Source organism: Pseudomonas sp. Ma2-10, from assembly GCF_054330215.1.
The window spans coordinates 57,371-113,806 of sequence record NZ_JBTEYL010000014.1 but is presented as its reverse complement, the minus strand read 5'-3'; the positions used below and the strand labels follow the sequence as shown (position 1 = coordinate 113,806).

53 protein-coding genes, 5 pseudogenes and 1 riboswitch (1 of these 59 running past the window's edge) are annotated in these 56,436 nt (G+C 57.9%); of the genes and pseudogenes, 24 read left to right on the top strand and 34 right to left on the bottom strand.

All coding sequences use genetic code 11. The features are described 5' to 3' along the window. The 3 genes from ACXPVS_RS17765 to ltaE all read right to left on the bottom strand — a co-directional run. Window positions 1-610: the start of an aspartate kinase gene (locus ACXPVS_RS17765; RefSeq protein ID WP_458511093.1), read on the bottom strand. 632 nt of this gene lie to the left of the window's left edge; the window shows 610 of its 1,242 coding nt (coding positions 1-610); it begins with the start codon at window positions 608-610; the stop codon falls past the left edge of the window. Between the two features lie 91 nt (window positions 611-701). Next, window positions 702-3,320, bottom strand: coding sequence for an alanine--tRNA ligase (gene alaS / locus ACXPVS_RS17760; protein ID WP_458511092.1), 2,619 nt, complete (start codon window positions 3,318-3,320; stop codon window positions 702-704). Window positions 3,321-3,466: 146 nt separating this feature from the next. Beyond that, window positions 3,467-4,471 (bottom strand): low-specificity L-threonine aldolase, encoded by a 1,005-nt coding sequence (gene ltaE / locus ACXPVS_RS17755; RefSeq protein WP_458511091.1) that lies wholly within the window; start codon window positions 4,469-4,471, stop codon window positions 3,467-3,469. Between the two features lie 195 nt (window positions 4,472-4,666). Then, window positions 4,667-4,837: riboswitch (FMN riboswitch) on the top strand. Window positions 4,838-4,939: 102 nt separating this feature from the next. On the opposite strand from ltaE, the gene ACXPVS_RS17750 reads away from it, so the two are divergent. Further along, window positions 4,940-5,449, top strand: coding sequence for a 6,7-dimethyl-8-ribityllumazine synthase (locus ACXPVS_RS17750; protein WP_458511090.1), 510 nt, complete (start codon window positions 4,940-4,942; stop codon window positions 5,447-5,449). A 50-nt stretch (window positions 5,450-5,499) separates the two neighbouring features. Here ACXPVS_RS17750 and astE read toward each other — a convergent pair whose 3' ends face one another. The 7 genes from astE to ACXPVS_RS17715 all read right to left on the bottom strand — a co-directional run bounded on the left by astE (window position 5,500) and on the right by ACXPVS_RS17715 (window position 13,191). Next, a complete protein-coding gene (gene astE / locus ACXPVS_RS17745) occupies window positions 5,500-6,510 on the bottom strand; it encodes a succinylglutamate desuccinylase (RefSeq protein ID WP_458511089.1) in 1,011 nt (336 codons plus the stop codon). Between the two features lie 12 nt (window positions 6,511-6,522). Continuing rightward, a complete protein-coding gene (locus ACXPVS_RS17740) occupies window positions 6,523-6,810 on the bottom strand; it encodes a hypothetical protein (RefSeq protein WP_033056735.1) in 288 nt (95 codons plus the stop codon). Window positions 6,811-6,829: 19 nt separating this feature from the next. Then, entirely contained in the window at window positions 6,830-8,176 is a 1,347-nt protein-coding gene (gene astB / locus ACXPVS_RS17735; protein WP_458511088.1) for an N-succinylarginine dihydrolase, read from the bottom strand. Window positions 8,177-8,230: 54 nt separating this feature from the next. After that, the gene (astD, locus tag ACXPVS_RS17730; protein WP_458511104.1) at window positions 8,231-9,700 is read right to left on the bottom strand and encodes a succinylglutamate-semialdehyde dehydrogenase; all 1,470 of its coding nucleotides are present in this window, start codon (window positions 9,698-9,700) and stop codon (window positions 8,231-8,233) included. After that, entirely contained in the window at window positions 9,697-10,722 is a 1,026-nt protein-coding gene (astA, locus tag ACXPVS_RS17725; RefSeq protein WP_458511087.1) for an arginine N-succinyltransferase, read from the bottom strand. The genes astD and astA overlap by 4 nt, the downstream gene beginning before the upstream one ends. Window positions 10,723-10,817: 95 nt before the next feature. Beyond that, a complete protein-coding gene (gene aruF / locus ACXPVS_RS17720) occupies window positions 10,818-11,837 on the bottom strand; it encodes an arginine/ornithine succinyltransferase subunit alpha (protein ID WP_458511086.1) in 1,020 nt (339 codons plus the stop codon). Between the two features lie 133 nt (window positions 11,838-11,970). Then, complete coding sequence (locus ACXPVS_RS17715) at window positions 11,971-13,191, bottom strand: aspartate aminotransferase family protein (protein WP_458511085.1); 1,221 nt, start codon at window positions 13,189-13,191, stop codon at window positions 11,971-11,973. 289 nt (window positions 13,192-13,480) lie between these two features. On the opposite strand from ACXPVS_RS17715, the pseudogene ACXPVS_RS17710 reads away from it, so the two are divergent. Next, a pseudogene (locus tag ACXPVS_RS17710) lies at window positions 13,481-18,344 on the top strand (dermonecrotic toxin domain-containing protein). 33 nt (window positions 18,345-18,377) lie between these two features. Here the strand turns inward: ACXPVS_RS17710 and argR are convergent. The 7 genes from argR to acs form a co-directional block, all read right to left on the bottom strand. Further along, window positions 18,378-19,358, bottom strand: a complete 981-nt coding sequence (gene argR, locus ACXPVS_RS17705; RefSeq protein ID WP_458511084.1) for a transcriptional regulator ArgR — start codon at window positions 19,356-19,358, stop codon at window positions 18,378-18,380. Between the two features lie 113 nt (window positions 19,359-19,471). Beyond that, complete coding sequence (locus ACXPVS_RS17700) at window positions 19,472-20,236, bottom strand: ABC transporter ATP-binding protein (RefSeq protein WP_458511083.1); 765 nt, start codon at window positions 20,234-20,236, stop codon at window positions 19,472-19,474. Window positions 20,237-20,263: 27 nt separating this feature from the next. Further along, window positions 20,264-21,376: a M14 family metallopeptidase gene (locus ACXPVS_RS17695; protein WP_458511082.1), complete on the bottom strand. Its 1,113-nt coding sequence runs from the start codon at window positions 21,374-21,376 to the stop codon at window positions 20,264-20,266. Between the two features lies 1 nt (window position 21,377). Continuing rightward, entirely contained in the window at window positions 21,378-22,076 is a 699-nt protein-coding gene (locus ACXPVS_RS17690; protein ID WP_458511081.1) for an ABC transporter permease, read from the bottom strand. Then, window positions 22,073-22,762 (bottom strand): ABC transporter permease, encoded by a 690-nt coding sequence (locus ACXPVS_RS17685; protein WP_458511080.1) that lies wholly within the window; start codon window positions 22,760-22,762, stop codon window positions 22,073-22,075. The genes ACXPVS_RS17690 and ACXPVS_RS17685 overlap by 4 nt, the downstream gene beginning before the upstream one ends. A gap of 91 nt (window positions 22,763-22,853) precedes the next feature. Beyond that, window positions 22,854-23,627 (bottom strand): ABC transporter substrate-binding protein, encoded by a 774-nt coding sequence (locus ACXPVS_RS17680; RefSeq protein ID WP_458511079.1) that lies wholly within the window; start codon window positions 23,625-23,627, stop codon window positions 22,854-22,856. A gap of 556 nt (window positions 23,628-24,183) precedes the next feature. Beyond that, window positions 24,184-26,139 carry an acetate--CoA ligase gene (gene acs, locus ACXPVS_RS17675; RefSeq protein ID WP_458511078.1) on the bottom strand — a complete coding sequence of 652 codons (1,956 nt, stop codon included), beginning with the start codon at window positions 26,137-26,139 and terminating at the stop codon, window positions 24,184-24,186. A gap of 414 nt (window positions 26,140-26,553) precedes the next feature. On the opposite strand from acs, the gene ACXPVS_RS17670 reads away from it, so the two are divergent. The 11 genes and pseudogenes from ACXPVS_RS17670 (at window position 26,554) to ACXPVS_RS17620 (ending at window position 34,627) form a co-directional block, all read left to right on the top strand. Beyond that, the gene (locus ACXPVS_RS17670) at window positions 26,554-26,817 is read left to right on the top strand and encodes a DUF2790 domain-containing protein (protein WP_458511077.1); all 264 of its coding nucleotides are present in this window, start codon (window positions 26,554-26,556) and stop codon (window positions 26,815-26,817) included. 189 nt (window positions 26,818-27,006) lie between these two features. After that, window positions 27,007-27,201: pseudogene (locus tag ACXPVS_RS17665) on the top strand (hypothetical protein); the annotation flags it as partial. 529 nt (window positions 27,202-27,730) lie between these two features. Next, a complete protein-coding gene (locus ACXPVS_RS17660) occupies window positions 27,731-28,981 on the top strand; it encodes a ribonucleotide-diphosphate reductase subunit beta (RefSeq protein WP_458511076.1) in 1,251 nt (416 codons plus the stop codon). A 321-nt stretch (window positions 28,982-29,302) separates the two neighbouring features. Continuing rightward, the gene (locus ACXPVS_RS17655) at window positions 29,303-30,016 is read left to right on the top strand and encodes an HNH endonuclease (RefSeq protein WP_458511075.1); all 714 of its coding nucleotides are present in this window, start codon (window positions 29,303-29,305) and stop codon (window positions 30,014-30,016) included. Window positions 30,017-30,208: 192 nt separating this feature from the next. Then, entirely contained in the window at window positions 30,209-31,426 is a 1,218-nt protein-coding gene (locus tag ACXPVS_RS17650; protein WP_458511074.1) for an S-type pyocin domain-containing protein, read from the top strand. 7 nt (window positions 31,427-31,433) lie between these two features. Beyond that, window positions 31,434-31,697, top strand: coding sequence for a colicin E3-like toxin immunity protein (locus ACXPVS_RS17645; RefSeq protein WP_458511073.1), 264 nt, complete (start codon window positions 31,434-31,436; stop codon window positions 31,695-31,697). 65 nt (window positions 31,698-31,762) lie between these two features. Continuing rightward, window positions 31,763-32,014 (top strand): pyocin S6 family toxin immunity protein, encoded by a 252-nt coding sequence (locus tag ACXPVS_RS17640; protein WP_458511072.1) that lies wholly within the window; start codon window positions 31,763-31,765, stop codon window positions 32,012-32,014. 5 nt (window positions 32,015-32,019) lie between these two features. After that, window positions 32,020-32,799 (top strand): annotated as a pseudogene (locus tag ACXPVS_RS17635) (colicin E3/pyocin S6 family cytotoxin); the annotation flags it as partial. Beyond that, the gene (locus ACXPVS_RS17630) at window positions 32,796-33,026 is read left to right on the top strand and encodes a DUF7683 domain-containing protein (RefSeq protein WP_458511071.1); all 231 of its coding nucleotides are present in this window, start codon (window positions 32,796-32,798) and stop codon (window positions 33,024-33,026) included. The pseudogene ACXPVS_RS17635 and the gene ACXPVS_RS17630, both read left to right, overlap by 4 nt. A 69-nt stretch (window positions 33,027-33,095) precedes the next feature. Then, the gene (locus ACXPVS_RS17625; RefSeq protein WP_458511070.1) at window positions 33,096-33,359 is read left to right on the top strand and encodes a colicin E3-like toxin immunity protein; all 264 of its coding nucleotides are present in this window, start codon (window positions 33,096-33,098) and stop codon (window positions 33,357-33,359) included. A 278-nt stretch (window positions 33,360-33,637) separates the two neighbouring features. Next, window positions 33,638-34,627 (top strand): hypothetical protein, encoded by a 990-nt coding sequence (locus ACXPVS_RS17620; RefSeq protein ID WP_458511069.1) that lies wholly within the window; start codon window positions 33,638-33,640, stop codon window positions 34,625-34,627. 6 nt (window positions 34,628-34,633) lie between these two features. Here the strand turns inward: ACXPVS_RS17620 and ACXPVS_RS17615 are convergent, their stop codons facing one another. Beyond that, window positions 34,634-35,449: a sulfite exporter TauE/SafE family protein gene (locus tag ACXPVS_RS17615; protein ID WP_458511068.1), complete on the bottom strand. Its 816-nt coding sequence runs from the start codon at window positions 35,447-35,449 to the stop codon at window positions 34,634-34,636. Between the two features lie 110 nt (window positions 35,450-35,559). On the opposite strand from ACXPVS_RS17615, the gene ACXPVS_RS17610 reads away from it, so the two are divergent. Together ACXPVS_RS17610 and ACXPVS_RS17605 are read left to right on the top strand one after the other, a co-directional pair. After that, complete coding sequence (locus ACXPVS_RS17610) at window positions 35,560-36,327, top strand: AraC family transcriptional regulator (protein ID WP_458511067.1); 768 nt, start codon at window positions 35,560-35,562, stop codon at window positions 36,325-36,327. Between the two features lie 93 nt (window positions 36,328-36,420). Further along, window positions 36,421-36,738 carry an XRE family transcriptional regulator gene (locus tag ACXPVS_RS17605; protein ID WP_458511066.1) on the top strand — a complete coding sequence of 106 codons (318 nt, stop codon included), beginning with the start codon at window positions 36,421-36,423 and terminating at the stop codon, window positions 36,736-36,738. A gap of 49 nt (window positions 36,739-36,787) precedes the next feature. On the opposite strand, the gene ACXPVS_RS17600 is transcribed toward ACXPVS_RS17605, so the two are convergent. Then, a complete protein-coding gene (locus tag ACXPVS_RS17600) occupies window positions 36,788-37,846 on the bottom strand; it encodes an MBL fold metallo-hydrolase (RefSeq protein WP_458511065.1) in 1,059 nt (352 codons plus the stop codon). 214 nt (window positions 37,847-38,060) lie between these two features. Between ACXPVS_RS17600 and ACXPVS_RS17595 the strand changes: the two genes are divergently transcribed. Both ACXPVS_RS17595 and ACXPVS_RS17590 read left to right on the top strand, forming a co-directional pair. Next, window positions 38,061-38,669 carry a TetR/AcrR family transcriptional regulator gene (locus ACXPVS_RS17595; protein ID WP_150657191.1) on the top strand — a complete coding sequence of 203 codons (609 nt, stop codon included), beginning with the start codon at window positions 38,061-38,063 and terminating at the stop codon, window positions 38,667-38,669. Between the two features lie 139 nt (window positions 38,670-38,808). Beyond that, the gene (locus ACXPVS_RS17590; protein WP_458511064.1) at window positions 38,809-39,348 is read left to right on the top strand and encodes a DUF1003 domain-containing protein; all 540 of its coding nucleotides are present in this window, start codon (window positions 38,809-38,811) and stop codon (window positions 39,346-39,348) included. A 41-nt stretch (window positions 39,349-39,389) separates the two neighbouring features. On the opposite strand, the pseudogene ACXPVS_RS17585 reads toward ACXPVS_RS17590, so the two are convergent. Continuing rightward, window positions 39,390-39,728: pseudogene (locus ACXPVS_RS17585) on the bottom strand (LysR family transcriptional regulator); the annotation flags it as partial. A gap of 15 nt (window positions 39,729-39,743) precedes the next feature. On the opposite strand from ACXPVS_RS17585, the gene ACXPVS_RS17580 reads away from it, so the two are divergent. Then, window positions 39,744-40,451 (top strand): CTP synthase C-terminal region-related (seleno)protein, encoded by a 708-nt coding sequence (locus tag ACXPVS_RS17580; RefSeq protein WP_458511063.1) that lies wholly within the window; start codon window positions 39,744-39,746, stop codon window positions 40,449-40,451. Between the two features lie 180 nt (window positions 40,452-40,631). On the opposite strand, the gene ACXPVS_RS17575 is transcribed toward ACXPVS_RS17580, so the two are convergent. Then, complete coding sequence (locus tag ACXPVS_RS17575; protein WP_458511062.1) at window positions 40,632-40,988, bottom strand: DUF2025 family protein; 357 nt, start codon at window positions 40,986-40,988, stop codon at window positions 40,632-40,634. A gap of 233 nt (window positions 40,989-41,221) precedes the next feature. Here ACXPVS_RS17575 and ACXPVS_RS17570 point away from each other — a divergent pair, with 233 nt between their 5' ends. Continuing rightward, window positions 41,222-42,349 (top strand): glycerophosphodiester phosphodiesterase, encoded by a 1,128-nt coding sequence (locus ACXPVS_RS17570; protein WP_458511061.1) that lies wholly within the window; start codon window positions 41,222-41,224, stop codon window positions 42,347-42,349. A 109-nt stretch (window positions 42,350-42,458) separates the two neighbouring features. Beyond that, a complete protein-coding gene (locus tag ACXPVS_RS17565; protein WP_458511060.1) occupies window positions 42,459-42,764 on the top strand; it encodes a PepSY domain-containing protein in 306 nt (101 codons plus the stop codon). A 298-nt stretch (window positions 42,765-43,062) separates the two neighbouring features. Here the strand turns inward: ACXPVS_RS17565 and ACXPVS_RS17560 are convergent, their stop codons facing one another. The 3 genes and pseudogenes from ACXPVS_RS17560 to ACXPVS_RS17550 form a co-directional block, all read right to left on the bottom strand. Then, window positions 43,063-43,767, bottom strand: a complete 705-nt coding sequence (locus ACXPVS_RS17560) for a methyl-accepting chemotaxis protein (RefSeq protein WP_458511103.1) — start codon at window positions 43,765-43,767, stop codon at window positions 43,063-43,065. Window positions 43,768-43,995: 228 nt separating this feature from the next. Continuing rightward, window positions 43,996-44,106 (bottom strand): annotated as a pseudogene (locus ACXPVS_RS17555) (hypothetical protein); the annotation flags it as partial. Window positions 44,107-45,032: 926 nt separating this feature from the next. Further along, complete coding sequence (locus ACXPVS_RS17550; RefSeq protein WP_458511059.1) at window positions 45,033-45,467, bottom strand: multidrug/biocide efflux PACE transporter; 435 nt, start codon at window positions 45,465-45,467, stop codon at window positions 45,033-45,035. Window positions 45,468-45,557: 90 nt separating this feature from the next. Here ACXPVS_RS17550 and ACXPVS_RS17545 point away from each other — a divergent pair, with 90 nt between their 5' ends. Continuing rightward, window positions 45,558-46,412, top strand: coding sequence for a LysR family transcriptional regulator (locus tag ACXPVS_RS17545; protein WP_458511058.1), 855 nt, complete (start codon window positions 45,558-45,560; stop codon window positions 46,410-46,412). A 22-nt stretch (window positions 46,413-46,434) separates the two neighbouring features. On the opposite strand, the gene ACXPVS_RS17540 is transcribed toward ACXPVS_RS17545, so the two are convergent. From ACXPVS_RS17540 to ACXPVS_RS17530, 3 genes are all read right to left on the bottom strand, one after another. After that, window positions 46,435-47,670, bottom strand: coding sequence for an RNA polymerase sigma factor (locus ACXPVS_RS17540; protein WP_458511057.1), 1,236 nt, complete (start codon window positions 47,668-47,670; stop codon window positions 46,435-46,437). Beyond that, on the bottom strand, window positions 47,670-48,020 hold the full coding sequence (locus tag ACXPVS_RS17535; protein ID WP_458511056.1) for a YciI family protein: 351 nt from the start codon (window positions 48,018-48,020) through the stop codon (window positions 47,670-47,672). The genes ACXPVS_RS17540 and ACXPVS_RS17535 overlap by 1 nt, the downstream gene beginning before the upstream one ends. 80 nt (window positions 48,021-48,100) lie before the next feature. After that, on the bottom strand, window positions 48,101-48,526 hold the full coding sequence (locus ACXPVS_RS17530) for a YybH family protein (protein WP_458511055.1): 426 nt from the start codon (window positions 48,524-48,526) through the stop codon (window positions 48,101-48,103). A gap of 140 nt (window positions 48,527-48,666) precedes the next feature. Between ACXPVS_RS17530 and ACXPVS_RS17525 the strand changes: the two genes are divergently transcribed. Beyond that, the gene (locus ACXPVS_RS17525) at window positions 48,667-49,152 is read left to right on the top strand and encodes a GNAT family N-acetyltransferase (RefSeq protein WP_458511054.1); all 486 of its coding nucleotides are present in this window, start codon (window positions 48,667-48,669) and stop codon (window positions 49,150-49,152) included. 127 nt (window positions 49,153-49,279) lie between these two features. Here the strand turns inward: ACXPVS_RS17525 and ACXPVS_RS17520 are convergent, their stop codons facing one another. The 5 genes from ACXPVS_RS17520 to ACXPVS_RS17500 all read right to left on the bottom strand — a co-directional run bounded on the left by ACXPVS_RS17520 (window position 49,280) and on the right by ACXPVS_RS17500 (window position 51,781). Continuing rightward, window positions 49,280-49,621 (bottom strand): hypothetical protein, encoded by a 342-nt coding sequence (locus ACXPVS_RS17520; RefSeq protein WP_458511053.1) that lies wholly within the window; start codon window positions 49,619-49,621, stop codon window positions 49,280-49,282. Continuing rightward, window positions 49,614-49,880 carry a type II toxin-antitoxin system Phd/YefM family antitoxin gene (locus tag ACXPVS_RS17515; protein WP_458511102.1) on the bottom strand — a complete coding sequence of 89 codons (267 nt, stop codon included), beginning with the start codon at window positions 49,878-49,880 and terminating at the stop codon, window positions 49,614-49,616. Before ACXPVS_RS17515 ends, ACXPVS_RS17520 begins: the two co-directional genes overlap by 8 nt. Window positions 49,881-49,958: 78 nt before the next feature. Further along, window positions 49,959-50,468, bottom strand: a complete 510-nt coding sequence (locus tag ACXPVS_RS17510) for a GNAT family N-acetyltransferase (RefSeq protein WP_458511052.1) — start codon at window positions 50,466-50,468, stop codon at window positions 49,959-49,961. Between the two features lie 97 nt (window positions 50,469-50,565). Then, window positions 50,566-51,051, bottom strand: a complete 486-nt coding sequence (locus ACXPVS_RS17505) for a GyrI-like domain-containing protein (protein WP_458511051.1) — start codon at window positions 51,049-51,051, stop codon at window positions 50,566-50,568. 67 nt (window positions 51,052-51,118) lie between these two features. After that, window positions 51,119-51,781, bottom strand: coding sequence for a LysE family translocator (locus ACXPVS_RS17500; protein ID WP_458511050.1), 663 nt, complete (start codon window positions 51,779-51,781; stop codon window positions 51,119-51,121). 139 nt (window positions 51,782-51,920) lie between these two features. On the opposite strand from ACXPVS_RS17500, the gene alaC reads away from it, so the two are divergent. After that, entirely contained in the window at window positions 51,921-53,132 is a 1,212-nt protein-coding gene (gene alaC / locus ACXPVS_RS17495; protein WP_458511049.1) for an alanine transaminase, read from the top strand. A gap of 58 nt (window positions 53,133-53,190) precedes the next feature. Here the strand turns inward: alaC and ACXPVS_RS17490 are convergent, their stop codons facing one another. Next, the gene (locus ACXPVS_RS17490) at window positions 53,191-54,543 is read right to left on the bottom strand and encodes a GntP family permease (protein ID WP_458511048.1); all 1,353 of its coding nucleotides are present in this window, start codon (window positions 54,541-54,543) and stop codon (window positions 53,191-53,193) included. 82 nt (window positions 54,544-54,625) lie between these two features. Further along, window positions 54,626-55,159 (bottom strand): gluconokinase, encoded by a 534-nt coding sequence (locus ACXPVS_RS17485; protein ID WP_458511047.1) that lies wholly within the window; start codon window positions 55,157-55,159, stop codon window positions 54,626-54,628. Window positions 55,160-55,374: 215 nt separating this feature from the next. On the opposite strand from ACXPVS_RS17485, the gene gntR reads away from it, so the two are divergent. Further along, window positions 55,375-56,406, top strand: a complete 1,032-nt coding sequence (gene gntR, locus ACXPVS_RS17480) for an HTH-type transcriptional regulator GntR (protein ID WP_458511046.1) — start codon at window positions 55,375-55,377, stop codon at window positions 56,404-56,406. The last annotated feature ends 30 nt before the right edge of the window (window positions 56,407-56,436 follow it).

The window sequence follows — 56,436 nt, the reverse complement described above, 5'->3', positions numbered from 1 at the left end:
CCAGCATCTCTTCAAAGGTAATCTTGTCCAGGCGCTGAGCCACGGACACCACACGCGGATCGGTGGTGTAGACACCGTCGACATCGGTGTAGATCTGGCATTCGTCAGCCTTCAAGGCTGCCGCCAGCGCCACGCCAGTGGTGTCGGAACCGCCACGACCGAGGGTGGTGATGCTGCCGTGCTCGTCGACACCCTGGAAACCGGCGACAACAACCACACGACCGGCCTTCAGATCGCCACGAATCTTCTGGTCATCAATCTGCAAGATACGCGCTTTATTGTGCGCACTGTCCGTCAGAATCCGCACCTGATTGCCGGTGTAGGACACTGCTGGCACCCCGCGCTTGATCAGCGCCATGGCCAACAGCGCAATCGTCACCTGCTCACCGGTGGAGACGATCACGTCCAGCTCACGAGGAACTGGCTGAGCGTCGCCACTGATTTGCTTGGCCAGATCGATCAAACGGTTGGTTTCGCCGCTCATTGCAGACAGTACAACTACCAGGTCATCGCCAGCATCGCGGAATTTCTTAATCTTGTCCGCGACCTGCTCGATTCTCTCGACAGTGCCGACCGAGGTGCCTCCAAATTTCTGTACGATCAAAGCCATTTCAAAGCCGCCTCTGCCCATGAAGGGCGCCCAAATAATCACTCAAACAGCTTTCCGGCCCGCCACTAGACTGCGAGCCGGACACACTGCCTTATAGACCCTGCTCTACAAATGGAACAGTCAGGGCCAATGCCGCATCCAGTGCGCCAGCGTCAGTACCACCGCCTTGTGCCATGTCTGGACGACCGCCGCCCTTCCCGCCCACTGCCGCAGCGGCTTGCTTCATCAAATCACCGGCTTTGAGTTGGCCAGTCAGGTCTTTGGTTACGCCTGCAACCAAAACGACCTTTTCCTCATGGACACTGCCGAGCAGGATCACTGCTCGGCCGAGTTTGTTTTTCAGTTGATCGACCAGCGCCAGCAGCGCCTTGCCGTCCTGACCGTCCAGACGCACGGCCAGCACTTTCACGTCTTTGACATCCAGGGCGGAAGCCGACAGATCGTCGCCCGCCGCGCTGGCAGCCTTGGCCTGCAACTGCTCGAGTTGCTTCTCCAGCAGACGGTTGCGCTCCAGCACAGCCGACAGCTTGTCGATCAGGTTGTCGCGGCTACCCTTGACCAGGCTGGCCGCTTCCTTGAGTTGTTCTTCAGCAGCGTTCAAGTATGCCAGCGCCGCGGCGCCAGTGACCGCTTCGATACGACGTACGCCGGAGGCCACACCGCCTTCGCTGATAATTTTCAGCAGGCCGATGTCGCCAGTCCGGTTAGCGTGGATACCACCGCACAGCTCGACGGAGAAATCACCGCCCATGCTCAGTACGCGCACGCTGTCGCCGTACTTCTCGCCGAACAGCGCCATAGCGCCCTTCTGCTTGGCGGTTTCGATATCGGTTTCTTCGGTTTCAACTTCGGAGTTCTTGCGAATCTCTGCGTTGACGATGTCTTCCAGCGCCTTCAACTGCTCAGGCTTGATGGCTTCAAAGTGGCTGAAGTCAAAGCGCAGGCGCTGACTGTCGACCAACGAGCCTTTCTGCTGAACGTGGTCGCCCAACACCTGACGCAACGCTGCGTGCAGCAAGTGAGTCGCCGAGTGGTTCAGCGAAGTCGCGTGACGCACTTCGGCATCAACGTGAGTTTCTACCGGCGCGCCGATGGTCAGGCTGCCCGACGCCAGCACGCCGTGATGCAAGAAGGCGCCACCCGTTTTGGTGGTATCGCGTACGTCAAAGCGCGCGTTGCCGACCTGAAGGAAACCGCAGTCGCCAATCTGACCGCCGGATTCAGCGTAGAACGGCGTCTGGTTCAGTACCACCACGCCCTCTTCGCCTTCACTGAGGACGTCGACCGATCGGCCATCTTTATAGATAGCGACAATTTTGGCCGAACCGCTGCTGGCCTTGTAACCGGTGAACTCGGTCGCCACGTCAACCTTGACCAGCGTGTTGTAGTCCAGACCGAACGAGCTGGCCGAGCGAGCACGAACACGCTGAGCTTCCATTTCGCGCTCGAAACCGCCTTCGTCAACCGTCAGGTTACGTTCGCGAGCGATGTCAGCGGTCAGGTCCATCGGGAAACCGTAGGTGTCATACAGCTTGAACACCACGTCGCCCGGCACCACGGTGCCTTTGAGTTCCAGCAGATCCTGCTCGAGAATCTTCAGGCCGTGCTCCAGGGTTTTGGAAAACTGCTCTTCTTCAGCCTTGAGCACGCGCTCGATATTGCCCTGTTGCTGCTTGAGCTCCGGGAACGCTTCGCCCATCTCGGCGACCAGCCCCGCGACGATCTTGTAGAAGAAGCTGCCGGTTGCGCCCAGCTTGTTACCGTGACGGCACGCACGACGAATGATCCGACGCAGCACGTAACCACGGCCTTCGTTGGACGGCAGCACGCCGTCGGCAATCAGGAAACCGCACGAACGGATGTGGTCTGAGACGACTTTCAGCGACGACTGATCGTCGTTGCTGCAGCCGATAGCCTTGGCCGATGCGCTCAACAGGTTCTTGAATAGGTCGATTTCATAGTTGGAATGAACGTGCTGCATCACCGCACTGATCCGCTCCAGGCCCATACCGGTATCTACCGATGGCGCTGGCAACGGATGCAACACGCCATCGGCGGTGCGGTTGAACTGCATGAACACGTTGTTCCATATCTCGATGTAACGGTCGCCGTCTTCTTCCGGCGAACCCGGTGGACCGCCCCAGATGTGGTCGCCGTGATCGTAGAAAATCTCGGTGCAAGGGCCGCACGGGCCGGTATCGCCCATGGTCCAGAAGTTATCGGACGCGTACGGCGCACCTTTGTTATCGCCGATGCGAATCATGCGCTCGACCGGAACACCGATTTGTTTGGTCCAGATGTCGTAAGCCTCGTCATCCGAGGCATAGACCGTTACCCAGAGTTTTTCCTTGGGCAGTTTCAGGACACCGGTCAGAAAGGTCCAAGCGTAGGTAATCGCATCGTGCTTGAAATAGTCACCGAAGCTGAAGTTACCCAACATTTCAAAAAACGTGTGGTGACGAGCGGTATAACCGACATTTTCCAGGTCACTGTTCTTGCCGCCGGCGCGCACGCACTTCTGGCTGCTGACCGCGCGGGTGTACGCGCGCTTTTCCTGGCCCAGGAAACAGTCCTTGAACTGGTTCATCCCCGCGTTAGTGAACAGCAGGGTTGGGTCGTTGCCCGGAATCAAAGAGCTGGAGGCTACACGGGTGTGGCCTTGCTCTTCGAAGAAGCGAAGGAAGGCTTCACGGATTTCTGCGCTTTTCATTAGGTTCTTCCACGGAGGCTGCGGCCAAAGGCCTGTGCGAAACGTCAACAGACGAAGCGACGGCAAAGGGCCGCATTATATCGGCCCTGCGCGCGGGGTACAGCGTGTTTATACGATAGAAACGGTCAATTGGACCGCTAACGCAATCAGTTGCGTGAAAACTCGACGAATGTCGCAACGACCTGCTCGATTTGAGCGCGACTGACGTCCATGTGCGTGACCATGCGCAGACGTCCGGCAGCGCTCAGTTTGATCCCGCGTTCGCCGGCAAACGCCTTGATGGCTTCGGCCTTGTCGCCCATCTGCACGTAAACCATGTTGGTCTGCACCGGCTCGACCTCGTAACCCGCCACTCGCAAGCCTTCGGCCAGCAACTGCGCATTGGCGTGGTCATCCGCCAGACGCTGAACATGGTTATCCAGCGCGTACAAACCTGCTGCCGCCAGAATCCCGGCCTGGCGCATCCCGCCGCCGACCATCTTGCGCAGGCGTCGCGCCTTGCCGATCAACTCGACCGAGCCGCACAGCACCGAACCGATCGGCGCGCCCAGGCCTTTGGACAGGCAGACCGATACGGAATCGAAGTGCTGAGTAATTTCCCGGGCATCGACACCCAATTTGACCGCCGCGTTGTACAGTCGCGCGCCGTCCAGGTGCAGCTGCAAGCCATGCTCACGGGTCAAGCTTCGAGCCTGCGCCAGATACTCCAGCGGCAAAACCTTGCCCTGCATGGTGTTTTCCAGCGCCAGCAAGCGAGTCCGGGCGAAGTGAAAGTCGTCCGGTTTGATCGCGGCCGCCACGTGGGCCAAGTCCAGCGAACCATCAGCCCGCACTTCCAGTGGCTGTGGCTGGATCGACCCGAGCACGGCTGCGCCGCCGCCTTCGTACTTATAGGTATGGGCCTGCTGGCCGACGATGTATTCGTCACCGCGTTCGCAGTGGGCCATCAAGCCCAGCAGATTGCTCATGGTGCCCGTCGGGACAAACAGTGCCGCGGCAAAACCCAGCCGTTTTGCCAGTTCGGCTTCCAGACGATTGACCGTCGGATCTTCGCCGTAAACGTCATCACCGGTGGCCGCGCAGGCCATCGCGTCGAGCATCCCTGCGGTCGGTTGGGTGACGGTGTCGCTGCGAAGATCAATAACGCTCATGAATCAGGCCTCGGTAAGCAGGGGAAATCCCTTTCAGTCTGGAATTACTGCGGTCATGCAGACGAATAATCAACCCTTGGGTAGGAAATGGCTTCCTGAAGCGACGAAAAAATCGATAGCAATCATCAGATAGCAGCAATGCACAGGTGAGGAATATGTGTTAAAAACGCTTCGCTGCCAAACAATCTGGTGGCAAAACGTTCTCAGGGCGGGGTGCAACTCCCCACCGGCGGTAATTGCGCGCAATGCGCATAGCCCGCGAGCGCTTGGCGACCGGCACGGCAATGGCTGTGATGGCGGCAAGGTCAGCAGACCCGGTGTGATCCCGGGGCCGACGGTCATAGTCCGGATGAAGAGAGAACGGGATTGGCGCCAAAGGGCCGTCCGCAGGCACTCGTGCGAGCGTGCGTACCCTTAAATCCCATTCGATCCATATGCCCTGTTTTTTACATAAACAGGAGTCAGAACATGCAACCCACCGCAATCGATAGCAAAAGCAAAAACCATCAGGGCGAGCGCGTTGCGTTCATCCAGGCCTGCTGGCACAAAGAAATCGTCGACCAGAGTCGTCAGGGCTTTGTGGCCGAAATGATTGCTCAGGGTTATCAGGAATCGGAGATCGATTTCTTCGAAGTCGGCGGCGCCTTTGAAATACCGCTACACGCCAAGCTGCTGGCCAAGTCCGGTCGTTATGCCGGCATCGTCGCGGCGGGCCTGGTAGTCGACGGCGGCATCTATCGCCACGAATTCGTCGCCCAGTCGGTGATCAGCGGTCTGATGCAAGTTCAGCTGGAAACCGAAGTGCCGGTGTTCTCCGTGGTTTTAACCCCGCACCACTTCCATGCTGGTGAAGAACATCAGAAGTTCTTCTTCGAGCACTTTGTGCATAAAGGCCAGGAAGCGGCGAAAACGTGCGCCGATACGTTGCACAAGATGCGTGCGCTGCGTCGTAGCGAGCCCCGCGCGGTAGCCGTCTAGTTGAATGATCGTTCCCACGCTTGTGGGAACGATCTTTACAGCGGCGTCAGTTATGCGAGGTTTTCGTCGATAGTCGGCACAATCAGGATGCCTGCGCGCAGGCCGTTCTTTACCTTGGGGTTCGGGAAGATGATCCGGGCACCTTCCTCCTCAATGATCCACCGGGTCAGGGCGATGTCTTCGGCCAGCAGGTAACCCACTTCCAGCTCCGAAAAGTTCTCGATGTCTGCTGGCAGGTTCAAGCGGAAGCTATCGCTGTGCTTGATGATTTCTCGCGCCACACTAAATAGCTGTAAACCGTCCAGCGCCTCTTCGGTCTGGGCCGGCTCGTTGCCTTCGATAATCTGTTTGAGACGGGTTTCCAGCAGGTCGACGTTGACCCCATCGTTCTGCCCGAATGGCCGCGCCTTACCCAACTCGAGGGTAAAAGACTCGGCACCGAGTTTGTCGTAAGTGTAGGAACTGAAAACGATGGACGGCTTGTTTTGCAGCAGCACCGCTTCCATGCCGGCAGCGCGAAGGCGCGCCAGTTCCAGGCGTGAATGCTGACGGCCTTCTTTCCAGGGGTACAGTGCGAACTGCTCAATTTTCGAGCCACGAATCGCGGTGTGAAGGTCGTAGTGCAGACGGTTGCGATCCGGCAAGCTGAAAAAACTCGCCGCCAGCCGCTCCAGTTCACACGCGCGCAGAGCTTCGGAGCCGCTGCTTTGTTCGTGACGACCGTTGAACAGCCGATTGACGTCCTGCTCGATGAAACGCTCGCCTTTGCGAATCGCTTCCGGGTTACCGAACAGGAACAAAATACGTGTACGCGGCTTCAAGTCGCCGCGGGCAATGTCGTGCAACAGGCGATCAAGCAACTCGATCGGAGCTGTTTCATTGCCATGGATGCCGGCCGATAGCAGCAGGTCCAGGCCGTTGTCGCGGGCCTCAGGTGGCCGGACTTCCAGCGCACCTTCGCTCAACCAGCGCATGCGCACGCCTTCGACAGTCAGTTGAGTCTTCTCCGCCGGTTCGCGGCCGGCGAGGGTCAGTTCAAGCAGTTTGCCGAGGGCGAGCATAGAGCGGTTTCCTTAGTGGTCGTGTGCGCAATCCGGGCCGTGCACGTGGTCTTCGTCACCGACTTCAGCCGGTTCCATTTCCAGTTGCAGACTTACCAGATTAGTCGCCAATGGGCGCAGCAGCAGGTTTGCGTATTCAGCGTCACCTTCTTCGACGTCCACGCCAATCAGCAATTGGCCACGACCGTCTTGCTGAATCCACAGCTCTTTGCCTTGCCACATGACCGCGACGCGGGTGCAGGAGGTTTCCAGTTGCGTGCCGTCGGTGTCTTCAAGGATCAGCTGCAGGGTATCGCTCATGTTTTTACGCTCTCGACGTTCAATTGATCTGGAATGGATAAACCGCGCCCAGTTTAAGGATTTGCGTCAATTCATCCAGTGCCGTCCGGCACTCAAGCAGCAATTGCGGGTCCGCGAGATCGTTTTCGGTCATGCGGTCGCGGTAGTGCTTGTCGACCCATTCGGTCAGCGTGCCGTACAACGGTGCCGTCATGATAACCCCTGGGTTGACGGCTGCCAGTTCGGTTTCATTCAGTGCCACGCGCAACCGCAGGCAAGCCGGGCCACCACCGTTTTGCATGCTCTGCTTCAGATCGAACACTTTGACTTCGCGGATCAGGCCGCCGGAGCTGGTCAACCCTTGCAGGTACTGCCAGACACGCTCATTGCCACGGCATTCTTCCGGCACGATCAACAGCATCGAGCCGTCAGGACGCGACAGCAGTTGACTATTAAACAGGTAGGAACGAACGGCGTCTTCCACAGCGACCGCGGAACGCGGTACGCAGATCGACTGAAATTTCCCACCGACTTTGGCGAGTTTGCTTTGCAATTCAGCGAGCATCTGCTCGGTGTCGAGGAACGCGTCCTCGTGATAGAACAGCACCTCGCCGTTACCCACCGCGATCACATCGTTGTGGAACACGCCCTGATCGATCACCGAAGGGTTCTGCTGAGCGTAGACCACGCCGTCATCGCTCAAACCGTGCAGGCGGACAACCGCCTGGGAGGCTTCGAGGGTCTGGCGGGCCGGGTATTTCTGCGGTGCCGGGTAACGGGTGTCGAAGGCGCTGCGACCGAACACGAAGAACTCGACGCCCGCTTCGCCGTACTCACGGCAAAAACGGGTGTGGTTGGCTGCGCCTTCGTCACCGAACTGTGCCACGGCCGGCAAGGCGGCGTGGTGAGCGAAGTGTTTTTGGTCAGCGAACATCGCCCCCAGCACGCGACTGGTGGTGGGGTGTTCGATGCTGCGGTGATATTTGCAGTTCAGGTTGGCTGCGGTGAAATGCACACGACCATCCGCGGTGTCGGCGCTCGGGCTGACGGTGGCGGCGTTAGCCACCCACATGCTCGACGCCGAGCAACTGGCCACCAGCAACGGCATCGCGTCTTTAGCCGCCTGCTCTATCACCTGAGCGTCGGTGCCGCTGAAACCCAAACGACGCAGGGCTGCCACGTCCGGGCGCTCCTGTGGTGCGAGCACGCCCTGTTGAAAGCCCATTTCCATCAGCGATTTCATTTTCGCCAAGCCTTGCAGCGCAGCTTCCTTCGGGTTCGAAGACTGCTGGCTGTTGCTCTGGGACGCGACGTTGCCGTAGGACAAACCGCCGTAGTTATGGGTCGGCCCCACTAGACCGTCAAAATTGACTTCATAGGATTTCATCAGCGAGGCTCCACGCATCTGTTTTTTATAGGCATCAAAAAGCTAAGGATTGTCTTACGACATCCGCACGCCGGGTGTCAGCGCGGTCGGCAAGGTCAGGCTCGGTGTTTCCAGCGAAGCGACCGGGTACGCGCAGTAATCTGCCGCGTAGTAGGCGCTGGCGCGGTGGTTGCCCGAGGCGCCGACACCGCCGAATGGCGCGCTGCTCGCAGCACCGGTCAGCTGTTTATTCCAGTTGACGATACCGGCACGGCTTTCCAGCCAGAACTGCTGATAACGTGCCTCGGAATCCGACAGCAGACCGGCAGCCAGGCCAAAATCGGTATCGTTGGCTTCAGCGATCGCTGCCTCAAAATCAACGTAGCGGATCACTTGCAGCAGCGGGCCGAACAGCTCTTCGTCAGGGCGATCAGCCACTGCCGTGACGTCCAGAATACCAGGGGTCAGCAAGGCGGCTTGAGCTTGAGGTTGAGTCATTTCCAGCAGCGCGACTGCGCCGTTGCCCAGCAGATGCTCTTGCGCATCCATCAGTACTTTCGCAGCGCCGAGGGAAATCACCGAGCCCATGAACGGTGCCGGTTGCTGATCAAATGCGCCGACTTCAATCGTACGGCTGACCGCCACCAGACGCGCCAGCAGTGTGTCGCCCCAGGCGCCCTGTGGCACCAGCAAGCGGCGGGCGCAGGTGCAACGCTGACCTGCGGAAATAAACGCAGACTGAATGATGGTGTAAACGGCAGCATCGAGGTCTGCGACCTGCTCAACGACCAGCGGGTTGTTACCGCCCATTTCCAGCGCGAGGATCTTGTCTGGACGACCGGCAAACTGTTGGTGCAAATAATTGCCAGTGCGGCTGGAGCCGGTGAAGAACAAGCCATCGATGCCTGGGTTCGCCGCCAGGGCAATACCGGTTTCGCGAGCGCCTTGCAGCAGGTTCAACACGCCTGCCGGCAGACCGGCTTCGATCCAGCACTTGACTGTCAGCTCGGCAACTTTCGGCGTCAGCTCACTTGGTTTGAACAGCACGCTATTACCGGCCAGCAGCGCCGGAACGATGTGACCGTTCGGCAAGTGACCCGGGAAGTTGTAAGGCCCGAACACCGCGACCACTCCGTGTGGCTTGTGACGCAACACGGCGGTGGCGTCGCCTAACGGGCCGCTCTTCTCGCCGGTACGTTCGCGGTAGCTCTGCACCGAAATCGCAATCTTGTTGACCATGCTGGTAACTTCGGTCGCTGCTTCCCACAAAGGTTTGCCGGTTTCCTCACCGATAGTGCGAGCCAGTTCGTCAGCATGGTTCTTCAGCGCAGCGGCAAAGGCCTCCAGCACGGTGATGCGCTCTTCCAGGGTACGCCGGGCCCAGCTAGGGAATGCCTGGCGCGCGGCTTGCACGGCCGACTCAACCTGAGCAGTGGCAGCGCCTTCGCCGGCCCACAGCACTTGTTGGGTTACCGGATTCAGCGACTGAAAGGCTTCACCCTGGCCAGCCAGCCATTCACCTGCGATGTATAGCGAATTCATTATTTCGGCTCCCTGGCAGCGGACAACGGAACGGCGCGCACTTGATCGCCGGCGTTTAGTTGAAGACGTTTGGCCGTCAGTGGGTCGACCACCAGCGTGCCGGCGGCGAAACGTGCAGGAGCAGCAGTGATCCGACAGTCTTCGCGCTTGCGGTTATGAATCAGGAACGGTGTGGCGTCGTCACCCGGCGTGCCGATAGCCAGCACCAGCGCCTGGCTGTCGCGCACTGCGCGGATTTTGCCGGTTTCGCACTCCACCGCAGGACCGGCGTCGAAGATGTCGACGTAGCCCTGATAGCTGAAACCTTCGCTTTTGAGCATGGCCAACGCCGGCTCGGTGTCCGGATGAACCTGACCGATCACGTTGCGCGCATCTTCCGACAGGAAACAGGTGTAAAGCGGGAATTTCGGCATCAGTTCGGCGATGAATGCCTTGTTGCCCACGCCAGTCAGGTAGTCAGCCTGGCTGAATTCCATCTTGAAGAAGTGACGCCCCAGGCTTTCCCAGAACGGCGAACGCCCCGCTTCATCGGACATGCCGCGCATCTCGGCGATGATCTTGTTGCCGAACAACTGCGGGAACTCGGCGATGAACAGCATCCGCGCTTTGGCCAGCATGCGACCGTTGAGGCCAGTGCGGTAGTCGGCGTGCAGGAACAGCGAGCACAGCTCGGAATTGCCGGTCAGGTCGTTGGCCAGGAACAGCGTTGGAATTTCGCGATAGATGTTCAACTCTTGCGAAGCGCTGACGGTCAGGCCAACCCGGAAGTTGTACCAAGGCTCACGCAGACCGACGGCGCCAGCGATGGCGGAAATACCCACCACACGGCCGTCATCATCTTCGAGCACGAACAGGTAGTCCGCATCGCCCCGCCCGGCTTCGCCGCGGAAGGTCTTCTCGGCCCAGCCGACCCGATGGGCCAGACGCTCTTCGTTGGCCGGCAAGGTGGTCAGGCCAGTGCCGGTGCTGCGGGCCAGGTCGATCAGAGCGGGTAAATCGCTGCTGCGTACGGGACGAACGATCATGCTATCTCCTCAAACGGGCCGCTTGCGCCACCCGTGAAACTCGCTGCTTTTTAGGCATTCTTTCCAAGCATTCTTTCCAGGCGTAGCGGCAGGTGTTAAACCGCCACCAGGCGCACGCTGGCACCTTCACCGACGCCCAAAGCTTCAGCCGCCTCAAGATCCAGGGTCACGGGTTTGCCCGGCGCGTAATCGAGCTCAAGCAAAACGGCGCGGTAGTCCTGCAATTGGGCGTTGGCCACCAGGTACTGACGACCGGCGCCTTTGACCGGCTCGCCGATTTTCACCGGGACTACTCGGCTCTGGGCGATCGAACGGATCCCTGAGACACGGGCGTGCAGGGTCGGCCCGCCGTCGAAAATATCGATGTAATGATCAGTTTCGAAGCCTTCGCGCATCAGGATGTCGAAGGTGATCTGCGCCCGCGGGTGCACCTGGCCCATCGCCTCTTGAGCGGAGTCCGGCAGCAGCGGCACATAGATGGGGTAATGCGGCATCAATTCGGCCAGGAACGTCCGGCTCTTCAGACCGCACAGACGCTCGGCAGAGGCGTAGTTGAGGTCGAAGAAATTACGACCGATGGCATCCCAGAACGGCGAATTACCGTTTTCATCGCTGTAACCGACGATCTCGGTCACCACAGAATCGGCAAAACGCTCCGGATGGCTGGCCACGAACAACAAGCGACCCCGGGAGTTGAGCTCCGACCAGGCCGACCCCACCAGCTCCGGCTGCACGTAGAAACTGGTCAGCAAACTGTTGCCGGTCAGGTCGTGGCACTGGGACAGCACGTGGATCTTGTTATGAATCTTCAGCTCGCGGGAGGCATGCACAAAGGTTTCATTACGGAAGCTGTAGAACGGCTCGGAATAACCGGCCGACGCAACGATGGCCGAGCAGCCCACCAACTTGGCGGTGACGGTGTCTTCGAGGACGAAGAAATAGCTCTCTTCACCATTGAAGCTGACTTCGGCGGCGAACGAGGCTTCGCTTGCAGCGATCTTGTCGCTCAGGCGTTCAACGTCATCCGGCAAGGAAGTGACACCAATCGGGCTGTCCGCAGCCAGACGCTGTACCTCGCCCAGATCAGCCATTTGCGCGGGGCGCATCACCAGCATGGTGTCACTCCTTACTTAACTTCAGGTTGGCGAATTGCGCCAACTCGGGGGGAAAAATGCCGGGCAGGCCCGGCACAGGAAAATTGTCTCAGCGCCGATCTATAACGATAGGCGTTGAGAAGCACTGCATGAATCAGGCTTGAGTCAATTTCGCCGCAGCGCGCTCGAAACGGTCCAGACCGGCATCGATATCGGCGTCTTCAACCACCAGGCTTGGCGCAAAACGAACCACATCCGGGCCGGCTTGCAGAATCATCAGGCCTTCTTTTTCAGCGGCGTTGAAGATGTCCTTGGCCTTGCCTTTCCAGGCATCGTTCAGCACGCAACCGATCAACAGGCCCATACCACGGACCTGGGTGAACAGGCCGTACTTCTTGCCGATCTGTTCCAGGCGGGCCTTGAATTTGTCGTGCTTGGCGTTGACGCCGGCCAGCACTTCAGGGGTATTAACCACGTCGATCACGGCTTCAGCGACAGCGCACGCCAGCGGGTTACCGCCATACGTGGTGCCGTGAGTGCCGACGACCAGGTGTTTGCCCAGGTCTTCAGTGGTCAGCATCGCGGCGATCGGAAAACCACCGCCCAGGCTCTTGGCGCTGGTCAGGATGTCCGGGATCACGCCGTACTGCTGGTAGGCGAACAGCTTGCCGCTGCGGCCCATACCGGTTTGCACTTCGTCGAAGATCAGCAGCGCGTTGTGCGCGGTGCACAGTTCACGGGCGCCTTGCAGGTACTCGAGTTCGGCCGGAATCACGCCGCTCTCGCCCTGGATCGGTTCCAGAACCACAGCGCAAGTCTTGTCGGAAATAGCGGCTTTCAAAGCAGCCAGATCGTTGAACGGCACGTGGGTGATACCGGTGATCTTCGGACCGAAGCCATCGGAGTACTTCGACTGACCACCGACGTTCACGGTGAACAGGGTACGACCGTGGAAGCTGTTGAGCGCGGCGATGATTTCGTACTTCTCGCTGCCGAAACGATCGAAACCGACACGACGGGCCAGCTTGAAGGCGGCCTCGTTGGCTTCGGCACCGGAGTTGCAGAAGAACGCGCGCTCGGCAAAAGTAGCGTCGATCAATTTATGGGCCAGACGCAAGGCCGGCTCATTGGTGAAGACGTTGGACACATGCCACAGTTTGTTCGCCTGCTCGGTCAAGGCACTGACCAGCGCCGGGTGCGCATGGCCCAATACGTTAACGGCAATCCCGCCGGCGAAGTCGATCAGCTCGCGGCCAGACTGGTCCCAGACACGGGAACCGGCGCCACGCACTGGGATGAAAGCGGCAGGCGCGTAGTTGGGAACCATTACCTGGTCGAAATCGGCGCGTTGTACCGCAGCGTGCTCAACGGACATCGGAGTCTCCTGATGAGGAACACTCGCCTGAAACTGGCGAGCGATGGGGGGGATTGTAAGGACAGTTTTCAGCCCGGCCTTGCCGCCAAGCGACAACTTCTTATAGCGCAAACCCCGGTTTCAGCCGGGTTTACGGCAATGCGACATATAGCGTCGCAAAGGCGCAGTTTAAACTGCCGGCACAGGTTATAGGCAGGGTTGTCCAACGGTGCGGTAAATATGTACCGCACGGAACCGATCATCGTCTGTTTTGCTGGCGGCTCATTCAAAAACGCTAAGGGAATAGCGCATGAGCCGATACGAGAACGATCGCCTTTCCACTACTGGAGGCAGTGAATCCGCTACGCAACCGGACGATCACTATCATCACCTGTTCAACAATCTGCCAGCCTGGGTATTAGAAGCATCGTCCAGTACACACCGCGCCCTCAAGAACGCCACGCTTATGACGCCGGGCTGGCATGGCACCGCAACACCCCAGCAGCACCAATCGCTGAAAAAAATCAGCCAGGAACACTGGACCCATCGAAATCGTCTGGACTCGATGCTGTCGAAGCTGCGAAACGCACAAGCCTTTGCCGAGCCGCTGCTGAGCGAGGCCCTGAAAACCCGATTTGACCTGGATCTGGACGTCAAAACCACTTTCCTGCGCCTGTACATCCCTCAAACCGCGCCGCTTTTCGGAATCAAGACGGGTGCCGCGCGCACCTGGACAGTGTCGATGCTCGACGCCGCCCTGCATAACTTCCAGGAATCGGAAACAGCGGCAGGGGCTTACGAGTCAACCTCGACGTTCATCACCAAACCTTCGCCCACAGGGCTGTTCGATACGCTGCCGACGGTCAAGCAAAAGCTCACTATCCCGGCCTTTACCCGGCTATGCCGGGAACTGGATATCGGCGCCCGGTACAACGCTTACCTCAAAGACAATCTGGGGCTGTCCAACCCGGTAGCCGGCGCGGTGTTGAAATCGAAGGTGATCGGCTCACACAAAACAGCACTCCAATCTGCACTGCAGATGGCGCAAGCCCAAAAGGATATTTCAGCGGATGCCCATCTCTCGATCCTGCGCACTCTGGAAGGGCGTTCGGGTGCTCGAATGGATGGGCAGCCGCTATACGGTCACAACCTGACAATGATGTCCTCTTCGCTGACTGGCATTGTGATATTCGCAGCGAACCTGGAGCGCGCTCGCACGGCAACACGGATCATTGCCTACATTCCCGATGATCCAGAGCACCCTCTCAAGGAATACCCGAATACATTAGCGTTCATGGCCGAACTGACCCGCAAACTGCGCTCGCCCGCTTATCAAACGTTCTTCAGTCGTTTCGTCGACCACAAGGAAAGAGGACATTTTTTCGCGGACCTCAACCGTCGCCTCCAGAGCGCGACCTGGCATCAACACCGACATGGCGACCCACTGCCGAGCTGGCGCGAAACGCCCATCGACAAGCCTGACTTGCGGTTTTCGGCGATCCCGTTCAGAGCGAACCTGTGGAACCATCTCTATGAGCGACAGTTGAACAAGGTTCTCAACGATGCAAGCACGCTCGCCGTCTCCACCGCCACGGCTGACAGCAATGTGCGATGGGAGTTGTGGAGCGCCTTCAGCAAAGTGGTTTCAACGGTCCTTGAAATCGCGACGTTCGTTGCGCTGCCTTTCGTTCCGTTTCTCGGCGAATTAGTGCTGGGCTACATGGCCTACCAGTTACTCGACGAAACCTTCGAAGGCATAGTGGACCTGACGGAAGGGCTGAAAACAGAAGCGTTCGGGCATCTGATGACGTTCGTCGAAACGGTGGTTCAGGTGGGGACATTTGCGGTGGGCGGCGCCATCGCTGCCCGGACCTTCCGACGCCTGCTCTCTCGTGAAGCTATTGCGCTTGTCGACCCACTCAAACTCGTCACAACACCCGAAGGAAAAACCCGCTACTGGAAGCCGGATCTCAAGCCTTACGAACAAGCACTCATTTTGCCCGAAGGAGTAAAACCCGATCATCTCGGCCTCTATCAACACGAGGGCAAGACGCTGCTGCCACTGGAGGGAAAACTGTATGCCGTAAAGCCCGACCGCGTGCCCGGCACGTTTCGGATTGAGCACCCGAACCGAACCGACACCTATCAACCGCCTCTGCTGCATAACAGCCACGGTGCCTGGCACACAGAACTGGAGCAACCGCTGAACTGGGACCGGGAAAAGGTCCTGCGCCGCCTCGGCCATAGCGTCGAGTCGCTCACCCACGCCGAGCGCGAACAGATCCTGCGGGTCAGCGGTTACCACGACAACGTAGTGCGCGAAATGCATGTCGAACACTATCGTCCGCCTTCGTTGCTGACAGACACGATCAAGCGTTTCAGGATCAATCGGGACATCGAAACCTTTATCGAACAGATCGGCAGCGACCAACCCGAACGCTATCGGAAGGCCGATGTGACCCTGCAGCATCAATTGCTGACCGGATTCGATTCCTGGCCTGTCGACACGCCAATGCCGGCGCCGGAAACCCAAACGCAAACCTTCAGAAAACAAACGGCCGAACTCGCCCGAAAGCGCCAAAAATCGCTGTTCGATACACGCTATCGCACACAGGAAAAAACCGATAATCAGCACCTTCAGCCACTGCTCGACGGCGTGAAGGGATTGCCGACCGATGTCGCGCAAGAGCTGGTGAGCAATGCCACCGGAACCGAATTACGTCAATTGCACAACGGGCGCGCGCCGCAACGACTCAAGGAGGCGGCACTAAAAGCCATGGAGGCCGTACGCGCAACCCGAGCCTATGAAGGCCTTTATGCCGACGTCTTGGACAACACCGACACTCACCGACTGGCTTTGCAAAGCCTGAATTCGCTGCCCGGTTTTGCCGCCGAGCTGCGTATTGAAGTGAGGGATTACACCCATGATGGACTTCTCCGCGACAGCATTGGCCTGGCCGATGCGCCAACCTTGAAAACACTGGTGCGCGCCGAAGGTGGCACTTACCAGGTTTATCAAGACAGCAAATCGGTGCCCGGTGATTTTTATCAGGGACTCTTTCAAGCGTTGCCGAAAGCACAGCGTAATGCGTTGAGCCCATCGATTACTGATGCTCAGACACTCAAACAACACATCACCGAACATGCCCTGGACCAACCGACACTACGCAAGCTGTTCGCAAAAAAACCCAATCGAAAACCGTTCTACGACCCGACGACCATGCGCTTGCCTGGCGGCTCGGATGGATACAGGCACAGCCCTTCCCTGACGCCGTCCCTCAACGACCGTGTTCTCGAGGTTTACCCCAGTCTTTCCGAGGAGGAGCTCAAGTCTGTTGTTCTCCAGTTACAAACGCATCCCGACGGCGCTCGCATGGAGCTCTCTCGCCTGTCCCGCGAGCTCTCGCGTCTGCATCAGGACCTGAACACCTGGATAAATGACTCGCCCACTGTTCATCCGCAAACCCGAGCCCCCTTGAACGAACTGGAACGACAGGCTGCTCAACACAATCGCAGGTTGCTGGCCCAGGAAATCCAGCGCAGCTGGCGCCGACAATCAGAGCAGCACTTCAATGGCCCGGATGACACGCCACGCTATGCGCTCAGATTTGCCGAGCCGATTCTTGGCGATCTACCGACGCTGACGGCCGATTTCCCCCATGTGTCATTGCTGTCCCTTGAAGGGACTCATGCGGTGCAGGGTGTTCCCGAGTTTCTTCAGCGCTTCACCAGCTTGCGCCAGCTCGATTTAAAACGCTTTTCCCTGACCTCCCTCCCCGAGGCCGTTCCTCGAATGACGGCGCTTGATGCGCTGGTGTTAAGCGATTGCGCAATCAGGTTTGATGCAGCCAACTGGGCGAAACTGTCTTCATTGAACAAACTGGTCATGCTGGATCTGTACCAGAACCCGTTCACCAAGGTGCCCAGTGTCGAATCTATGCCTGAGCTTGTTTACCTGGACCTGAGCCGTACCGGCCTGACCGACATTCCCGACAGCGTAGTTCGCCACCCCAAACTTGATACCGCCAAGCTGCTACACAACAGCATCAGTGAGCTGCCTTCGCCATTATTCGAAAGCCCGGTGTACACCAAACGCGCAATACACCTGACGCACAATCCGCTTTCGGATAACGCCCGACAACTGATCAAGCATCACTACTTCGACAGCTCATACGATTTAGGTATCTATGCCCCAGAGGCGGACATCAACCGAGTCAGGGCGCTGTACCCTAACCTGGAGGTCGAACAGGCGAGCGAGTTTGTCTATGAACTGTCAGGCACACTGGCAGACGGCCGGATCGAGCTGACAAACCTTGAAGCGGAATTGGCACACCTGAGCAACGACTTGGCGGCATGGGCCGCCGATCTTCCGGCCCAACACCCGTTGACGGGCGAACCTTTCACCGCCCAACAACAGCTTGTCGAGCACATGAACCGCGACCAGTTCAAACAGACACTGGAACAGTGCTGGCGGCATGAAAGCGCACAGGATGATTTCAATGAGGCGCTGGAGCCCACCTATGAACTCGTTCGAGTCCTGCATCAACGGCGAACTGCCTACCCTGAGCGCCGACTTCAGTCATGTGACATCACTGGAGTTACGCAGCGCCGACGGAGTGACCCGCGCCGGGCATTTCCTGGCGTCTTTTCCCAACCTCAAAAGCCTTAGGCTTCGCGACGGTCATCTGGGCAACATTCCAAATGCGGTGTTCCAGATGGGTCAATTGCGGTCGTTGTCGCTCCCTGAATGCCGCATCACCCTGTCGCCGGAATCGGCAAGCGCGTTGGCGAGACTGGACAAACTCGACTACCTCGACCTGAGCGCCAACCCACTAGGGCAAACACCAGACTTGAGCCAGATGCCTGACCTGGCGACCGTTCTGCTCCATGACACGGGCATCACCGAAATACCGCCGGGGCTGTTCCAACTGGCGGAACTGGATTGGGCAGACCTGAGCACAAACGCAATCACCGAAGCACCAAGCGACATTCTGCAACTGTCGCTGGATATCGCAGAGAACATCAGCTTTAGAGGCAACCCATTTTCCGAGGAGAGCCTGTTACGGCTAATCAGCTATTACGAACGCACCGGGGCGGACTTCGGTGTGCAAGAGGTGATCGATCGAGGTGAAATAGACGCTTCGTCGAGCGAGAGCTCCGCAGTCGACGAATAAAGCCGCCTTCAGCTCACGGCGTGGAATGCATTATCACCCACGCTCGGATGGCACCGACGACAACTCAAACGGGCTGCTGCTGCGCCGCTGATTGCGATCTTCGCGCGGCGTGGCACCGAAGAAGTTGCGGTAGGCGCTGGAGAAGTGCGGGCCCGAGGAGAAGCCACACGACAGGCCGATCTGGATGATTGACTTGCTGGTTTGCATCAACATCTGCCGGGCCTTGTTCAGGCGTAGCTCCAGGTAATACTGGCTCGGCACTCGGTTGAGGTATTGCTTGAAGATACGCTCCAACTGCCGACGGGACACGCACACATGCTGGGCGATTTCGTCAGTGGTCAGCGGCTCTTCAATGTTGGCTTCCATCAGCAACACGGCTTGCGTGAGCTTCGGATGGCTGGACCCGAGACGATTTTGCAGCGGAATGCGTTGGCGCTCGCCGCCCTCGCGGATACGCTCGACCACCAGCTCTTCCGACACCGCGCCCGCCAGTTCGGCGCCATGGTCACGGGCCAGCACGGCCAGCAGCAAGTCGAGTACCGACAGGCCGCCGCACGCGGTCAGGCGATCGCGATCCCAGTCAAACAAATGACTGGTGGCAATGACTTTCGGGAAACGTTCGGTGAAGTCGTCCTGCCAGCGCCAGTGCACGGCAGCGCGATAACCGTCGAGCAAACCCAGTTGGGCCAACGGGTAAACACCGGCAGACAAACCACCGATCACGCAACCGGCACGCACCAGTTGTTTCAGCGCGCTACTTAGCGCCGGCGCGAGCGTGGTCGGTGGCTCATCGGCGAGCAGAAACAGTTTCTGGAAGTTTTCGAGCTTGCCGGCCCACGGTTCACCCGGTAATTGCCAGGCGCCTTCGGTCGGCGGTTCGACCTGCAAAAACGACAGTTCGTAGACAACGTCCGGATGCACACGCTGGGCAACACGCAAGGCCTCCTCAGCCAGCGCAAGCGTCAGTGCTTTAGTGCTGGGCCAAATCAGGAAACCAATTCGATGGGCAGTCATGGCGGGCAATCCGAAACGAAAACACTGTTAGAAGCCAAAAGCGGCTGCAACCAAATTAGATCATCTGGCGCGCGATGCGCAGCATGACCTAATTGGGTGCGTAACGGGAGCGATTACTTCAGGCTGCCCGAGAGGAATTGTTGCAGACGTTCGGACTGTGGGTTGACCAGCACCTCACGCGGGTTGCCGCTTTCTTCGACGATACCTTTGTGCAGGAACACCAACTGGTTCGACACTTCACGGGCGAAGCCCATTTCGTGCGTCACCACCACCATCGTCCGGCCTTCCTGTGCCAGGGCCTGCATGACTTTCAGCACGTCGCCAACCAGCTCCGGGTCGAGCGCCGACGTCGGCTCATCGAACAGCATCACTTCAGGTTCCATCGCCAGCGCACGGGCAATCGCCACACGCTGCTGCTCACCGCCGGACATGTGGCCCGGGTAAGCTTCTTTACGATGCGCCACACCGACCTTGTTCAGGTAGTGCTCGGCCTTCTCGCGGGCTTCGGCCTTGGACATGCCGAGCACGTGGACCGGCGCTTCCATGATGTTTTCCAGCGCGGTCATGTGCGACCACAGGTTGAAATGCTGGAACACCATCGACAGGCGCGAACGCATGCGTTGCAGCTGTTTCGGGTCGGCCGCTTTCAGCGCGCCTTCCTTGTTGGCAACCAGTTTCAGCTCTTCGTTGTTGAGCAGAATCCTGCCTGCGTGCGGCTGCTCCAGCAGGTTGATGCAGCGCAGGAAGGTACTTTTGCCGGAGCCACTGGAGCCGATGATGCTGATCACATCGCCAGCCGCCGCTTTCAGGGACACACCCTTGAGCACTTCGTGACTGCCATAGCGTTTATGCAGGTCTTGGACTTCAAGCTTGTACATGCGGTCGGTTCTCACAAAAACAGTCAGTCAGTCGTTGAGCAAGCGCCCGTGACGCAGCGCTTCGCGCCCCGCCACCTTGGCCAGCCAGAAACCGGGTTGGGCATAACGCAGCCGTTCAATGGCAAACAGCACCCCGGACGTACCAGCACACACCGTGCTGACCCGATCCGATAACGGATCGATCACTTCGAAAATCTCATCGCCGGCTTCAATCCATTCACCGGGTTTACGCAAGAAACTGATCACGCCAGGATGTGGCGCGAACAGCAATTCAGTGCCTTCGAACGGCATGCCTTCGCACGCCTCCTGCGCAGGTTTGGGCCATTCGCCGATGATCAAGCCTTGTTCGGCAAGGAACGCCAGAATGCCTTCGGCGTAACCCTCGGCGTCCGCACGAGCGGTATCGGCCTGACCACCCAATTCAATGGTAGTGGCCAGGCACGCCAGGGGAATCTGCGCGCCGGGGAACAGACGCGACAGGCGCAGCCACGGCAGCGAGCAGGCTTCATCGAAGGAGCTGCCACCGGAATCTTCCGCCAGCAAACCGACCTTCACGTTCAGGTGAGCGGCGAGCGAACGCCACTGCGGCCAATGTTGCGGCAAGGCGTACATGTGCAGCGCAGCGTCTGTATCGCAGTGCAAGTCCAGCACAACATCAGCGGTGCAGGCATGGCTGAGCAACACTCGCTGCATGCCTTGCAATTGACTCGCGGCCGGAGGCAAGGCTGCCAGCGCATCGCTCATGGCCTGACGGATCAGGCGGACGTTGGCGTGCGGATCGTCGCCCAGATGCCCGTCCAGCGTAGCGGCCACTGGCGCGCTCAGCTCGACGAAATCGCGGTTGAAGTTCTTGCCGCTGCCCGCCTCAAAACGCCCTTGATGATTGCCCTGAAGCAATTGACCGAGGCCCAGTGGATTGGCCACCGGCACCAGTTCGATCACACCGTTGAGCAAACCTTGGGCTTCGAGCTCGGTCAGACGCTTTTTCAGCTCCCAAGCCGTGCGCATGCCCGGCAATTCATCGGCGTGCAGGCTGGCCTGGATGTAGGCTTTGCGTTCGCCACTGCCGAAGCGGAACACCGTGACCTGGCGTTCGCTGCCCAAGTGGCTCCACGGCAATGAATGATCGATGCGTTCCATATCAGTGCTTCCGCGGGGCCAGATAGCCCAGCCAGCGGCGCTCGGCCAGTTTGAACATCTTCACCAGAATGAACGTCAGGCAAAGGTAGAACACACCCGCCGTGATGTACGCCTCGAACGGCAAGTAGTACTGGGCGTTGACCGTTCGCGCGGCACCGGTGATGTCGATCAGGGTCACGATGGACGCCAGACTGGTGGTCTGCAGCATCATGATCACTTCGTTGCTGTACTGCGGCAGCGCCCGGCGCAAGGCCGACGGCAGCAGGATGCGCTTGTACATCTTGTAGCGCGACATGCCCATCGCCTTGGCCGCTTCAATCTCACCGTTCGGCGTGGCGCGCAGGCTGCCGGCGATGATTTCAGCGGTGTAGGCGCTGGTGTTGATCGCGAAGGCCAGGCACGCACAGAACGTCGCGCTGGACAGCCACGGCCAAAGGAAGCTTTCACGTACCGCTTCGAACTGCGCCAGACCGTAGTAGATCAAGAACAGCTGAACCAGCATCGGTGTGCCGCGAATCACGTAGGTGTAGAGCCAGGCGCTCATGTTGACGGCCGCGTTTTTCGAGACGCGCATCAAGCCCAGCGGCAACGCGCACAGCAAGCCGAAGAACAGCGACAGCGCGAGCAATTTGAGGGTGGTCAACAGGCCGCCGAGGTACAGCGGCATGGCCTCCCAAATGACGTTGTAGTCGAAGATCATAGATCAGCCGCCCTTACGCCTACCGAGTAGCGCTTCTCAAGGTGACGCAATGCCAGCAACGAGACGCTGGTGATCACCAGGTACATTGCCGCCACTGCGAGGAAGAAGGTGAAAGGTTCGCGGGTGGCATCTGCCGCCTGCTTGGCCTTGAACATCATGTCTTGCAGCCCCACCACCGAAATCAGCGCGGTAGCCTTGGTCAGTACCAGCCAGTTGTTGGTGAAACCCGGAATCGCCAGGCGAATCATCTGTGGCACCAGCACCCGGAAAAACACCTGAAAACTGCTCATGCCGTAGGCCATGCCGGCTTCTGCCTGACCTTTCGGGATCGCCATGAAGGCGCCACGGAAGGTTTCCGACAGGTACGCCCCGAAGATGAAGCCCAGGGTGCCGATACCGGCGGCCAATGGGTTCAGGTCGATGTAGTCGTCAAAACCGAGCAACGGCGCCACGCGATTGAGCAGGTCCTGACCACCGTAGAAAATCAGCAGGATCAGCACCAGGTCGGGAATCCCGCGGATCACCGTGGAATACAGGTCGCCCAGCCAGGCCAGCCAGCGAATCGGGGACAGACGCAGCGCAACGCCGATCAGACCCAGAACAACGGCCAAGACCATGGACGACAAGGCGAGCTGAAGCGTCAGCCATGCGCCATCGAGGATGACAGCCCCGTAGCCTTTCAACATGATTCAGGTCCTCGAAAAGGGGGATGAAAAAATGGCGCAAACCTCAGAGATCCTGTTGCTTGCGCCATTTCGGACTTGTCGCCGGGAGGTGTTACTTGCCGTAGATATCGAAGGCGAAGTACTTGTCCTGGACTTGCTTGTACTTGCCGTTCTCGCGAATGGCGGTGATCGCGGTGTTGATCTTGTCTTTCAGTGCGTCACCCTTGCGAACGGCGATACCTACGCCGTCGCCGAAGTATTTGACGTCGGTGAACGCCGGGCCAACAAAGGCGAAACCTTTGCCGGCGTCGGTTTTCAGGAAGCCGTCATCCAGCAGCGTAGCGTCTGCCACGGTGCCGTCGAGACGGCCAGAAGCGATGTCGAGGTAAATTTCGTTTTGCGAACCATAAGGCTTGATCTCGGCACCCAGCGGGGCCAGGACTTCGCGGGCGAAGCGCTCATGGATCGAACCACGTTGCACGCCGATGTTCTTGCCCTTGAGCTCAGCCAGGCTGTCGCTGACTGGAGTACCGGCCTTCATGACCAGGCGAGCCGGGGTGTTGTAATACTTATTGGAGAAGTCCACGGACTTCTTGCGGTCTTCAGTGATCGACATGGACGACAGGATCGCGTCGATCTTGCGCACTTTGAGTGCCGGGATCAGACCGTCGAACTCTTGCTCGACCCAAACGCACTTGACCTTCATCTCTTCGCACAGAGCGTTGCCGATGTCGTAGTCGAAACCAACGATACGGCCGTCCGGTGCTTTGGAAGCAAACGGAGGGTAAGCCGCTTCGATACCAATTTTCAGAGGCTTTTCATCGGCGAAAGTCGGCAGGGACAGCACGGACAGTGCCAGGGCGCCAAGCAGCACGAGTTTCTTCATCTTGGGACTCCATCGGTAAAGGGCTAAAACGGCAGAGTGAGCGACAGCCCAATATGCGAATGAGTAGAACCGCAAAGCGGTGCTGCGCTGTAGCAATCGCGCGCTTTTTTTCAACGCGAGCAACAACGAGCGAGTGATCGGCATTCTAACGACAGGCCCGAAGCCGATATTTCTTCAATGCGACAACTAATTACAGAACCACAGAGAAAGCCGCTTGGGCGCGTTGACAGCTCCGCAAAATCATGCGAGAGCAAAAGACAGTGAACCGATCTACGCTGCAAATTGCGGGCCTATTATTGGCAAACCCTTCTAATCCGGCAAGCGCAGCGTGGTGCCTTATTTTTAAAGCGGGCTATAGAGACCGAATGAAGGGGCTATGCGTTTCCCAATGCCCCGTATGGGAGCGAGCGGTTACACATTCAGTTACTTGAGCGAAAGCGGGTAACAGTGGGAAAGCGCCTACAAGTGAAGCCGATAAATATTGGCTGCCCCCATCGATACGAAAAAGCCCCGCTCGGCGCAATGCCGGCGGGGCTTTGATGATCAGGAACTGCTGCTAAGCGACGTTCATGGTCTTGTGCGTATCAATCAGATGCTGCACCACGCCCGGATCCGCCAGGGTAGAAATATCACCCAACCCATCGTATTCGGCCGTAGCAATCTTGCGCAGAATGCGGCGCATGATTTTGCCCGAACGGGTTTTTGGCAGGCCCGGTGCCCACTGAATGACATCCGGCGAAGCAATCGGACCAATCTCTTTACGGACCCAGTTTTTCAGCTCAAGTCGCAGTTGCTCGCTCGGTTCTTCGCCACCGATCAACGTGACATAGACATAAATGCCCTGCCCTTTGATGTCGTGCGGCACACCGACCACGGCCGCCTCCGCGACTTTCGGGTGGGCGACCATCGCGCTTTCAATCTCGGCGGTCCCCATGCGGTGGCCGGACACGTTGAGCACGTCATCCACGCGACCGGTGATCCAGTAGTAACCGTCTTCGTCACGACGCGCGCCGTCACCGGTGAAGTACATGCCGCGGAAGGTCTTGAAGTAGGTATCGACGAAGCGGTCATGGTCGCCATACAACGTGCGGGCCTGTCCCGGCCAAGAATCGAGAATCACCAGGTTGCCCTCGGCAACGCCTTCGACGATGTTGCCCAGGTTATCCACCAATGCCGGCACCACGCCGAAGAACGGACGTGCAGCCGAACCCGGTTTGAGCGCGTGCGCACCCGGCAACGGGCTCATCATGTTGCCGCCCGTTTCGGTCTGCCACCAGGTGTCGACGATCGGGCAACGGGACTGACCGACATTCTTGTAGTACCAGTCCCACGCTTGCGGGTTGATCGGCTCACCGACCGAACCCAACAGACGCAGGCTGCTGCCATCGGCACCTTCAACGGCAGCTTTGCCGGACGCCATCATCGCGCGGATGGCGGTAGGGGCAGTGTAGAGAACGTTGACCTTATGCTTGTCGACGATTTTCGCCACCCGGGTGATGTCCGGGTAGTTCGGCACGCCTTCGAACAGCAAGGTGGTCGCGCCATTGGCCAACGGGCCATAGACAATATAGGTGTGGCCAGTGACCCAACCGACGTCGGCGGTGCACCAGTAAACTTCGCCCGGGCGGTAGTCGAACACGCGCTCGTGGGTCAACGCCGCGTACAACAGATAGCCGGCGGTGGTGTGCTGGACACCCTTCGGCTTACCGGTCGATCCGGAGGTATAAAGGATGAACAGCGCTTCTTCAGCACCCATTTCTTTCGGCGCGCACACAGTGCCCGCGACTTTCATCAGGTCTTCGTACCAGATGTCGCGATGCTGGTTCCACTTGATGTCGCCACCGGTGCGCTTGCACACGATAACTTTCTGAATGCTGCTGGTTTCCGGGTTGGTCAGCGCATCGTCGACGTTGGACTTGAGCGAGATCTTCTTGCCGGCACGAATGCCTTCATCAGCAGTGATCACCACTTTGGATTTGCAGTCGATGATCCGGCCAGCCAGGGCTTCCGGCGAGAAACCACCGAACACCACCGAGTGAATCGCGCCAATCCGGGTACACGCCAGCATGGCGACCACGGCTTCGGGGATCATCGGCATATAGATAGTCACCACGTCGCCGCGGTGCACATCCTGGCCACGCAGGGCGTTGGCAAACTTGCAGACTTGTTCGTGCAGCTCACGGTAGGTGATGTTGCGGCTTTCGGCCGGGTCATCCCCTTCCCAAATAATCGCGATTTGATCGCCGCGCTCGGCCAGATGACGGTCGAGGCAGTTGTAGGAAACGTTCAGGGTGCCGTCGGCGAACCATTTGATGTCGACATGGTGATCGTCGAAGGAAGTCTGTTTCACCGTGGTGAAAGGCTTGATCCAGTCGAGGCGCTTGGCTTGCTCGCGCCAGAAGCCGTCCGGGTTAACGACGGACTGCTGATACATGGCCTTGTAGGTCGCCTCGTCAGTCAGCGTGTTGGCCGCTACCTCGGGACGAACGGGATACAGAGAAGCCGCACTCATCTTTGTTACCTCGGTGGAATAGTTGTTTTTGTATGACCCAGTTGTAGCCGGGCTGGGCCTATAGAACCATTCGACGATGGTAGTAACAAGCCCCTACAAAATGTGGCTATACCCCGCCTAGGCGCTCAAGAGCAGTGATTTCAGGGGCTTTGGGCATTTATGACATTGGCTTCATTAGCGAGCCAAAGGTCGCTTTTCGGGGATTGTTACAGGATCTGCCAATAGTGTTTATCAAAAGCACGCCTATATGAATGTACACCCCACGCCTAAAATCGGCCTCGCCAACCAGGCAACGTGATTAACCAAGTTGCAGCCCCCACGAAGGCAGTTAATCCAAAACTTAGTACTCAAGTTCCACACGCAACCCCAAAAAGGTTGCGTGACCCCACTCGACCTCTAAAAGGTAAATCTGAAATGAAAGCTTTATTAGTTCTGGCCCTCAGCAGCCTGTGCGCAACCGCCATGGCAGACGAGGTCCCGACTGATGTCGCACAGCAGCAACCCGCCGTTGAGGAATACACTTACTCCACCGATCTGGACATCGCCAAAGTTGTATCGATGAGTGAAGTCCCGAATGTGTGTGAAGTTGTTCCAGCCACAATGGAATACGACGACTCCAAAGGCCAACGCCACATTCTTCGTTACAGCGTTATGGGTAACGGCTGCTCTAACAGCTAATCACCCGCTCTTACGCTCCCAAGGTTCGACCCATCCGCCCGATATTTAAGGCAGATGAAGCGCCGAACCTTATATATCTACTTATACGATTGATTTAAGCGTTTATTTGCGCTTTTTAATCAAATTATCTGGCGTAGTATCAATTCCACACCCAAGGCACACAACGCCAACGAACCTGGAGCCACTACCATGAAAACCAAACTGATCCTCGCCCTGACCCTCTCTGTCCTGGCCGCTAACACCTTCGCCGCTGACGGTTACGACCGCACTGGCTCGGCTGCTTACACCACGCAAGCGGCTGTCGCTTCTGACGGCTTCGATCACACCGGCGCTGCCAAGGTAGCTGCCGATGGTGCAGACCACGTTGGTGCGGCTCGTCTCAGCTAATAAATGAGCACGAGTTTACAGCCCGACTTCGGTCGGGCTTAGTTGTGTCTGGGGGCATCGAAAACCCACTCAAAACACAACATGTAGTGGAAACGGCAGTTTTTGATTGTTTTTTGAACAAAAATAATCGAGCGCCAAAATTAATGAAAAAAAAATCTGCACCCGCGATAGCAGCCAAAGCCCTGTAAACCCTCACTCCGGCCTAAAAACGCCTACTGCCTCCCCTTCTCAGTGCCATTTCGTCGCACCACGCGGCCGAAAATTTCCCTATAATGCCGCGTAAATCGGGCCTGCAATATTCCCTTACAGGGAACACGCCAGTCTGAAGCCCACGCAGAAGCTGTTCACATTTTCTGCGCCCGTCAGTGGCCTCAGAACACCCGTACAAAATTCTGTTTATTGCCTGCGTTGTACTGCTGCAAAAAACGATTTCCTTTAGATCCACCGCGGCCAGTACGGCCGTGTGAAAAACCAACCAATCAGTTTTCACACGGGCATCTGGCCCTCACGCAGGAGACGACACGTCATGCTGAGCTGGGACGAATTCGACAAAGAAGACAGCGGCGAAACCGTTGTAAAAGGCGCCAACGCCGGGCACGCCACTGAAGCCAACATGGACCGCCTCGACACCGCTGGTGGCGTCGCTGCGCAAGAAGCCCGCGCTGTAACCGCGTCCGACTCCGCCGCAATCGCCCGTGCAAAAGCAGCCCTGGACAACCTCGACGTCGCCGAAGGCCTCGCCGAACTCGAAGGCGCCTCCGCCCGTGTGGCCGTCGACGAAAAGCGCATGATTAACTGCCGCGCCGACCTTAACCAACTCGTACCGTTCAAGTACGACTGGGCCTGGCAGAAGTACCTGGACGGCTGCGCAAACCACTGGATGCCGCAAGAAGTCAACATGACCGCCGACATCGCCCTCTGGAAAGACCCGGAAGGCCTGACCGACGACGAGCGCCGCATCGTCATGCGCAACCTCGGCTTCTTCTCCACCGCCGACTCCCTGGTTGCCAACAACCTGGTGCTGGCCGTGTACCGCCTGATCACCAACCCGGAATGCCGCCAGTACATCCTGCGCCAGGCGTTCGAAGAGGCGATCCACACTCACGCCTACCAGTACTGCATCGAATCGTTGGCCATGGATGAAGGCGAGATCTTCAACATGTACCACGAGATCCCATCGGTCGCGAAAAAAGCCACCTGGGGCCTCAAATACACCCGTTCGATCTCCGATCCGAAGTTCGAAACCGGCACCGTCGACACCGACAAAGAGTTGCTGCGCAACCTGATCGCCTACTACTGCGTTCTGGAAGGCATCTTCTTCTACTGCGGCTTCACCCAAATCCTCTCCATGGGCCGCCGCAACAAAATGACCGGCGTCGCCGAGCAGTTCCAATACATCCTGCGCGACGAATCCATGCACCTGAACTTCGGCATCGACGTGATCAACCAGATCAAAATCGAAAACCCACACTTGTGGGACGCTGAAATGAAGGAAGAAGCTTCGCAGATGATTCTGCAAGGCACTCAGCTGGAAATCGAATACGCGCGCGACACCATGCCTCGCGGCGTGTTGGGCATGAATGCGGCGATGATGGAGGACTACCTGAAGTTCATCGCTAACCGTCGCCTGTCGCAGATTGGGTTGAAGGAAGAGTATCCAGGGACGACTAACCCGTTCCCTTGGATGAGCGAGATTATGGACTTGAAGAAAGAGAAGAATTTCTTTGAGACGCGGGTTATTGAGTATCAGACTGGTGGGGCGTTGAGTTGGGATTGATTCCAGAGCTAACCGCGATTTGACGGTAGCGACCTGAATCGACAAATCGAAAAAATGAAAGCCCCGATCTGATCGGGGCTTCTTTATTGGGGAATGAAAACTCCATTTTTTCGTCCCTACGCGGACATGCCTTTTCTGTTGCTCAACCGTAAGCGTCGGCGGGTGCCGGTGGTTAAGCCCCCGAAATATTCAGAGGGATAGTAGCGAGGTGCCTTTGTAGGACCGACTGAACGATGCATCAGTCTTTTCTGTAGGAATATTCGTAGACAGTCGTAATGGCCACTCAGTATCGTCCGAGAGTTTTCTACCCTCGGCGATTGTATGGACACGGAAAAGAGCAACAACGATTGGAGTGACGTGGAGATTCAGGCTGCAGTCGATTCTTATCTCAGCATATGGTCACGCGAGCAGAGCGGGCAGGCATTCAATAAGGCCCATGAAAATCGTGTTCTACGCGAAGGTTTCTTAGCAGGCCGCACCAAGAGCTCAGTAGAGTTTCGAATGCAGAACATTTCTACAATCATGACCGCGTTGGGTCGAGAGCCTATCAAGGGTTACAAACCCGCCAAGAATGTCGGCGCCAATGTTGCGCGAAGCATTCGAGAAGCGCTCAACGCTCCAAGTACTTTGACGCCTGAGGATTTTGTCCCTACAGCGGACGAGGCAACGCTGGAACAGCGATCTGCCAAACTTGAGAAACATCCGATTAAAGACGTGCCGAAAGGGATTGAGAAACCAGAACAGACTCAGTCCAGCGGAAAATCTTATGTTCGCGACCCAGAGGTAAGAGCTTGGGTTCGCCAACAGGCTAACGGTAGATGCGAAGGCTGTGGTCAGCCTGCTCCGTTTGAAAAGGGCGGCAGACCGTTTCTTGAGGTTCACCACGTTAAGCATTTGGCGCAGGAAGGTTCGGATCGCCCGAGCAACGCCGTGGCGCTGTGTCCGAACTGTCATCGACGTTGTCACCATTCGAGCGACCGGGATGAGTTCACAGCGTCACTGTTTCAGAAGGTGGAGAGGTTGAAGTTTGAGTGATCGGGCCTGGAAAACTTCATTGGCACATGTGCACGAAGGCGGCGAGTCCTAAGGATTGCACTGCCGTCCTGATAAAAAGAGAAAACGCTTAGAGTCATCCAGGACTCGTCCTACAGCCACGATTAGCCGCGTTCGTTAACGTCGCGCAGCCCCTTTTCCGGGGTTGCCGATGGATGAACAAAAGGAAGATCAGTGGCTGGCAACAAGGACATTCCGCGGATAAAGAATCCGCCCTCCGGTGATGGGCATCACGTCACTCACCGCTTCATGACCGCCACCGAATTGGCCGAGCGGGACGCAAGGCAAAAAGTCTACGAAGCCATGCTGGCCAGGCAAGACGCCTTCGAACGCAGCCGTCAGGTCATAGAGGAAAGGCAAAGACCCACTCAAGCCGGATGTGTCTTCGCCAAGTCCTGCAAGCTACCGGACGCCATCATCGATTACTCGAATCCCTCAGGGATGGTGCCGACCGATAGCCTGAAAGACTACGGTGACTTGATTCTGCTGGGTGCTCGCGAAGCGGATGTATCGGGCGCTGTGCCACTGAAGAAGATCAGTGGCGCAGCGATTCCCGTCGGTCTGGGTTCCCTCGCCTTGGCCGGCTCGGCATTCGCCGCTGTCCCCGCCGCAGCCGCAGGCACCGCCGCAGCGGCGCTGGTTGGTCTCGTAGCGTTGGTTACACCCTCGAATCTGGGCGACAGCTCGCTTTACACCGAAGACCAACTCCGTTCGCTGAAACAGGCCCGCACCCGCGTTCGCCTGCGGGTCGAGCAACAGACTGACGGCAGCCTCAAGGGATACGCTTTCTACACCGGCAAAAATCGCGATTGGGAAATGGTTGATGTCGCGCAGTTCACCTTGCGTGGCAGCCAACAGGTGGCTGACCTGGGTGACGGCATTGAACTGATCTGGACACCGGCTGTAGAGGGTTCCGACATCCTTGGCATTCCTGCGCTGGAGGCGGCCCCGCAAGCACCGCATATCTGGGTTTACCCGCCGACGAAAGCGGCTGACAGCATCATCGTGAACCCGGTGTATCCGCCGGAGTACAAGGATTTCATTCTGGTGTTTCCGGTGGGGTCGGGGGTACGTCCGGTTTATATTGTGGTGAGTGTTCGGGGCAAAGGCACAGCCGAAGCTGGTCACACCTATCACCCAGCCCCCGAAACCGAAGACATCACTGCATTTCCTGGATTGAGAAGAACAAAAAAGAAGACCCCATACGCGGGAGGACTTCGGGATCGCTGGACTGATGCGAAGGGTAGAACAATTTACGAATGGGATTTTTTACATGGTGAACTTGAAGCCTATCGTTCAAGTGATGGCAGCCACTTAGGTTCTTTCGACTATGAGACTGGCCAACAGCTGGACTCACCGAAGAAAAATCGAAGCATCAAAAAATATTTATGAGGACGTTATGGGACTGAAGATCAGACTGGAATGGTATGACAAACGAACCGAGATGGGCGAAGGGGAGGAATTGTCGAAAGACTTTGGCGATGATGGCTCTGTTATCGAAGCGCTGGGCATACCCATTGAAAACAATGTGAATAATGGCGGTTTCAACGTATCTCCCGACTGGGTCAGCACTCTTCAGCCCCATTTCCACCATGCCATTCAGTTGCTCTCCTATGACTACCAAGTAGCGTTCGTCTATCGAGACAAGTGGCGATCGAAGTGATAATGGACTGAAAGATTCAACACAAAAAAACCGACCACCCCAAAGTAACCCAAGAGAGAAAAAACATGCGCTATCTTTCCATCACCGGCTTTTACCCCGATGAGAAGCAGGACGATACATTGCAGTTCGAACTGGCTCTTAAAGATTACAAGCTCAACCAGATTCTGGCTCAACTGACTGAATCAAAAACCCTCGAAGAGTTAGAGCCCGGTGAACTGCAACTCACTGAGCAGCAGGTCAGGCAGGTTGCAGATTTACTCAAAATTGATTTTCCAGTGGGGCTGGAATATTTCATCGGAACACGCGCAGGCACCTAGACAAATCCGGCTCGGCATTCGCCGCTGCTCCCGTGGCTGCCGCGAGCGCCGTAACAGCAACGCTGGTTGGCCTTGTTGCGCTGGTCACACCATCGAGTCTGGGCGACAGCTCGCTTTACACCGAAGACCAACTCCGGGCGCTCAAACAGGCCCGTACCCGCGTTCGTCTGCGGGTCGAGCAACAGATTGACGGCAGCCTCAAGGGATACGGTTTCTACAGCGGCAAAAATCGCGATTGGGAAATGGTTGATGTCGTGCAGTTCACATTGCGTGGCAGCCAGCAGGTGGCTGACCTGGGTGACGGCATTGAACTGATCTGGACACCGGCTGTAGATGGTTCCGACATCCTTGCCATTCCTGCGCTGGAGGCGGCCCCGCAAGCACCGCATATCTGGGTTTACCCGCCGACGAAAGCGGCTGACAGCATCATCGTGGACCCGGTGTATCCGCCGGAGTACAAGGATTTCATTCTGGTGTTTCCGGCTGATTCAGGGATTAGGCCGGTGTATGTTGTGGTGAGTGTTGCTGACCACAATTACCATCCCGCACCGAAGGGGCTAATTGCCTTTCCCGATGCAACGAGAGCGAAACGTAAGACCCCGCTAAAAGGCGGCGGTGGCCTTCGAAAACGATGGAAAACGTCAAAAGGGACAATTTTTGAATGGGACTCGCAGCACGGCACTGTGGAGATGTACGACAAAGGCGGCCGCCATCTCGGAGAATATGATCCAATTACCGGCAAGCAAACCAAACCCGCAGACAGCTCTAGGAGTGTGGAACCTTGATTTATGTAATCGAAGCCTTTCACAAACATAACGAACTGCTGGCATTCGAAGTGGAGTTACCGACTGGGTACGATCAGGAAATTAAAAACATTATGGGTTGGACTGCTGAGCAGCAAGGATGGGAGGGATACAACCTTACGGACGAGCAGCTTGGAGCCTTGGAGGCTTTGCTGGGGAAAAAAGTGTATGACGCGGCCTACCTATTTCAACTTAGCTGCAACGCTTGAATATATGAATGGGAGACCAATTTGGCGCCTCCAATGAGTTAACCAAGTTCGCTGGAGTTTGAAATTGTAGTGGGACTGAAAATCAGGTTGGAATGGTATGACAAACGAACCGAGATGGGCGAAGGGGAGGAATTGTCGAAAGACTTTGGCGATGATGGCTCAGTTATCGAAGCGCTGGGCATGCCCATTGAAAACAATGTGAACAGTGGTGGTTTCAACGTATCTCCCGACTGGGTCAGCACTCTTCAGCCCCATTTCCACCATGCCATTCAGTTGCTCTCCTATGACTACCAAGTCGCGTTTGTCTATCGAGACAAATGGCAATCGAAGTGATAGAGGACTGAACATTCAACACAAAAAACCGACCAGTCTCCTGATCGGTTTTTTGTTTGCTCGCTTTCTTCGCTTAGTGCTAAAAGCGACTCGTTAGCTCCTGCTTGTCGGATCCAGGACTGCGACCTGTCCGGCGGTGTTCGTGAATTTTTCGCGAGTAGGCTCCCCACAGGTTTGGTGTTTTTCCGCAAATTTCGCGCTGTGTTGAAAACATTCAGTGCAACCCGCCCCGCCTCCCGCTATTAATACCCTTCCCCACTCAAGGACCCGAGCCACCCATGAAATTCGACCTCGCCTACTGCCTCAGCCTCGACGACAAGCTGTCGATCTATGACGTGCGCGATTTGAATGTCGACGAAACCATGGAGTTCGATTCCGCCAAAGAACACTTCCAATGTCCCAATGACGCATGCAGGACGGCCTTCGATGCGGCGAATGTGTTGACGACGTTAAACGCCAAGAACGTGAATTACGTTCGCACCCCGCACTTCAAGAACACGCCCAGCACCCGGCATGTGGTGGATTGTCCTTATGTCAGTCTCAAGGCGTCGGCGTCAGGTGTGGACGCGAACGGTGCGGAAACGGATGACAGTCGCGAGGAGCATTTCCCGTCGGAGTTGTTGCTGACGCGGCGTGAGTATGTGCGTAAGCCGTCGAACCCGGCGGTGGCGGCTGATGTGATGCGGGACGATCCGAAACCCTCTTCAGCGGCCAGTAATGTCGAGCACCCGAGCCGCGAGTCGGCACCGGACAAGACCAGTGTCTTCGCCCACCCGGTGGAGTGTTTTGTGTCGAACTTCGAGGACAAGGAGTTGCTCAAGCGCATGCCGCTGAAGATTGGTGAGCACACGGCGCCTTATGGGTCGTTCTTCAAAAAAATCGAGTATCTGCAGGACAATAAGGGGCTGATTTACTGGGGCAAGATCAAGGAGATCAAGGATTACACGCAGAGCTTTCGCATCGATTTCGAACAGAAGGTCTGGTTCAAGCAAGCGGACGAGGCGAAGAAGAAGCCTTATTCAGTCAACGTTTACCTGAGCAAAAAGCTGATCGACAACTACCGCAAGCGCAAAGTGTTTCTGGAAGAGATCAAGCACGCCGGTGAGAGCGGGAAAGAATTGTATTGCTTCTTTTATGGCGTGACGCCGGAGTTGAAGCAGGTGCCGAGCAAGAAAAACCCCGAAGAAACGTTCGGGGTGTTCAGTGCGAATATTGAGAACCTGGATCACTTCATTATTCGTGAAGCGCCGGGGTTAGAGGCGAAGTAACTGTGTTTAACTCAGGCACAGACTGATCATCACCAGCACCAGCAAACCGATATACACCCGCGCATGGGTTCGATCCGGTATTCGCCCAATCCACGGCGCAGCCAACCGAATCCCCACCATAGACCCGACCGTCAACACCGCAAACGCCAGCAGATCCACATAACCGACAAACCACGGCCCAAGATCAAACTCGGTGAAGCCGGCCATTGCCATGTAAGTCAGCGTCCCAGCCAACGCCACGGGCAAACTGAGCGGATTGGCCATGGACGTCGCCTGGGACATGCTCAACCCACAACGCCGCAACAGCGGCACGGTCATGACGCTGCCGCCTACGCCGAGAAATGTGGCAATGGTGCCGATGCCTACGCCGCCGCCAGACACTTCTGCCCTTCCCAATCGCCGTGGGATTGCCGTGTCGGGCGCTGTAAGAAAGCCGCGTCGCAACAGGCAATCCGCGATAGTCACGCCCAGGTACGCGATGAAGGCATAGCGAATTACCTCGCCACTTGCCCACATCGCCGCTAAGGCGCCGATTACCGCGCCCACGCCGATAAACCCGCCCAACGGCCACAGGTAATGACGAATGAGATTGCCGGCGCGTCGGTGTTTTCCGGTGGCGATCGTTGCATTGATGATCATCAAACAGGTCGAAGTTGCCACAGCAATGTGCATCGCCGATTGGCTGACGGGATCGTCTGTGCCGTGGCTGGTCATGAGCATGCGGTACAGCAGTGGCACGACGACGAAACCGCCGCCGAAACCGAACAGCACCGCGGTGATGCCGGTCATGCAGCCGAAGAGTGCCAGCAGGAGATAGAACATCGGTGTCGTCCGTTGATTGAGAGCGGTCGACGATAGAACGATGCGCCTTGGCCTGCTTCAGCAAGCCAGCCAATAATGTTCGCGTTTACGCCAACCGCTGGGGCTGCTCGATGCGCAATGTTTCGATTGATCTGCTGGACCACACGCCACGGCCGGTGGTGGCCATCGGTACGGATTATTCCCACGGCCATTTGTTGCCTCGTCATACACATCGGCGGGCGCAATTGTTGTACGGCGCCACCGGCGTGATGCAGGTCAGCACGCTCGACGGCAGTTGGGTGGTGCCGCCGCAGCGGGCGGTATGGATTCCGCCGGGGGTGGCGCATGAGGTGCTGATGCTGGGGGTGAGCACGCGCAGTTTGTACATCGAGCCGGGGGCCGTGGATCTGGGGGATCGTTGTCAGGTGATCAGCGTTTCGCCATTGATGCGGCATTTGCTGATGGAGGCGGTGGAGATCCCGCTGGCGTATGACGAGCGTGGGCGCGACGGTATGCTGATCGGCTTGCTGCTGCATGAACTGGCGCGCAGCACTCACCTGCCGTTGCACATTCCCCTGCCCGTCGATGCGCGGCTGCTCGCGTTGTGCCAGGGCTTCGTGCAGCGGCCCGACGCTCATCAGTCGCCACAGCAATGGGCCGATCAATTACACATCAGCCTGCGCACTTTCAATCGCCTGTTCCGCCACCAAACGGGGCTGAGTTTCAGCCAATGGCGGCAGCGGGCTTGCGTGGTGCTGGCGCTGGCGCGGCTGGTGGTGGGCGAACCGGTAACGCGGATCGCCCTGGACTTTGGCTATGACAGCCCGGCGGCGTTCTCAACGATGTTCCGGCGCGTACTGGGACAGGCACCAACGACCTGGCTGGACGGGACGAGATAGAACCAATCAAAAAATGAGTTTGATTCGGGAACAAAACAACTGTACAAAAACACAGTATTTTTTGAATCAGCACTCTTGAGCCCGGAGAACACCATGGCCTCTCATGCGATGAAAATCACCCTGGAACGTATCGCCCTTTTCCAATTCACCCCCGCGCATAGCGTTCAGGCCCGAGCGATGCTGGGTTGGAGTGTGGAGGAACTGTCTCGGGAATCCGGGGTTTCGGTTGACGCTATTCAGCGATTTGAAGATGAACGCGATGTGCTGGATGTTACGCGGCTCGCGTTGGCTTACCGGTTTGAATCGGAGGGGTTAGTGTTCTTCCCGGGGTTTGCACCGGGTCGAGGGATGAATGTGAAAGGGACTACGCCTGATCCGGTGGGGCGGGCGGATTATGCGATGGTTGAGTGAGATGTCGGCCCGGGCCGCTTGCAGCGGTAAGCAGCCCGGCTTCACAACGTCATGCGTTCTGAGTCTCCACCTGATCGCCAGCGTTTTCCATCTCCGACCACCAGGTTCCACCCCGCTGCGGATACATCACGTTGAACGCCTGCCCCATCTGCGGCGTGGTAATCGAGACATTCCGCTCCCAGGCCAACGCCAGGATGCGGTCGAAGGGTTCGTACCAGGCGTGCATCGACAAATCGAACGTGCCGTTGTGAATCGGCAATAACCACCGACCTTTGAGGTCGATGTGCGCCTGTAGGGTTTGCTCCGGCTGCATGTGCACATGCGGCCACTCGACGTTGTAGGCTCCGGTTTCCATGAGCGTCAGGTCGAATGGGCCGTACTGTTCGCCGATGCGTTTGAAGCCATCGAAGTAACCGCTGTCGCCGCTGAAGAAGATTCGGGTGTCACCGTCGATCATCACCCACGAGGCCCAAAGCGTGCTGTTGCCATCGAACAGACCTCGACCGGAAAAGTGCTGCGAAGGTGTGGCGATGAACTGAATACCGTCGACCTCAGTGCCTTGCCACCAGTCCAGTTGTCGGACTTTGCTGGCGTCGATGCCCCACTTGATCAAGGTGTCGCCCACGCCCAGCGGCGTCAGAAAGTACTTGGCCTTGTCCGCCAGTTTGAGCACCGCTTGATAATCGAGGTGGTCGTAGTGATCGTGGGACAGGATCACCGCTTCGATCGGCGGCAGCTCTTCGAGGCTGATCGGCGGCTGGTGAAAACGCTTGGGGCCGGCCCATTGCACCGGTGAGGCGCGCTCGGCGAAGACCGGATCGGTGATCCAGAATTTGCCCCGCTGCTTCAGCAGTACGGTGGAATGACCGAGACGATAAACGCTGTGATCAGGGGCGGCGATCAACGCTGTCTGAGTCAGGGTTTGCACTGGGACAGGCGCCGTCGGACGGGTGTTACGCGGTTTTCGGAAGATCATGCCCCACATGATGCGCACCATTTTGCGAAAGCCTTCACGTTGCACGGGCGCATGGTTTCGGAAGCTCCCTTCTGCCTGACGGGATGCTTCAGGCGTGGAGACGTTGTCCGCAGGGGAAGTTGAAGTGGCCATGACTGAATGACTCCTGGAAAACCACATGATTCTCGGTTTTCCGCTTGGGACGATAAATGGCCAAGGCACGCACGCATCAGCCGGAGATTCTAGTGTTCACTGCGCAGGATTAACAAAACATTACACTGCACAGTGTAGTTTCTAGGTTGCATCAAAGCCGATCACAAGTAAACTGCCGAGTGTAATTCTCACTTCTTCCTGCCGAAGCGTACTTATGACAGCTCCACAGCGCCTCACCGACCGAAAACGCGAAGCCATCATTCAAGCGGCGATTGCCGAATTCCGTGCCAACGGTTTCGACATCACCAGCATGGACAAGATCGCCGCCACCGCCGGCGTGTCGAAGCGCACGGTGTACAACCATTTCCCCAGCAAGGAAGAGTTGTTCGCCGAAATCCTCAATCAATTATGGGCGCGGGTGACGGCAGAACAGGAAACGCCCTACCACCCCGACCTGCCGCTGCGCGACCAGATGCGTCGGATGCTGATGGCGAAATTGCAGATGCTGGGCGATGACAATTTTCTCGACCTGGCACGAGTGGCTATCGCCGCCACCATCCATTCCCCTGAGCGCGCCCAGAATATGGTCGCTCGTATGGGGGAACGCGAAGAAGGCCTGACGGTGTGGATCCGCGCGGCCCAGGCCGATGGCCGATTGAAACCGGTTGCCCCTGAATTCGCTGCACAACAGATTCAGGGAATGCTCAAATCCTTTGCGTTCTGGCCACAGATTTCCATGGGCCTGCCCGGCCTGTCAGCCGAGATGCAGACCACAGTGGTGGAGTCGGCGCTGGACATGTTTCTGGCCTGCTATCAGCTCTAGATCGAATTGCAATAAATGACAATGTCCGCTGCTTTAGCGGTGATCGGAAGCGCTGAATAAAACACCGCAGTGTGTTTCAGAATGAAACTGGCGCTGGGGCTATAGTGAGCCTCAGTCCCAGCACCATGCAGAGAGCACCATGACCGCCACGACTTCTGACACTAAACACGCCGACCCCGTCGACCACCTGCGCTTTCATCGCCCCCACGCACACCTGGCGCCCACCTTCGGCAACGACAAGTTCGCCCTGCGCGCCGAGGCCTTTGCGCGGTTCTTCGGCACGCCGACCTTTCTCGGTGCACAGACGCTGATCGTGGTGTTGTGGGTTTGCCTCAATCTGTTCGGCGTGGCTCACTTCGATCTCTACCCGTTCATCCTGCTGAACCTGGCGTTCAGCCTGCAATCGGCGTATGCCGCGCCGCTGATCCTGCTGGCCCAGACCCGTCAGGCGGCGCGGGATAAAGCCCAGTCCGAGGCCGACGCTCTACACCGCGAATCCCTTGCCGTCGCCAACAGTGAACGTCAGGCGCAAGCGGCGCAGAACACCGCGCAACTGCTGGAACTGCTCGAGCAAAACACCCGGCTCACCGAAATGACCAAGACCCTCAGCGAACGTATCGAAAGCCTGACCTCGGAAATGCATCAGCACTTCGTGCGCAAGGATCAGCCGAAGGTTTAGCGCTCGGTCAAGGCAATCGAAGCGCCCGCCCCAACTCATCGAACAACGTCACCACCGAGCGCAAGGCGCGACAGTCGGGCCCGCTCAGCCTGCTCGGCCAGGGCTTGCGCCAAGGTGGTGGGCAAGTAGTCGGCGCGGCTTTTTTCGAACAGTTGCTGGCCCAGCGCAGCTTCCAGTCGGCGCACGGCGCGAAATACGGTCGAAACATCGACCTTCAACAACGTCGACGCCTGGGCCAGAGAGCCGCCACGCACCAACGCGAGGATCAGCGACAGGTCGGGGTAATCCAGTCGATAGTGCATCGGTGCATTGATCAATTGGGATAACGCCAATATTAAGTGCGTGAACGCCAATCTATAGTGGGTGCCAGGAATCAACAAACGTGGAGCGCACTCATGGAAACCCGCCCAATCCGCATCGCCCTGATCGGCGATTACGATCCGCAAGTCACTGCTCACCAAGCCATCCCCATCGCCCTCGGCATGGCCGCTGAACAGGCGAACACAGACGTGCGGTTCCAATGGTTGGCCACTGACCGCATCAGCGCCGATGCGTCATTGGCTGAATTCGACGGTTTCTGGTGCGTGCCCGCCAGCCCTTACCGCGATAGGGACGGTGCGTTGCGGGCGATTCGTTTTGCCCGTGAACAGCAACGCCCCTTTCTTGGCACCTGTGGCGGTTTTCAACACGCCGTACTCGAATACGCCCGACATGTTCTGGGTTGGGACGATGCCGAACACGGTGAAACATCGCCGGATGCGACGCGAGCACTGCTCACGCCACTGACCTGTTCGCTGGTGGAGGCCGTCGACAGCATTCATCTGGTTGAAGGCTCGTTGATCGCCCAGGCGTACGAAAGCGCTGAGATTGTCGAAGGCTATCGCTGCCGTTATGGCGTTAATCCAGCGTTCGAACGTGAGTTGTTGACCCAACAGCTGTGCGCCGTTGGACACGATGCTTCGGGCGACTTGCGGGCGGTGGAATTGCGCGGGCATCCGTTCTTCGTCGCAACGCTGTTCCAACCTGAACGCGCAGCACTCAAGGGCAAGTTGCCGCCGCTGGTCCGTGCGTTGATCGCAGCCTGCAAGAGGCAAAAATCATAATCCAAGGATAAAACTGAGTGAAAAGAACACGCAGCCTAAACAGGCTGCGGTTGTTGGAAATCACACGGGTTGAAACTGTGGATACCCGGTTGTCTTTTTAACAGCCTCCAACATAGAAACCAACATGACAGTTGCTCCCACATTAGTTATATGTCGATGACAAGACCAATCTGGACGGTTCTATGTTGCAGAGCCACCACAGCCACCGCAACAGCGCTGCACCAGACTGCGAACCGCCGAAATCTGCGGCACCTCCCGCCGATTCATGTACACCCGCAACGGCTCGGTGATGTTGATCCGGTCATCGATGTTCTGATCCAGCAACAACTGAATCAACTCACGCTTGAGCGTCATGGCCTGCCCGGAACCTGAGGCCCAGACGAATTCGCTGGTGGGAATAATGCCGTCGTCAGCCACGTCCATGCCGAAAGAGTCTTCGCTGAAACGCACGATGTACTGGCCGGATTTGCGATTGAGGCCGACGAAGCCTTTGAGTTGGTCGGCGGCCTGGCAGATGAGCTCGGAAGTGATGCGCATGATAAACCTCACAGAAGGTCGTAAAGGACCGGTGATCGATGGTTTACACGCAGAGCAAGCGAATGGGTTTCCCTCTGCCGGGGAAACTTCCGGAGCCAAGAGTACTGCAAAGAAGCGCACAAAAGCGCTGAAAAAATCTGTTTTAAACACGTTTATGTCGATCTGGCGATAGCGCAAGCGGCGCTCAGTTGTTAAAAGATACGTCTTTTATAATCTGCGAAAGGACCTCGACCATGCCTGTTACCTTCACCAAGCGCGCACTGCTGCTGAGTATGATGCTGGGCCTCGGCCAGGCACAGGCCGCCAGCGAGCCAAGCCCCACCGCCCTGGCAACCCGCGCGGGCATCCCGCATCCGGCCGTGATCGCCCACCGTGGCGCGTCCTTCGATGCACCGGAATCAACCGCCGCCGCCTACAAACTGGCCCGAGATCTGGGTGCCGACTATCTGGAAATGGACGTGCAACGCAGCAAGGATGGCGTGCTGTTCGCCCTGCACGACGACAACCTGCAGCGCACCACCGACGTTGCCAGTAAATTCCCAGAGCGCAAGGACCGCCCGGCCAACGAGTTCACTATCGCCGAGCTGAAAACCCTCGATGCCGGCAGTTGGTTCAACACCGCCTACCCGGATCGCGCGCGTCCTTCTTACGTCGGTCTGAACGTTCTGACCCTCGATGAAATTATCGACATTGCCCAAGGCAATCCGCTGCACAAGCCCGGTCTGTACATCGAAACCAAAGAGCCGAAGCAGTTTCCCGGGATCGAGCGCGACCTCAAGGAGAAACTCCAGGATCGCGGCTGGTTGAGCCCGGCGGGGTCGAATCTGGCGAAGAGCAACCTGGCGGTTGGCCAGGGCAAAGGTAAAGTCGTACTGCAAACCTTCGAGAAGAGCAGCCTCGAACTGCTTGAGAAGGAAATGCCGAAAGTGCCGAAAATCCTCCTGCTGTGGGTCGGTGAGGGCGGTATGGAACCGAAATCCAAGGTGACGTTTGCCGAGTCCGGCGACAAGGACAAATCCACTTACTACGCCAAACAACAACCGAAAGACAAAGCCGAGTTTCAGCAATGGGTCGAGTACGCCAAAGCCCAGGGCGCGATCGGCACCGGCCCTTCTGCCGCGCTGACCCAGGGTAGTGATCAGAGTTACTCAGACCTGGTGCAACCCTGGATGAACCAGTACACCCACGACCAGGGCTTGTTGGTGCACGTTTACACCATCGACGATGCCGTGGATTACCAGAAAGTCATGGACGCCGGCGTCGACGGTATTTTCACCAACCGCGCCAGCGAACTGCTCAAGTTCTACAAACGCCCGGCGGCGGCCAGTGTTGCGCAGTTGTTGCAGAACAACGGTTACTGATCAACGTGGAAACGATCTATAGCCCGTCGTGATCGGAGAATTAAGGGTGGATTAAGTTGCGCCGGTTAACCTGATCCCACTTAACCAGCTCATCCAAGGAAAGAACCTCATGAAAACCCTGACTGCCCTGTTCACTGCCGCTGCCTTGACCCTTACCGCTGGCCTGGCCCAGGCCGATGTCCGCGTCGACCAGATCCCGGAGCTGGTCAAAAGCGGCAAGATCAAGCCATTGGAAGAAATGAACCAGGCTGCTCTGAAACTGCATCCGGGTGCGACCATCACCGACACGGATCTGGATAACCATTTCAATAACTACGAGTACGAAGTCGAACTGCGCACCGCCGACGGCAAAGAATTTGACGTGGACTTTGATGCCTCCACCGGCAAAGTACTGAGCGACAAACAAGACACCTGATGCACAAACACCAAGCCGCGCGATCTTCGGATCGCGCGGCTTTTTTGCATGTCCGATTCAGGCAATCACATCAGGAAGGACAAGCATTCCAGCACCGATTTAAGCAGTCGTACTGACCACGGAACCAAAGGTACTGCAACGCCTGCTGTCGCTGACGGCGGTCTTGTTCGACGCCGTTGTGGCCGTCGGGGTGATCGAAACGGAGGTGAGGCTGACCATGATCATCGACATCGACACTGCGGGCTTGAGATCGACTGTGCACCGACTCGGTAAGCAAACCGGTACACAGCCAGTCCCTTTACGCGCTTAAACGTGCCGTGACTTCATTCAACTGCCCCGACAACCCGTGCAGGTTGTGACTCGCCGCTTCGGTGCGCTGCACGTTGTCCAGATTGGTGCTGGCGATGCTGGTGATCTCGGTGAGGTTTCGCGAGATGTCTTCGGCCACCGACGTCTGCTCTTCCGCGGCGGTGGCGATCTGGCGGTTCATGTCGCGGATGGCTTCCACGGCAAGGGTGATGCGCTCCAGCATGACGCCGGCCTGAGTCACTTGCTCGACACTTTCCTCACTGCGCGACTGACCGCTTTCAATTGCCTGAGCGGCGTCCACCGCACCGGTTTGCACCGTTTGAATGATCTGATTGATCTCGATGATCGACGCCGCCGTGCGCTGGGCCAGGCTGCGGACTTCATCGGCCACTACCGCAAAACCGCGCCCGGCTTCACCGGCTCGGGCTGCTTCGATGGCGGCGTTGAGCGCCAGCAGATTAGTTTGCTCGGCGATGCCGCGAATCACTTCCAGCACCTTGCCGATGCGCCCGCTGTCGGTTTCCAGACGACGGATGACCGTGGCGGTATTGGCAATCTCGCCGCGCATTTGGGTGATGGTGTGAATGGTGCCCTGCATGACCTTTTCGCCCTGCTGGGCGGACTGGTCGGCATCGTCGGCGGCACGTGCCGCATCGGCTGCGTGACGCGCGACTTCTTGCGCGGTAGCGGACATTTCGTTCATCGCCGTGGCCACCTGATCGGTGCGATTGAACTGCTCGTTAGTGCCGCTGGCCATCAGGGTTGCGATGGAATTCAGCTCACCGCTGGCGCTGTCCAGTTCCGAGGCGCTGCGCTGCAAACGGTTGAAGGTTTCGGCTAGAAAATCGCGCAAGGTATTGGCGGCCATCGCCAGCTTGCCCAGCTCGTCCTGACGGGTGCTGGTTACGCGTTCGGCGAAACGACCCTGGCTGAGTTGCGCCACGTATTCGATCAGTTTGCGAATCGGTTCCACCAGGTTGCGGTTAACCAGCCACAGGCTCAATAACCCGATCAACAGACCCGAGGCGAGCATCACAATGATCCCCAGCAACACGGTGCGGTCGGCGGCGGCGCTGATCAGCTTCGATTGCTCGGCACCCTGCTTGCGCAATTCGCTGACCAACTCACTCATCTGCTCGCTGGTCGCGCGGTCCACACCTTTGACCGCCGTGTCGCCAACCGTTGGGTCGGCGCCTGCCGCCACGTAGGCGTCACGGCCCTTCTGATAAGCCGCGCCTAACAGACGATGTTCGTCGCGCAGGCGTTCGATGCGAGTCTTGAGTGACGGGGCGATACCCTTCTGCCCGGCCAGTTCCCCGAGGATGCCCTGCACATCGTGCTGACGGTCTTCGAATTGCTTCCAGTATTTGTTCATCTCCGCAGGCTGCTTGCCGCGTAGCAGGACGTTTTTCCACTCCTGAACCTGAACCTTGAATTGCAGGTTGGCTTCGTCGATCAATTGCGAGGTGTGCAGCGGGCCTTCGATCAGATTCGCGTAATTCTGAACACCACTGGACAGAAAGTGAAAGCAGGCCTGGGCGATCAACAGCATCGCGAACAGACTGCCGCTCAGCAGGGCGAGAATTTGCGCTCTCAAGGACTTTTGCAAAAACATCTGAAGGTACTCATGACAGGAATGAAGCACGCCGGGTGAGGCGTGAAAGAAGTCCGGACATCCCTGTCTGCGACGTTGGCTGATAGCCGAGGGCGCGCAACGTAACCTAACCGTAATCGGCGTGCCAGAGCGCTTCTTGAGGATATTCCGACCATTGGTAGCGCAATCGTTTACGTTACTTAACTGTCATAAAACCGTCATCCTGTCTTGCGATGATGCGGCTCAAGTGAACCTGTGAAACCCGCGACACGGACCTGTTCAGTCTGACGGGCAATAGCGCGTTGGGTCGCGCCGGGCCGCCAGTGGCGAGAGGGATTACCCTTCGCCACAAAAAATGACCGTGCTCAATGAACGGTGCGAGGCATCAGGACCCGCTCCCGCACTGCGTCATAGGTCCAGTGGTAGACGTAGGTATACGGCAGGAAAAACAGCAGCACGCCGATATCCAGCAAGAATGCTTGCCACAGGCTGATGTTCAGCCACCAGGCAATCAACGGCACACCCACCGCGACCAGACCGCCTTCGAACAACAGCGCATGGACAACACGTACCCACGCGTTGTGCACGATGCCGTAGTGTTTGAGTGCACGGTCGAACAATCCGTTGAAGACCACGTTCCAGGCCAGGGCAAGTGCGGCGATAGCCATGGTTACGACGCCCATGTCGAGCATCGGTTTGTCCAGGATCCACGCCAGCAACGGGGTACAGATCAGGATGGCCAACAATTCGAAACCGATGGCCTGGAAAATACGTTCAGTGATGGATTTGTTGGCGTTCATGACCAGACTCCTCTGAGTGACTGTGGTTGCCATGATCTTTCTTCACACCGATACTTCATAACCAATAACCATCGATCAAGGCGATAGTTCATGGCCTCTCAAGAAGTGTTGCAGGCATTCGTTCAGGCAGCGACTCAAGGCTCGTTTTCCGCCGCAGCGCGCAAACTGGGCCGCAGTCAGTCGACCATCAGCGCCGCCGTGGCCAGCCTTGAAATCGACTTGAACCTGACTCTGTTCGATCGCAGCAGCCGCAAACCGAGCCTGACCCCGGCCGGGCACGTGATGCTGCAACGGGCCGAGGACATTCTGGCCGCCACCAGTCGACTGGACATGACCGCCAGCCAACTGTCCCAAGGGGTCGAGCCAAAACTGACCGTGGCGATTTCCGACACGTATCAATCCGACCGTTTCGAGGCGGCGCTCAGTGCCTTCGAGCAGCGTTACCCGGACCTGGAACTTGAATGCCTGATCGCCGAGTGCGATGACTTGGTGGCCTTGGTGCAACGGGGTCGGGCGCATGTGGCCTTCGCCGAAAAACAAGACAGTTACCCCCCGGACCTGGTCAGTTCGACCGTGGAAGAGCGGACCGAGATTGCCCTGTTCGTGTCCCGCGAGCATCCGTTGGCAGCGCTGAGCCACATCAATCAAGACGTGTTGCAACAACACCGGGAGTTGCGTCTGGCGACGATCGTCAATCCGTATGAAAGCCGGGCAAAGGGGCGTGTCTGGTCGGCGCCGAGTTATCTGATGCTGTTGGAAATGGCTCAGGGCGGATTCGGTTGGGCGCCGTTGCCCCGGTGGCTGGTGGAGCGGTTTGGGCCAGGGACGTTGCAGGAACTGGAGGTGCGCGGCTGGCCAAAACCGGTGTTCGTCGATGCGCTGTGGTCGCGGCTGCATCCGCCAGGTCCGGCCGGGAGTTGGTTGCTTGGCAAGATGCTGGAATAGCTGTGGCGCCAGCAAATTCACCTTATTTTAATGCCTTGATCCGGGCCTCGATAAACCGCCGTTCCGGCACTTGCTGCGTCAACTCAAGCGCCCGTTCATAAGCCGCCCTCGCCTCTTCAACCTTTCCCAACTGCCGACAAAACTCCGCCTTCGCCGCGTGCGCCAAGTGGTAATCCTGCAAATCACCCCGCGCCAGAATCCCTTCAACCAGTGTCAGTCCCGCCAACGGCCCATCCCGTTTGGAGATCGCCGCCGCACGGTTCAATTCGATCACTGGCGAAGGTGCCACCCGCAACAACACCTCATACAGACCCACAATCTCCAGCCAGTCTGTTTCCGCCGCCGTGGGCGCTTCGGCATGCGATGCCGCGATCGCCGCTTGCAGGCAGTACGGCCCGAAGCGCCGGGTTGTCAGTGCACGCTCCACCAGTGCACAGCCTTCAGCAATCATCTCGGCGCCCCACAACGAACGGTCCTGTTCATCCAGCACGATCAACTCTGCGCTAGCAGAGGTTCTGGCCGGGCGTCGGGACTCGTGTAGCAGCATCAGCGCCAACAGCCCCATCACCTCGGGTTCAGGCAGTAGTTCCATCAACAAACGACCGAGCCGAATCGCCTCTCGGGTCAAATCCTCACGGGTCAGTCCCGTGCCCATGGACGCGGAATAGCCTTCGTTGAACACCAGGTAAATCACCCGCAGCACGCTGTCCAGGCGCTCGGGCAGTTCCGCCAGGGTCGGCACTTGATAAGGAATTTTCGCGTCACGGATTTTCGCCTTGGCACGCACGATGCGCTGGGCGATGGTCGCGGGCGTCGACAGAAAGGCTCGGGCGATTTCTTCCGTGGTCAGGTCGCAGACTTCGCGCAGCGTCAACGGCACCTGGGCGTCCGCCGCGAGTGCCGGGTGACAACAGGTGAAGATCAGGCGCAGGCGATCGTCTTCCACGTCTTCGTCACTCCAGTCGGCCTGTTCCAGCGCCTCCAGTTGAGCGATCAACATTGGTTGCGACGCGATGAAGCGTGCGCGCCGACGCAATACATCAATGGCCTTGAAACGCCCCGTGGACACGAGCCAGGTACGCGGAGTGTCCGGCACACCGTCACGCTGCCAGCGCTCGAGCGCGACGAAAAACGCCTCGTGCAAGGCTTCTTCGGCGAGGTCAAAATCGCCGAGCAAACGGATCAGGGTCGCCAGAATCCGCCGTGAGTCTGCGCGGTAAACCTGCTCGACCTGCGCCCGTACCGACTCGGCCGACATCAGGCGCCGGGATTCAACTGACGAACGGGACGCACCTCGACACAGCCGACCCGGGCCGCCGGGATGCTGCCGGCAACCTGGATGGCGTCATTGAGGTCTTTGGCATCAATCAGGTAAAAGCCGGCCAATTGCTCCTTGGTTTCGGCGAACGGGCCGTCGGTGATCGACATTTTGCCGTTGCGCATCCGCACCGTGGTCGCTGTCCGCACCGACTCCAGCGCCTCGGCGGCGACCATTCGGCCGCTGCCCTGGATCGCCTCGGCGTAAGCCATGCATTCAGCGTCATTCGGGCTTTCGGGCAGCGAGTGCAACTCGTGCTCGTTGCTGTAGACCAAGCATAAATACTTCATGGGGCTCTCCTGAATCGAACGGATCAACTATGGCTGCAGATTGACGCTTTCGCGACATTCCCGACGAATCAGCACCACGCTCAGGGTTCCAGGTTGAACAGCGCCGTTCCACTCATCATGTCGAACGGGGCCGACCAGTGTTCGTGGACGATGCGCCAGTGCCCATCGTCGCGCCGATAGCAGGCGGTCACCCGCATCCAGCAGGCCTGGGTCTCGCCCTTGTCGTTGGTGCCGCCGCAATGGGCCAGCCAATGGGCGAAGGCGATGTGCTCGTCTGCCACGATATTCATAGGGTCGAAGTCGAACGTGTGCGCGCCTTGGCACATTTCCAGGCATTCCTGCCAATGCGCGCGGTAGGCGGCCTTGCCCCGAAATTGCAGGGCTTTGACCGCGTCGTAGGAGACGATGTCCTCGGCATACAGGGGCATGAGTTTCTCGACATCCTTGGCAATGACCGCCTGACGATAGGTGTCGATCAGGGCCTGGATTTCGTGGGTTGCGTTCATCGTGGTTCTCCGTGGTTTTTATTGTGAAGACACCCTTAGTCGTCTGGCGAAAAGCCAAATCGACAGCCGAAATAAAAATAATCCATGGACGCAAACTCGTTAGAATCCGAAACACTTTTTGTTGGAAAAAGGACACTCCAGTGACAACCCGACTCATGCCTTACGACAGCCTGAACGCGCTCCAGCGCCAGCAGATCGAGGCCATTGAAGTTCACAAAGAACAAATCAAGTTCTCCGGCGACATTCACGGTGCGTTGCACACCTTGCTGTCCAAACCCGGTCCCGGCGTCAAAGGATTTGCGCTACTGGTCGAGGATGTTCCCGTGGCCTTTCTGCTGCTCAAACGCCCGCCCGTATTGCCAGCGTGGGCCGATGAACACAGCGCCACCCTTCACGCACTGCAAGTCGATCATCGGGCCCAGGGCAAAGGCTATGGCAAGGCCTGTCTGCAAGCCCTGCCCGACGTCGCGCGTCAGGCGTTTCCGGACATAAAAGGGCTGGAGTTGTCGGTGGATGCCGATAACGAATCGGCCATCGCGCTTTACGCAAAATTCGGCTGGGTCGACAGCGGCGAAGCCTACAGGGGGCGGATCGGTTACGAACGGCGCATGGGGCTGATTTTCTGAGGGGGTTATGCCAGTTCGATACCGAGACGTATGACCGGGAAGCGCCAGCCAGAGTGCGAGAGCACCTTTACTGATCGAACACGAAAAAGGGTGCCTTGAGGCAACCCTTTTGAGATTTGGCTAGCTGTTAGAGGAGAAGACAGTAATCGAGCAATTGTTTCTCGATACTTTGACGCGGGCCGATAACCGAAGCGACCACTACAAGGTTTTCGCTCGGGAACACCTCATACAAAACTCGCTGCCCCATAGGAAGGCACTCACGAAAATGAGTCACCCCAAGCGACGCCGCTTCCTGGCAAACACCGTAAACATGGGCCTGACTGCTAAGCGCCGTAACGATCTGCATCACCAGTTGATCGACCATCTCTGCCGCTTTTTTGCGACCGCATTGCTGCGTCAGATAGTGCTCCAGCGACATAACCCCATGCTCCGCAGCCGTCGCAAACTCTACCCTGAAGGCCTCAGGCATCGTTATCGTCTTGCAGCAATTGGCGCCGCTGGGCCAGTCTGGCCAGCAAAGTGTCGCCAGAAATCAGCGTTCCCTGCTCCTTGTCGCGAGAAGAGAATGAAAGAAGCTTGATCAGCGCAATAGCCTCATCTCGCCTCTTTCGCTCCTCATAGGATTCGATCACATACGCCGGGACGCCATTTTGCGTGACGAGTATCGGCTCCGAAAGATCCAGCGCTGCCGCGTTCTTTTTTACAAAACTGATTGTTTCAACTCGCATCATTCATTCCTCTGCTCGCCATCCACACAGGATGGCTTACGCAACAAGGTCTGAATTTAGGCCATTAAAAAACTGATCTCAAGAACTCATTTGCTCTTGCCTCAACTCGAGCACCATCTCATGCCACGCCATCCCGCCATGGTCAGACGCTGAAGGCTTGACGTAGGCAAACCCAAACCCGGCATACAGCGGAATGTGCCGCTCCTTGCACATCAGGTGGATGCTGGTCTTGCCCAGCGCGCGCATCCGCTCGATGAATTCGCCCATCAACCGTTTCGCCAGCCCCCGCCCCTGAAAATCCGGGTGCACCACCACCGACATGATCACCACGTGCGGGCCGGCCGGGTCGTGGCCGATCAGTTCCTTGAACGCCTCGTCCGACATTTCTACCTGAAACGCCGCACCGGAATTGATGAAACCGGCTACGACGCCATCGACTTCGGCCACGATGAAACCTTTGGGCCAGGTGGCGATGCGCGTGGCGATTTTTTCCCGGGTGGCGGCTTCGTCGCCTTCATAGGCAACGGTTTCGATGGCGTAGCAGCGGTCCAGATCAGCAGGTGTGACGTGGCGGATGACGGCGTTCATGGCAGCTCGGGATCAGCGATGGAAAGGCTGGAGATCATAAATCAGCGCCACCACGACATCGAGAGGCGAATCACCGATCCGCCTCTCGATGCAGTCATTACGGCTTGAGCGGTAGCCAGATTTCCAGCACGCCGGTCTTGAGCTTCGGATTGAAATCTTCGCTGTAGCGTTCGAATTCAGGCGCGTCCGCCGCCTGATAACCGGACTGCGGCAGCCAGGTTTTCCAGATGTACTGAAACGTCTGGGGCAACATATCCAGAGAGCCTTTGTGCTCGAACACGGCGTAGTGCTGAGGCTGAACCTCGACCCAACGGTATTTATCCGGCAGGTCGTCGAGTTTGTCGATCTCGACGCCGGCAATGTATTCGAAGCCGCCCTTGCCATCTGGATTGCAACAGATGCCGTAGGTCACTTCGTTTTTTTGACCGGGAATTTTGCCAATCTCGAGAATGAATTTCTCCCAGAGATCGGGGATGCCGCTGGTCGTATCCGTGGTAAATCGTCCGCCAAGCCCTGCAATGAGCAGAAAGTGCCCGTGCTCGAAGCGTGGCTTGGCGGTTTCGACGCCTGTTTGCTCATCCATGATTCAATTCCTGGAACAAAAAAGTGGGTTCGGCTGGGAGTATAGAACCCAAACCGAATTCGCCCAGTCACAAGGCATGCAACGGCTCGACAGCACCTGCGCCGATGAACTCGTTATACCCCGATAGGATCACGTAGACTGCGAAATAGCAGAAGATCGCCGCCGATGCCATATAGGAATAACGCAGCAGTTTGTCGCCCAGCAACTTGCCGCCGTGACTCGCTGCGAAACACAAGGCGACGCACCAGAGCACCCCGGCGCAAAGAAACCCGCCGAGAAACAGCGCCGAACCAAGGGCCCCACCGCCACCGGAACGAGCGATCAATGTGCCGCCCACCGCCGCGAACCAGAGAATGGCGCTGGGAGACGACATGGCGAGGAAGATCCCGCGAAAAAACTCGCGCCGATGGGAGTTCTGACCCACCTCTTCGGCCTGCGCCAACACCGCCTCATGGTGAATCGCCGAATAGATCATCTTCGCCGCGAAGTACAACAACAGCGCCGAACCGCCGATCCACAGCACCCAGCGCACGCTGTCGTATTGCAACAAAACGGTCATCCCGGCCAAGGCCAGCACGGCGTAGATAAGGTCGCCGACACACGTCCCCAAACCCAGCGCGAAACCTTGAAAGTAGCCACGCTGCATCGCCAACGTGATCATCGCGATGTTGGCCACGCCGATGTCCAGGCACAGCGAAAGGCTCAGCAAGAAGCCACTGGTAAATTCCATCAACCGATTTCCTTCGGACAAATTTGTTTACATAGTCGCTGGACAGTTTGCCACATCAGCCCTTACATTCCGCCACAGGTCACCGCAGTGACCAGCGTCGCTCGGACGGTTCCGGGCGCTCACGTTATCCGAGGCAACAATGGCTAACCCAGGTTCGCCGCGCCGCTTTGCGCGCATAGATCGACTCCCCCCTTACGTATTCAACATCACTGCCGAGCTGAAGATGGCCGCTCGTCGTCGTGGCGAAGACATCATCGATTTCAGCATGGGCAACCCCGACGGCCCGACACCGACGCACATCGTCGAAAAACTCGTCACCGTCGCCCAGCGTGAAGACACCCACGGTTATTCCACATCCAAAGGCATTCCGCGTCTGCGCCGGGCGATTTCCAATTGGTACAAGGATCGCTACGAAGTCGACATCGACCCGGAAAGCGAAGCCATTGTCACCATCGGTTCCAAGGAAGGCCTGGCGCATTTGATGCTGGCCACCCTCGACCAGGGCGACACCGTTCTGGTGCCGAACCCGAGCTATCCGATTCACATCTACGGCGCGGTGATTGCCGGCGCTCAGGTGCGTTCGGTGCCGTTGATTCCGGGCGTGGACTTCTTCGCCGAACTGGAAAGCGCCATTCGCGGCTCGATTCCGAAACCGAAAATGATGATCCTCGGCTTCCCGTCGAATCCCACGGCTCAATGCGTGGAGCTGGATTTCTTCGAGCGAGTGATCGCCCTCGCCAAGCAGTACGACGTGTTGGTGGTGCATGACCTGGCCTACGCCGACATCGTCTATGACGGCTGGAAAGCCCCGTCGATCATGCAAGTGCCGGGCGCCAAGGACATTGCGGTGGAGTTTTTCACCCTGTCCAAGAGCTACAACATGGCAGGCTGGCGTATCGGATTCATGGTCGGCAATGCCGAACTGGTCAACGCACTGGCGCGGATCAAGAGCTACCACGACTACGGCACGTTCACCCCGCTGCAGGTCGCGGCGATTGCGGCGCTGGAAGGCGATCAACAGTGCGTCAAAGACATCGCCGAGCAGTATCGGCAGCGTCGCAACGTACTGGTCAAAGGCCTGCATGAGCTGGGCTGGATGGTCGAGAACCCGAAAGCGGCGATGTATGTCTGGGCGAAGATTCCGGAGGTTTATGCGCACTTGGGCTCGCTGGAGTTCGCCAAAAAGCTGCTGGCCGAAGCCAAGGTTTGTGTCTCGCCGGGCGTAGGGTTTGGTGAGTATGGGGATGATCACGTGCGCTTCGCGCTGATCGAAAACCAGGACCGGATTCGTCAGGCCGTACGCGGGATTCGCGGGATGTTCCGGGCGGATGGGTTAATTAGCAAATCTTGACGCCCTGCACATAACACTGTGGGAGCAAGCTCGCTCCCACAGTTGTTTTGCGGTGTGCTTAGACGAACAGCGACAACAGCAAGATAAAGCCCAGCGCAACGATGGACAGAATGGTTTCCATCGCCGTCCAGGTCTTGAACGTTTCCGCTACGGTCATGTTGAAGTACTGCTTCACCAGCCAGAAACCCGCGTCGTTGACGTGAGACAGGATCAACGAACCAGCACCGGTCGCCAGTACCAGCAGCTCACGGTTCACACCTGGAATCATCCCCACCACCGGCACCACGATGCCCGCGCCTGTAATGGTGGCCACGGTTGCCGAACCGGTGGCGATACGAATCACCGCCGCTACCAGCCAGGCCAGAAGGATCGGCGAGATCTGTGCGTTCACCGCCATGTGGCCGATGACATCACCCACGCCGCTGGTCACCAGCATCTGCTTGAAGCCACCACCGGCACCGATGATCAGAATGATCGCGGCGGTCGGCGCAAGACTCGCATCGAGCAACTTGAGGATTTTGTTGGAGCCCATGCCCTGACGGTGGCCGAAGGTGTACAGCGACAGCAGCAACGCCAGCAGCAGCGCCGAGATCGGGTGACCGATCAAATCCATGAACGAGCGGAAGAAATTGCCTTCCGGCAGCACCACGTCGGCAAAGGTCTTGAGCAACATCAGGAACACCGGCAGCAGCACGGTGATCAGGGTGATGCTGAAGCTCGGCAGGTCAGCCGACTCTGGCTCACGCGCCAGTTGATCGACCAGTTCCTGGTTAGGATGACCCGGAATGTACTTGGCAATGAACGTGCCGTAGATCGGGCCGGCGATGATGGCCGTCGGCAGCGCAACGATCAGGCCGTAAAGAATGGTTTTACCGATGTCGGCACCGAACACGCCGATGGCCAGCAACGGACCCGGGTGCGGCGGAACCAGACCGTGCACGGCAGACAGACCGGCCAGCAACGGGATACCGATCTTGATGATCGACACGCCGGTACGCCGGGCCACGATGAACACCAGCGGGATCAGCAGCACGAAGCCGATTTCGAAGAACAGCGGAATGCCGACCAGGAACGCGGCGAACATCATTGCCCACTGCACCTTGTCCTTGCCGAAGGCCCGGATCAGGGTTTGGGCAATCTGATCCGCCCCGCCCGACTCGGCCATCATTTTGCCGAGCATCGTGCCCAGCGCGAGGATGATCCCGACGAAACCAAGCACCCCACCGAAGCCGTCCTGGAACGCCTTGATAATGGTGCCGATCGGCATGCCGGAGGTCAGCCCGAGAAAGGCTGCTGCGATGATCAGGGCAATGAACGGGTGAAGCTTGAACTTAGTAATCAGGACGATAAGCCCGATCACCGTGACCACTGCATCGAGCAGCAGGAACGTCTCGTGGGACATGCCAAACATTAGGGGTGTCTCCTGGTTGTTGTTGTTATTAACGCGGATAAATCGAAAGCCAACAGGACAGCGCTATCTCTCCTGGTAAAACTCATACGGCGTGTTTCAGGCCATGAGCCAGCCACCAGACATGAGCTTGCTTCGCCAGTTGCTCGACGCTGTGGTTCGAAGCGTCCAGAGCCAGGGTCAAGGGCTCGCCAACGGGTGATTCAAGGGTGGCGAACTGGCTGTCGATCAATGTCGACGGCATGAAGTGGCCCGGCCGATGGGAGACACGATCGGCGGCCACTTCGGGGGTCAGCTCAAGGAACACAAAGCCCAGGCCCGGCAAGGCGCTGCGCAGACGTTCGCGGTAAATGTGCTTGAGCGCCGAGCACGTCAGCACCGGGCGCTCGCCCTTGGCGTCTATACGGCGCAATTCATCGCACAGGCTGTCGAGCCAGCCGGCACGGTCGTCGTCGTTCAGGGGGATACCCGCGCTCATCTTTTCGATATTGGCGGCAGGGTGAAAAGTGTCGCCTTCAATGGCCGTCGCGCCGCTGAGTTGGCACAAGGCCTCGCTGACGCAAGTCTTGCCGCAACCGGCAACGCCCATGATGACCAGGGCGGTGATGGGATGATTCATGTAACACCTCAGCGCGCAGACAGCGCTACCTTTGCCAGTTATGACACTAGAGCAAAAGCAGAAGTTGCCGACGCCTTCTTGTCATTTTTGTGGGTTGCAGCATGTTCGTTCCCAACGCCAAAAAACGGGGATCAGGCAAACCCCGCTCACGCATTTGCAGCCGCGTCGAGACAGCGCTACCTTAGTGCCTCGAATTTTGTTTGGCAAGCCGTCCGATGATCTCCCCTAAAAACGATAAAAATACGCGCACCACTGGCCGCCCCACTTTGAACGAAGTCGCACGCCTGGCCGGTGTCAGCCCGATCACCGCCTCTCGCGCCCTGCGCGGGGTCAGCTCAGTGGCCACCGAACTGGTGGAAAAAGTGCAGAAAGCCGCGCTTGAGCTCAACTACGTGGTCAACCCCGCCGCCCGCGCGTTAGCCTCGGCCCAGAGCCATTCGGTGGTGGTATTGGTGCCGTCACTGTCCAACTTATTGTTCATCGACACACTGGAAGCCATTCATCAGGTTTTGCGCCCCAAAGGCTTCGAGGTGCTGATCGGGAACTTCCACTACTCACGTGATGAAGAAGAAAACCTGCTGCGCAACTACATGGCGTATCAGCCTCGCGGTTTGCTGCTGACCGGTTTCGACCGCACCGAAAGTTCGCGCCGGATGATCGAGGCCAGCAACACTCCGTGCGTGTACATGATGGAACTGGACAGCGCCGCCGGGCTCAATTGCGTGGGCTTTTCGCAACTCGCTGCCGGCCAGACAGCGGCCGAGCATTTGCTGTCACGCGGTCGTAAGCGTCTGGCCTACATCGGTGCGCAACTGGATCAACGCACGTTGCTGCGCGGCGAAGGTTTCCGCAAAGCCCTGCAAAAGGCCGGTTTGTATGACCCGGACCTGGAAGTGCTGACACCTCGCTCTTCCTCTGTCGGCCTTGGTGGCGAACTGTTCCTGCAACTGATCGCCACGCATCCCGATGTCGACGCGATCTTTTTCGGCAACGACGACCTGGCCCAGGGCGCACTGCTCGAAGCCATGCGCTGCGGGATCAAGATCCCCGAACACGTGGCGATCCTCGGCTTCAACGACCTGCCAGCCTCGGCGCACATGGTCCCGCGCCTGAGCAGCATCAGCACCCCGCGAGAAGCCATCGGCCGGCGCGCAGCGGAGCAGATGTTGATGTTGATGGCTGGTAATACGGTGGCCAAACCGGTGCAGGACATGGGGTTTGAGTTGAAAGTGCGCGAGAGTACCTGACACGGCACCTTGACCGTTCCTACGCTCTGA

Bases quoted from the DNA above. Each gene is read 5' to 3' on its own strand.
- alaS (WP_458511092.1), bottom strand. From the start codon at position 3,320: ATGAAAAGCGCAGAAATCCGTGAAGCCTTCCTTCGCTTCTTCGAAGAG.
- ltaE (WP_458511091.1), bottom strand. From the start codon at position 4,471: ATGAGCGTTATTGATCTTCGCAGCGACACCGTCACCCAACCGACCGCA.
- ACXPVS_RS17750 (WP_458511090.1), top strand. From the start codon at position 4,940: ATGCAACCCACCGCAATCGATAGCAAAAGCAAAAACCATCAGGGCGAG.
- astE (WP_458511089.1), bottom strand. From the start codon at position 6,510: ATGCTCGCCCTCGGCAAACTGCTTGAACTGACCCTCGCCGGCCGCGAA.
- ACXPVS_RS17740 (WP_033056735.1), bottom strand. From the start codon at position 6,810: ATGAGCGATACCCTGCAGCTGATCCTTGAAGACACCGACGGCACGCAA.
- astB (WP_458511088.1), bottom strand. From the start codon at position 8,176: ATGAAATCCTATGAAGTCAATTTTGACGGTCTAGTGGGGCCGACCCAT.
- astA (WP_458511087.1), bottom strand. From the start codon at position 10,722: ATGATCGTTCGTCCCGTACGCAGCAGCGATTTACCCGCTCTGATCGAC.
- aruF (WP_458511086.1), bottom strand. From the start codon at position 11,837: ATGCTGGTGATGCGCCCCGCGCAAATGGCTGATCTGGGCGAGGTACAG.
- ACXPVS_RS17715 (WP_458511085.1), bottom strand. From the start codon at position 13,191: ATGTCCGTTGAGCACGCTGCGGTACAACGCGCCGATTTCGACCAGGTA.
- argR (WP_458511084.1), bottom strand. From the start codon at position 19,358: ATGACTGCCCATCGAATTGGTTTCCTGATTTGGCCCAGCACTAAAGCA.
- ACXPVS_RS17700 (WP_458511083.1), bottom strand. From the start codon at position 20,236: ATGTACAAGCTTGAAGTCCAAGACCTGCATAAACGCTATGGCAGTCAC.
- ACXPVS_RS17695 (WP_458511082.1), bottom strand. From the start codon at position 21,376: ATGGAACGCATCGATCATTCATTGCCGTGGAGCCACTTGGGCAGCGAA.
- ACXPVS_RS17690 (WP_458511081.1), bottom strand. From the start codon at position 22,076: ATGATCTTCGACTACAACGTCATTTGGGAGGCCATGCCGCTGTACCTC.
- ACXPVS_RS17685 (WP_458511080.1), bottom strand. From the start codon at position 22,762: ATGTTGAAAGGCTACGGGGCTGTCATCCTCGATGGCGCATGGCTGACG.
- ACXPVS_RS17680 (WP_458511079.1), bottom strand. From the start codon at position 23,627: ATGAAGAAACTCGTGCTGCTTGGCGCCCTGGCACTGTCCGTGCTGTCC.
- acs (WP_458511078.1), bottom strand. From the start codon at position 26,139: ATGAGTGCGGCTTCTCTGTATCCCGTTCGTCCCGAGGTAGCGGCCAAC.
- ACXPVS_RS17670 (WP_458511077.1), top strand. From the start codon at position 26,554: ATGAAAGCTTTATTAGTTCTGGCCCTCAGCAGCCTGTGCGCAACCGCC.
- ACXPVS_RS17660 (WP_458511076.1), top strand. From the start codon at position 27,731: ATGCTGAGCTGGGACGAATTCGACAAAGAAGACAGCGGCGAAACCGTT.
- ACXPVS_RS17655 (WP_458511075.1), top strand. From the start codon at position 29,303: ATGGACACGGAAAAGAGCAACAACGATTGGAGTGACGTGGAGATTCAG.
- ACXPVS_RS17645 (WP_458511073.1), top strand. From the start codon at position 31,434: ATGGGACTGAAGATCAGACTGGAATGGTATGACAAACGAACCGAGATG.
- ACXPVS_RS17640 (WP_458511072.1), top strand. From the start codon at position 31,763: ATGCGCTATCTTTCCATCACCGGCTTTTACCCCGATGAGAAGCAGGAC.
- ACXPVS_RS17620 (WP_458511069.1), top strand. From the start codon at position 33,638: ATGAAATTCGACCTCGCCTACTGCCTCAGCCTCGACGACAAGCTGTCG.
- ACXPVS_RS17615 (WP_458511068.1), bottom strand. From the start codon at position 35,449: ATGTTCTATCTCCTGCTGGCACTCTTCGGCTGCATGACCGGCATCACC.
- ACXPVS_RS17610 (WP_458511067.1), top strand. From the start codon at position 35,560: ATGCGCAATGTTTCGATTGATCTGCTGGACCACACGCCACGGCCGGTG.
- ACXPVS_RS17605 (WP_458511066.1), top strand. From the start codon at position 36,421: ATGGCCTCTCATGCGATGAAAATCACCCTGGAACGTATCGCCCTTTTC.
- ACXPVS_RS17600 (WP_458511065.1), bottom strand. From the start codon at position 37,846: ATGGCCACTTCAACTTCCCCTGCGGACAACGTCTCCACGCCTGAAGCA.
- ACXPVS_RS17595 (WP_150657191.1), top strand. From the start codon at position 38,061: ATGACAGCTCCACAGCGCCTCACCGACCGAAAACGCGAAGCCATCATT.
- ACXPVS_RS17590 (WP_458511064.1), top strand. From the start codon at position 38,809: ATGACCGCCACGACTTCTGACACTAAACACGCCGACCCCGTCGACCAC.
- ACXPVS_RS17580 (WP_458511063.1), top strand. From the start codon at position 39,744: ATGGAAACCCGCCCAATCCGCATCGCCCTGATCGGCGATTACGATCCG.
- ACXPVS_RS17575 (WP_458511062.1), bottom strand. From the start codon at position 40,988: ATGCGCATCACTTCCGAGCTCATCTGCCAGGCCGCCGACCAACTCAAA.
- ACXPVS_RS17570 (WP_458511061.1), top strand. From the start codon at position 41,222: ATGCCTGTTACCTTCACCAAGCGCGCACTGCTGCTGAGTATGATGCTG.
- ACXPVS_RS17565 (WP_458511060.1), top strand. From the start codon at position 42,459: ATGAAAACCCTGACTGCCCTGTTCACTGCCGCTGCCTTGACCCTTACC.
- ACXPVS_RS17560 (WP_458511103.1), bottom strand. From the start codon at position 43,767: ATGTCCGCTACCGCGCAAGAAGTCGCGCGTCACGCAGCCGATGCGGCA.
- ACXPVS_RS17550 (WP_458511059.1), bottom strand. From the start codon at position 45,467: ATGAACGCCAACAAATCCATCACTGAACGTATTTTCCAGGCCATCGGT.
- ACXPVS_RS17545 (WP_458511058.1), top strand. From the start codon at position 45,558: ATGGCCTCTCAAGAAGTGTTGCAGGCATTCGTTCAGGCAGCGACTCAA.
- ACXPVS_RS17540 (WP_458511057.1), bottom strand. From the start codon at position 47,670: ATGTCGGCCGAGTCGGTACGGGCGCAGGTCGAGCAGGTTTACCGCGCA.
- ACXPVS_RS17535 (WP_458511056.1), bottom strand. From the start codon at position 48,020: ATGAAGTATTTATGCTTGGTCTACAGCAACGAGCACGAGTTGCACTCG.
- ACXPVS_RS17530 (WP_458511055.1), bottom strand. From the start codon at position 48,526: ATGAACGCAACCCACGAAATCCAGGCCCTGATCGACACCTATCGTCAG.
- ACXPVS_RS17520 (WP_458511053.1), bottom strand. From the start codon at position 49,621: ATGCCTGAGGCCTTCAGGGTAGAGTTTGCGACGGCTGCGGAGCATGGG.
- ACXPVS_RS17515 (WP_458511102.1), bottom strand. From the start codon at position 49,880: ATGCGAGTTGAAACAATCAGTTTTGTAAAAAAGAACGCGGCAGCGCTG.
- ACXPVS_RS17510 (WP_458511052.1), bottom strand. From the start codon at position 50,468: ATGAACGCCGTCATCCGCCACGTCACACCTGCTGATCTGGACCGCTGC.
- ACXPVS_RS17505 (WP_458511051.1), bottom strand. From the start codon at position 51,051: ATGGATGAGCAAACAGGCGTCGAAACCGCCAAGCCACGCTTCGAGCAC.
- ACXPVS_RS17500 (WP_458511050.1), bottom strand. From the start codon at position 51,781: ATGGAATTTACCAGTGGCTTCTTGCTGAGCCTTTCGCTGTGCCTGGAC.
- alaC (WP_458511049.1), top strand. From the start codon at position 51,921: ATGGCTAACCCAGGTTCGCCGCGCCGCTTTGCGCGCATAGATCGACTC.
- ACXPVS_RS17490 (WP_458511048.1), bottom strand. From the start codon at position 54,543: ATGTTTGGCATGTCCCACGAGACGTTCCTGCTGCTCGATGCAGTGGTC.
- ACXPVS_RS17485 (WP_458511047.1), bottom strand. From the start codon at position 55,159: ATGAATCATCCCATCACCGCCCTGGTCATCATGGGCGTTGCCGGTTGC.
- gntR (WP_458511046.1), top strand. From the start codon at position 55,375: ATGATCTCCCCTAAAAACGATAAAAATACGCGCACCACTGGCCGCCCC.